This is a genomic window from Paenibacillus allorhizoplanae (genome assembly GCF_927798215.1).
Classification (GTDB): Bacteria; Bacillota; Bacilli; order Paenibacillales; family NBRC-103111; genus Paenibacillus_E; species Paenibacillus_E allorhizoplanae.
In genome coordinates this window covers 115,344-173,014 of the sequence record NZ_CAKMMW010000010.1, presented here as the reverse complement: position 1 = coordinate 173,014, position 57,671 = coordinate 115,344, and the positions used below count along the sequence as shown (strand labels likewise).

The following is a 57,671-nucleotide window of genomic DNA, read 5'->3' as shown; positions in this document are numbered from 1 at the left end:
ATTCATATCCACCATCCTTTTAGAACTAAATGATGTCGAGAGTACGGATAGTAGCGGAATAATTGCGATGAAAGATACAAGTAGAAGGATGATAGTAACGACTGAACCGAATAATTTTTCCCCTCTGGATTCAAGCATACTTACCATAACCCCCCGTCTGAAACTTTCTTTGACAACTTATTGAAAGTAAATACTAGAATAAATCCAATTAACGATTGAAATAATCCGACGGCTGTCGCAAAGCTATACTGCCCTTGTTGAATACCTGTTCGGAAAACATAAGTATCTAAGATATCCGAAACACTATAAGTCATTGGCGTCTGTAGATTAAATACTTGGTCAAAGCCCAAATCCAAGAAATTACCGATTTCTAGTAAAAGTAAGACTAATACCGTAGGTAACAGCAGCGGAAATGTTATATGCCGGATTTGCTTGAACCTAGATGCTCCGTCGATCATGGCTGATTCGTACAACTGTGGGTCTATCGAGCTAATTGCTGCCATATAAACAACAGTTCCCCACCCCGCATCTTTCCAGATGGCAGAAAGCACATAAACGATACGGAAATAGGAACTTTCCTGCATAACCAAGGTAGGATCATGGTGAAACCACCCAATCACGATGTTAAACAGTCCGCTTACTGAAAACATATCAAACACAATGCCTGATACGATGACCCATGAAAGGAAATGCGGCACATACAGAGCCGTTTGAATCCCTTTCTTCAATGCCGATTTCCGGATTTCATTGATCATGAGCGCCAGCAGGACAGGAATTGGGAACACGATTACAATGCGCAGAAATCCAAGCACTAGTGTATTGCTGAACACCCTTATAAAATCCGGATACTGGAACAAGGTTTCGAAGTTTTTGAATCCAACCCAAGGGCTGTCCAAGAATCCTTTGAATACAGAATAGTTTTGAAAAGCGATTACGGACCCCGCAAGCGGGATGAACTTAAATATGATTAGAAAAATGACGCCTGGTATGGCCATGATATAGAGCGGCCAAAACACCTTCATTCGATGAGATGCAACTACTTTCAACTTATTACCTCCTGTATCTGATTCTTAGTTGATAGATAATGTGTTTGGCTTCAGCTCTACCTGACTCCCCCACTTCTGTTTGACTCAACAATACGGTCATCTGTATCTGGACTCAACATCGAAGTTGTACAATCCACCACTGAATCCAACAAATTACCGGATAAATGGTGGATATAGATATGATTTGTTGAATATGAAGATAAAAAATAGAAGCGGAGAGCCTTTTCAGCTTCTCCGCTTCTATTTTTCACTCTTTAAATTTACCTGGTGTAATCCCTTTAATTTTTTTAAAGTTGCGAATAAAACTATTTTCGCTAGCGTAACCAACTTTCTCAGAAATCTCAATTACCTTCAAATTCGTATTTTTAAGTAATTCTTCCGCTTTCTCAATTCGTACTTGTGTAATATAATCGTAAATCGAAGTTCCGGTTTCTTGTTTAAAAAGGACATTTGCCTGAGACTGACTAATGCTTCCAGCCTCGGCTACATGCGATACGCCAATATTATCTGGATAATGCTCTTGGATGTACTCGACCATCTTCCTAAAATAATTCTCATGCTTTGTTGGTTTTCTTTTCTTCACTTCTTCTGCTAGGTAGGTAGCTTCATCTAATGTCATTTGATGCAAATCTGAAAACGTCAACGTTTGAAGAGAATCCAACGAATCCATGATTTCCTGGAATTGTTCATCTTCTGGGTCTCTGAATTTCGATATCATTTCCTTAATTACATTGGAATACCAGCGGTATACGTGCAGAGGTTTTGCATTTGACGTTTCCCACTCCATCCGTATTTTCTCTAGGATGCCGTTTGTATATTCCGTCTTTCCTTCTTTAATCCCTTGAACAATTTCATGAATGGTTTCATTTTTAGAGCCAGGGCCTTGCGCTTCTGAATAGGGTAATGCTTGATCCGGCACATGAAGTTTTTTATACCCCATATACAAGCGGTCCAGCAGCAACACTTCAGCTTGCTTGTAGCGACTGCTAAGATCACCGCTGATCGGATATAGCGATTCGGCAACACCTACTGATAATGAAATTTTCAATAGTTTTTCTGCGATTTCAATCCCATTTGAAAGTTTATCATAGAGCATTTGCAAATCCATATCAGAAGACAAGGGTTGTACAATGAGGGCACTGCGATCCTGGGTTAAATCCTCAAACTGCACCCTAAAACTCTCTCCCAGAATTTCCTCGAAAATATTACCTACTGCAAACTTAAGTAATAACTGATCATCTTGCTTGTACCCATTCAACCAATTGTAATAGGCATCCACCGAAACAATAACCGCATAAACAGGTAAGTCAGGACGCCATTCTGAGTAAAGCAGCCTCCATTTCCGATCAAATTCCTTACGACGTAGTCTTCCGTAAACCATATCTTGAATAAATTTGGCTTTTAGTTCTTTGTTGCTGCCATGCAAAAAAGTTAGTTGCGTGAGAAGTCTGCCAACATAGGACTCCAATTGAGTGAAGTCAACTTCTAACGCCTCATTCCGATGGCTCCGAACCGTTTTAATCAATCGTTCAATAGGTCTGAACGTAATTCGGTTAACTTGGAAGATAACCAGCATTCCGATTAACATAGTAACCGCGGACACTACGAAAGTCATGGTCCGAATCCAATACAATTTGCCGAAAACTTGTTTTTGAGGAACTGCATATACGTAATTCCATTGCGTTGAAGTTGAAGTCAGGCGAGTAATAAAGTACTTGTTGGGGTTCACCTGCTCTTTCTTATTTTCACCAATTGAGAATAACGTTTCTCCTTTTGAGTCTTGAATGATTCGAACTGCTTCATTGCTAGTAGAACCTTCCGGAATGATCTGGGAAAATAGTTTGGAGGACTTCAAGTTTATGATAAGGTATCCGGATATTTTGTTATCTTCGTATATCCGTTTAATGAAACTTATCATTTCGTCTTGGTCTTTCATCCTTTTAGCGAAAGTCACATTGTTTGCGTCCTGTTCAGCTAAAGGCAATTGAGACAACCAGCCCTTGTCACCAAAAGTTTCAATACTGGAATTAAACCCGAAAGGAGAACTGCCAACAACATGGCGATTTTTTTCATCATATAGATAGATACTGTCAATGATCGAACTATTTTGAGTTAATGTATCCAACATGGACACAACTCCAAGTATGGTATCCATACTTTTATGATTGTCATAACGCAAGAAATCGATCGTCAGCGGGTCAAGAACTGCATAAATTGATGTTGTCATAATATCGTTCATCTTCCTGTCAACGTCGTCCCTGACGAAAGTCAACATCTGCTGGTGCGGAACTTTAATCTCCTCTAATAGTGAATGTCTGGCGAGGCTGTACATGACAGTACCAACCAAAGCAATAGCTAGGCAAATGACCAGTGTCAGTATGAGAATTAATCTTGTTTTAATATTCGAAAAAATCAGTTTGACTTTGTACTTGTATACATTCATGCTTTCCCCTGCCGTTTTCCCTCATTATTTCTTCTTTGCATACCACTCGCGCGCCCGATTTGTGACGTCGTCTCCGCCACTGCTTTTCCATCTTTGAATGAATTCATCAAATTTTTCAATCGGCCAATCACCAATAATAATTTTGGACATGTATTCTTGATACAGCTTGTTCGATTTAATGTCTGAGAAGCCATCATAGATCGATACAGGTATTCCATCGCCGGCAATCCGTTTACCGTCTCTTCCACCTACCATCATGGCATCTATCATCATCTGGGCAACCTTCGGTTCATACGGATCCTGAAGGGTCAGTGCCATCTGCTCCGTTGTTATAACTGGAAATAAATCGATCAGATAAGTTTGATCCGAACTGATAGGCAGCCGCTTTTTTATGCCATCCTTCATTTCATAATGTTCGCCTTCAATTCCAAAAGACGCAAAATTACGATTCTCGGGCTTCGCATAAAATTCAAGGAGCTTCAAAGCTTCTATTGCGTTCTTGGATGATTTGGGAATGGCCCACTCCATATTATTGATAAGCGGTCTCGGAGTAAAACCATCAAACCCTTCTACCTTCGGGACCGGCATTCCGACAATATAGGCATTCGGATTTATTTTAGGCAAATTCTCAAAAAAGTTTTGCTTAATTCCATACGGAACATGATACCAAACACCAACTTTATCCTGCTGAATCTTAGCTTTCCATGTCAATTCTTTATTCAAAAATGTTTCATTATCCAGCAATTTGTCTTTATAAAGTTCTCTTGCAAATGTAAGAGCTGCTTTCATATTGGGAGTGACAGCCGAGTACGTAAGTTCATTGTTATACAGATCCCAAACCGGGTACCCTTCTACCATAGCGACACCGTACATCAAGAATATGTCATCCATCCATCGCCCCGCTTCTCGTCCGCTGGTAGGAATCTCGTCCTTTATACCGTTACCGTTGGGATCTTGATCACGAAATGCCTTAAGGACAGCAACATATTCATCCTTTGTTGTCGGTATCTTCATATTTACCTTGTCTAACCAATCTTTGCGAATTAATGAACTATATCTTGGATACAAATTAACTCTCGGAATAAAATAAATTTTTCCATCCGGAGAGTTGGCTCGGACACTTTCCCACACATCTTGAGGAATTGCCTTCCATAAGGTAGGTGCATACTGTGGCAGCAAATCATCCAGGGCAAGTAAAGCACCTTGCTTGAGTAGCGTATCTTCAACCCCGTGAGGTAAGAACAGATCTGGTAGTTCGTTAGCTGCAATCTTCACATTTAAACCCTTTGTAAAGTCCGTGCCGCCATTCCAAGGAAGCGTTGATGTGTTAACTGCAATACCTGTTTGCTCTGTAACGTATTTCATCTGCTTATCGTTTGGCCCAGGCATTCTCCCATAATCGCTGAACATGAGAATGTTCACTGCCTTAGCTTCCTTTTTCTGTTCACTCCCTGAAGCACTTCCAGTTGCGGTGTCATTTCCACCTGAACCAACACTTGAACATCCTGTTACTGTTAGGGCAAGCAATGCGCCTACGGTTAACAATACGATCATCCGCATTATTCTTGATTGTACTGCCATCTTTCTTGCCCCTTTCAATTTGCAACTATTTAAATAGTATATCATTGTGAGGACTCAAGCCCAACATTGTACTTGCTTTAGGTGAAAATGCGAAAAAAAGCCGGAATCAACGGCTTTTTTTCGTGAGATATTACTTGTTCATTTTAATCTTTGTAAGTTCTCTATTTAGTGCATATAATAGCTTGTCAGTGAAGTGCTCGGGCGCCATTTCAGCCAAGGTATCAATCTTAAATCCTTGCGTCATACTATATGTTGGTCTCTCCCTAAAACTTTCTCCTAAATATTTATTTAAGACCACAGCCGCATCTTTATTCTCGAAAAGCTCTTTAAACGTGCAACGCGTAGAATAAACATCGTCCGTGAACTGTAATTCCTCGATCTCTCCATCCAAATCAGGCATTTGGAACCAGTTCGTAACTTCTCCGCCTTTTTCCTCTACGGGAGCTTCATAACTTGGATTCGATTCTTCCACCTTGTTAAATTTGGCGATATCAACGTACTGCGCGTTATCTTCGATGGCCACTGCACGTATGTCATTCATGCCTTCAACTAGGGATACATGTTCGAAAATGAAAACCTTATCCGCACTGGTTTTATGTTGAAATTCACTTCCATTTACGTATAGCATTACGTTATCTAAGTTTGAATACACCTTAACGGAAATACTGCTTTCTGCTCGATCAACATGGCGCTTACTCGTGATATGAACAAATTTTTCCTCAGACCAATGCGCTTTATACATATAAAAGGCATCCTTCTTGATCTTTCTGTCATAGGAGACAAGCCCCTTGTTATTTCTCCCCTGGACCCCACCTTCATCTCTGATATTCGCTCCAAAATCAAACATGTTCCATACATACGTTGCCCAAAGGAAAGGTCTCTTCTCGAAGGTCTTCCAAACCGTTTCATGGAACAGAGCATGATATTCTTCCGTATAGTCTTTTACCTTGGGATCAGCACTATGGTATTGGACAATACCTTCTGCCCCGTATTCAGAAATACAAAGCGGCACATCGGGGTTAATGCGGTGAAACTTATCAAGCCAAGGTGCAAAATCTTCCGCTTTACCGTGATACCAACCATAATATTTATTGTATCCGATCACATCCGTCATACGATTATATTCATCTTCCTCACTGACAAATAAAACATTAGCCATTGTCGTAAGGCGGGTGGGGTCTTCTTTTTTCGTTAAGTCATGTAACTCTTTAACAAGTCTTCTGACCTCTGGTCGTTCACCACCGATTTGAATTTCGTTCTGTATCCCCCAGAATACGATGGAAGGATGATTATAGTTCTGCCTGATTAGCTCTACCATCTGCTGCTTCGCATTGATCCCTTCCAATTCGTTCTGTGACATAACGGAAATGAAGGGAATCTCAGCCCACACCACCATACCTTCTTTATCGCATAAATCATAAAAATATTGGCTGTGCTGGTAATGAGCTAATCGAATGGAAGAGGCTCCGATTTCCCGAATGTAAGCCATATCTTCGACTTGTTCTTGTTCCGTAATAGCCCAGCCCATATCCTTCCTGTCTTGGTGTCTAGATACACCATGCAAAGGCAGATGCTCGCCGTTTAAGAAGAAGCCCTTTTCAGGATCAACATGAAAGTATCTGACGCCAAAAGGAATCGATACTTCATCGATCGTGTCATTAAAGCTAGTCATCGAAAGATTGGCACTGTACATATAGGGATTTGTTCTACCTTGCCATAGTGTTGGATGGTCAATGACACAAGGCATCTCTTCTGTTCTGGTTTCTCCTGCAGCCAGTATAACTTCCTTAGAGGCATAAGTTACACGATGATGATCAGCATCGAAAATATCTGCCCACAGTCTAACTTTTTTCTCTTCCTTACTGTCATTTACAAGATTTGCTCTAATGCTTAGTTGAGCTCTTTCCTTGGATACCTCATCCTGAACAACATAAACACCCTGTGAACCATGATCCATCAAATCGAAATGAACAGGATTCGTGACCACCACTTTGACATTACGGTAAATCCCCCCGTAGAAGGTAAAGTCTGCTTTCTGAGGATAAACGTCATCCACGACTCTATTGTCAACTTTTACGGCAATTACATTTACAGTTCCATGTTTAACCACGTCTGTAATGTTAAACCTGAACGTGGAGTACCCGCCTTTGTGCTGCCCCAAATGCTGACCATTTACGTAGACATCTGTAATACTGTTCGAACCATTGAATTCAATAAATAACTGACTTCCCTCGTAAGATGGCTCAACCGCAAAAGCCTTTCTGTACCAACAAGCGCCTTGATAATACTCGTAGCCATTTGCTCCATCAATCGCGTTCCATGTATGGGGAATATTCACAGTATGCCAATGATCATCCTTGTACAATTCGCTTGCAGCTTGTTCTTCGTCCCCACGAATAAATCTCCAAGTCTCGTTGATCTCTATACTTTTTCTCATTGTTCAGCCACTCTCCCTGTCAAAATTGTAAACTGATATTCGCCGCTCCCTACCGTACATACAATTCGGCCATCTTCATATCGGGCATCTGGGAATTCGATGGATACTTGCTCAAGATCTTCTTGATGACCTGAAAGCATAATCTTCGCTGTTGTATTCACGGGTACCTCAAAACGATAATTAACAGCCTCAATCGTTTTTTCCCAACTAGATGCAATGGTTCCATAGAGAGACTCATACGTCGCGGATGCTTGTGTCAGCGTTCCCCCAACCATTGGCTTCAATATGAAATGCTTGTAGCCTGGTTTCTCCCAAACAGGACGTATTCCGGCTATGCCCGAAAAGAGAAAATCACATACGGCCCCGTATGAATAATGATTCAATGATCCTGATAGTTCTCCATCAGGCTTAATTCCTTTCCAACTCTCCCATATCGTTGTCGCACCGTTACTGACGGCATACAACCACGAAGGGCACGTATCCTGCTCTAACAATCGGAATGCGATATCGGCATGTCCGTAATCCGCCAGCACCTGAAGGATGAAAGGCGTCGACAGGAAACCAGTGTTCAAGTGATAATCCTGTTCAACAACCAACTGCGCCAGTCTGTCGGCAACGATTTGTTTTTTATCTTCATACGCCAAATCAAATGCTAGCGTACGAACATTCGGAGCCTGCCTGCCAACCAATATAGAACCATCATCTTTAATAAAATACTGATTATATACGCGTCTAATTTTCTCATAAAGTGCTTGGTACTTGGCTTCTTCCTCTGCCTTCCCCAGCACAGATGCCATTTCAGTCAACAAGCGAGTGGAATAGGCATAATAGGCAGTTGATACATCCGGATGGTTTCCTTTGGTTTTGCTCAAAACGGCCATGAGATCACTGAACTCCGTATCCGTTTCAAGCCACTCTCCCCAATGGAACTTTGTATCCCAGATGTAATCCGCATCACGTTCTCCATCTGTATAATTTTGATAAGCAGGCGTATTTTGATATAGCTCATTCGCATTTTTCGCGCTAGTAGCCATGTAATCGACCCATGCCTTTGCTGAATCAAACTGCTTTTCTACAATAGCCTTGTCTCCATAACAAAGGTACATCGTCCAGGGAATGATAACAGCCGCATCGCCCCAACCTGCAGAACCGTCAAGAATACTGGCTGTACCCGGTTTGGGCCTGCGCATGGCCACCATTGGGTTTTTATTTTGTTCCATGAATCGTTCCCATTCCTCCACGCTGTGATGCCCGATAACAGTTGGCACTGTGCTGCCGACCGAACCGTCAGCAAATTGTTCAGCTGCAACGTCGGCCATCCACTTTTCAAAGAATGGATACACGTTCATGAAATCAGAAGCCGTTCTACTGAATACTTGGGCATCCCCTGTCCATCCCGCTCTTTCCCGGGTTGGGCAATCGGTAGGCACCTCCATAAAGTTGCCCTTCTGGCTCCATTTAGAGTTAGATACTAACTTCGTAATGAGCGGATTCGAACAAGTGAAATCTCCCGTTTCGTCTAAATCGGAATACACTGCCACTGCTGTAAAACTCTCAGGTGTTATTTCTCCCGGATAATTCTTAACGAGAACATAACGGAATCCAAAGATCGAAAAACGTGGACGATAGCTCTCTAGACCATGTCCAGACGTAATGTAACGAACCTCTTGGAAATCCTCCAAAGTTCCATGATCTGAGAGATTTTGTAAGGTGAAATTTCCATGCTTATCTAAGGCTTCCCCATGGACTAGAACAATCTCAGTTCCTGCATCGCCTTGAGCCTGCATTTCTACCCAACCTGCAATATTTTGACCAAAATCGAGAATCGTCTCTCCATTCGGTGTCCGCATTACTTTGGGTGTAAATCTTTCCTTCTGTTTTACCGGTACGCTTCGAGAACCGATCAAGTTGTCGTAACCATCCTCCGTGACCGTCACTTCTTCCCAAGAAGAATCGTCATAGGATGGTTGATTCCAACCCTCTATATTAATTCTGGCATCATAAAGATCTCCCGCTTTCATATCCGATTTCAACAAAGGACCATGGGAAGTCTTAAAAGAGCCGTCACTACCGATGATCTCGCGGCTTCCATCTTCGTAGTCCAACATCAGTTGTCCCAATAGGGCAACTTTATACCCGAAATTGTTCTTCAGACTTGCGCCGCCGGTAGTCCCTCTCCACCAGCCATCCCCGAGAATAACGCCGAGTGCATTGGAGCCTTCGTGCAGAAGATGCTTCACATCGTATACTTGCACCTGCAAGCGCTTGTAGTACGAAGTGAACCCTGGTGTAAATAGATGATCTGTACCCTCAACACCATTCAAATAAAAACTGTACAAACCCTTCGATGTTAGGCAAACTCTGGCCGAGACGAGCCCCTTCTTTACGGTAAATTCCTTCCGAATATACGAAGCCGATTTATAGGCGTCAATATCTACTTCCTTCTCAGGTTCAATCCATTGGGCCTTCCAGTCCGAAGTGTGCAATAGCCCGGTTTCGAAGAACGCCGTCTCGCTGAACGGCGACTCCTCTGCATGATTACTCCAAACTTTGACTCGCCAATAGATACGTTCGATCGACTTTAATTCCGAACCCCCATACACAATAACCTGTGACTGATCCGTCTCAACCTTGCCGCTGTCCCAAATCAGACTAGTGAAGCTCTCGGTCGCCGAAGCTTGAACTTGATATGCGATTTGTATGACGTTTCTGCCATCACAACGGAGCTTCCAACCTAGACGTGGTTTTTTCGTATCCAATCCCAAGGGATTTTCCAAATATTCCGTTCGCAATGATACTACTTTCAACATTTTGGTAACCTCCAAAATCACGATTTAATATATTGAAACCAATCGAACGAGGCAGGAGTTTTGGCTGATTTACCATTCCCCGTCGCATACAATCCGAAAAACACACCTGTAAAGCCGCCAGCTACCTCGGTGGAGACAAGCGAGCACTCCCCTGAACCGAAAGCCTTACGTTCTCCATTCGGTAATGAGTAGAAAAAAGAGTATTGGAATGGTTCTGCATCCAAACCGAGGATAATGTCAGAGCCTTCAAAATCTTCTACCAGCTCCATTTTCCATAGTGACCCGATTCGCCTGCGAAAGATTACTTGGCGACGTCCTTCAACCCCACAGGTAAGTGCTATTTCATAATGGAACCGCTCATTCATATAAACCGTAAGCCCAGCTTCTTCGCCTTCGTGTAAAGGATCAAATGACATTAGCGTAGAAACGCTGCATCGAAAATGCTGCTGTCTCCGTCCGACAAACGCCGGAGAACCGATATCATTTAAGGTCAATGCTGAGCCGTGAAGTGTCAAATAACCCGGTCTTTCTTCCAGAGACCAGTCCTCATCCTGCGGATTTCTTAAGAAATTCCACTCCAGCTGCAGCCGATTAGAATTAAAGTCATCAGTCTCAGATACAGCCGACTCATCGACTGCAAGCGGAAGCGTGCTAGCATCCATTTTCTCGGCAATCTTGCCGCCATCCCCAATCACCGGCCATCCATCCTCAGTCCAGGTAACTGGAGCTAGGAAGGTCTCTCGTCCCAAATGATGGTGCCGCCCGCTAAACGGAACGGATACGGGACGAATTCCTAGGAAAACGGCCCACCAGCTTCCATCCTCCAATTGAACAAGATCCGCATGCCCCGTTGCTTGGATGGAACTCCCCGTACTCCGGTGGGTCAAGATAGGATTGTCTGGGTTGCTCTCAAATGGCCCGTATGGCGAATCGCTCCTAGCGATCGTAGCCATGTGACCGTACTCGGTTCCTCCCTCAGCAATCATCAAGAAATACTTCCCGTTAACCCGATACAGATGCGGACCTTCGGCCGATTTACCACCCGTGCCTTGCCAGATGAGACGTCGTTCAGATAACAGCTTTCCGGACTCTAGATCGATTTCCGCTTGATAAATCCCCTTCGGCTCGTCACCGAAGAACCCACCGGTTCCTGTAATGTAAACGCGCCCATCTTCATCAAAAAATAGGGACGGATCCACGCTTGGCCAGTCTGGCCATATCGGGTCAGACCATGGTCCTTCTGGATTTTCCGCCCAAACATAGAAATTGCGAAACATTTTAACATTCGTTGTAATCATATAGAAACGGCCGTTATGGAAGCGAATGGTTGGCGCATAGATGCCCATTGAGCTTCTGCAGCCTTCCAGATCCAACTGGCTTTGACGGGTAAGGCAGTGTCCAATTTGCTTCCAATGAACGAGATCTCGGCTATGGAAGATAGGAACGCCAGGAAAGTATTCAAATGAACTTGTAACCAGATAAAAATCTGACCCTACCCGACAAACACTTGGGTCAGGATGAAAGCCGGGGATTACTGGGTTTGAATATTGAATCGTTGATTCCGCCATTTTGATCGCCCTTTCTTTACCTATCCAATTGTAATCACCTGCAAAAACAAAGAGCTCTATTAACATCTTAATGTCAATCAAAGTAACTCACTAACACTCTCACGACATATCCATAACGTTTTACCGACTTCCTTTTTAGCCTAAAGTGGCAAATAAAAAACCAGACCCCCTATAATGGAGGCCTGGTTATAACGTTCTTATTTTTTGTTTGCAGCCGCCCAAGCATCAAGCTGCTTTTGTTTCTCTGCAATAACTTTATCAATACCCGCGGCTTTCAGTTTAGCTCTGAAGTCAGGCAATTTATCGGCCGGATCGAGCGTTCCGGACTCTAAACCTTTTGCATACTGATCTGTTACATTTTTAAGAGCAATAACCTCATTTTTAACTGGTTCCGAGTTGAATGTAAATCCAAGTGCTTTAGACTTGATAGCTTTTTGATTTGCTTCTGCAGTCAATTTCCACATGTCCTGTAAGTCTGACTTCATTAGATATGCAATGGATGGATTAGCGTAAATCCAACTTTGAATTGAATATCCAACTGTCTTAGAATCAATACCTGCAGGGTAATCGATTGAATTCTCCGACGCCTTCACATAGTGTTTTCCTTCAATGCCATAGATAAATAAATTAGCAAGATCCTTATCCGTGTACATCAGATTCATAAGCATCATGACGCGTTCAGGATTAGTAGAATTAACAGATATCGTCCACAAACCACCTTGCGTATTGGTCGTAGTCGAATAAATATTAGACATCAGTGGCGCATAAACGAGCTCTTTGCCATTCGCTCGGATTTCCGATTCTAAGTTACCTGGTCTAAGACCGATGAAATAAGAAAATGCCTTATCTGCTTTCAACAAATCTGAGGCGTTAGCTTGCGTTGTAGCAGCATCCTTGTTGATATAGCCCGCCTTAGCCCAACTATGAACTTTATTCAAATAGTTCTCATACTCTTTGGTCTCGAACAAATTCACAACTTTCAAACCATTATCATACTCAGGTAAAACACCTAAGCGATCTCCCAGCTTATCATACCAAACATAAACATCCGACGGCATGGATAACCCGGCTCCAAGTGGAGCGATATTGGGCTCATTTTCTTTAATCGTCTTATACACTTGATCCAAATCATCAATCGTCTTGATGGATGCTATATTAATTTTGTACTTATCAACCAAATCCTTCCGCATTAATACCCCAGGAACCCCTGTCGTGTAATCCTTATAGACAGGCACACCATAGGTCTTCCCTTCAATTTTCACGCTAGACAGATAGGCAGGATCGATCTGTTTTTTAATACCGTCGCCATACTTATCCAACAGATTGTCAATCGCGACTAAAGTTCCAGTCGCCACACTCGAGCTGTACCCTGCACCAAATTCAAAGGACAAATCCAGTTTTTCACGGCCAGATGTCATTAAATTCTTTTGTTGAGCCCAGGCCCCGATACTAATAGGTATGATTTTGACTGTTGCGTTAATTTTGGCCTTTGTGATTTTGCTTATTTCATCTTGCACGGCTTGCGTATCCTTAGGTACTGCTCCAAAAGCCGGCATCGCAATTGCGATTTCATAAGGGTCCTTGGTTGCATTACTTGTACTAGAAGCCGGAGTTGCTGTTGCACCACTATTTCCATCCGTTTTCGAAGATGAACATCCAGCAATTACTCCTGTTAACATAACTGTGACAAGCGACAATGTCGCCAACTTTAATTTCCTTTTCATCTCGTATCCCCCCCAAAGTATCAATCATTTACACCTTCATCATATCCTTCAATGAAGTGGGCGACTAACACTCTACCGACATCATAATAGCGTTTTCACGACTTATTGATCTTTGTTATTTTGACTTCGATATTCCATTGGCCCTAAGCCAACGTGCTTCTTAAATAGTTTGGTAAAATAGGAAAAATTCGTGTATCCCAGCATCGACGCAATTGAGCTTACAGGGCGTTCTGTATGTGACAACAACTCTTTGGCCACTTTGACTTTTTCAATCACAATATAATCTGATAAAACGTACCCCGTCTCTTTTTTAAAAATTCTCGTTAAATAATCGGGATGTAAAAAGACTTGGTCTGCGATCATTTCACGGGTCATATCTTGATCCAGGTTATGCGAGATATATGTTTTAACGATCTGAACTATTTTCTCTGTCTCTTTGATCGCTTCTGCATGGATCATTGCTTTGTTAACAGCATGACGAGCCCAGATGAGCATATCCATGATGGACCGCCCCGCAGATTCCGAGATTTGTCTTGATTCTTCATCACCAAATAATTGATTGGCTTCAATCCCTTTCAAGTTCAAAAAGGAATATACAACTTGGGTAAAATTTTGATTGAATTGGTGTAAAATATCAGCATTCATTCCTTGGTTTTTGACAAGACTGTCCAAAAGCGTTTCCACTTCATGAACGACTGCGCCCTTCGTCGCTGTTTTCATAAGTGAGGCGACTATGCTGAGTGCTGGCAGCTTTGCCTGAGGCATAGAGGTGCCGTTATCAGGCTGAAGATAGACTTGGTTTACGAAGGCAACATTATTCCGATCTTGTCTCCTTAACTCTGCTACCATTCCGGCCATTTCATAAGCTTCTACGGCGTTTCCAAAATAACAAGAGAGATCACTATAAAAATATTCGTTACACGAATCGATATATTGTTCACAAGCTCGATATAGATATTCGTATTCCCATTTCGTCCCCCTATTTGCGACCATAATCAACAAGAGCATTCCTCGATCCAAATGAAAACATATGCCATTTGAACCTTCACCAATGATCATTTCTTCGGCTGAATTTTTAAGGGCATACGCTAGAATCTTCTCATCTCTTCGATTCAACTCTTTTTTCCACTTTTGAACCGAAATGAGAATAGGGAGAAAGACCGATTCTTCCGTTATAGGAATGTGATGCAATTCCACTTGATCTCGTATCGCGGAGGGCTGGCTAGGTATTGAATGGTTGATTAAGTCCACCCAGAACCTTTCAATAATAAAGGAATGGTGCTTGAGCCATAGTTGATGGGATTGACTGTTTCTATTGAACTCACTGTTTCGATTTATGATGTCCTGCGCTTTTCGAATGGCATTTTCCAAGTCAGCTGCACGTACAGGCTTAAGTAAATAATCAACACTACCAAGCTGAAGTGCTTCTTTTGCATACTTAAAATCAGCATGACTTGTGAAGAAGATCGTCGCTGTATTCGGATGATGCTCTCTCACCCAAGTCAACAAATCAAACCCGCTTCCTTGGGGCATTTCGATATCACACAGCAAGATATCGATTCTTTCCCTTACAAATATTTCTTTGGCTTGTCTGACATTAATAGCTGTGTGCAATCTGCTGATGCCTAATTTATTTAGATCAAGGTCAGATTTGACCCCTTCAATGGCCAGAACCTCGTCGTCTACAATGAGAAGATGAACATTCATCTGGTTTCCTCCAATCCTGGGTTTGTAGGGATAATCATTTCTACTCTTGCTCCAAAGGTATCTTGATCGTTATCATAAACGATAGATGCGACTTCACCGTACAAGAGTCGTAATCGCCGTTCCACATTCCAAATCCCAGTATGCTCCCCCCGTTCATTTTCCACACTTCTGCCTGCCTGTAGTTTTTCAAGTATGTCGCTCTTAAATCCTGGTCCTGTATCTCTTATGCTTATTTTCATTCTGGAGCCATGCTCTTCAATCAGAAATTCAATCTGAACCTCAATAATGAGCGGCTCATCCAACGTAACGGCATGCTTAATTGAATTCTCTACGAAGGATTGAATGACGAGTGGTGGGATCGGGACATCTAATAAGTATTCCGGCGAGTGGATTGTCCACTTCAATTTTTCCGGAAAACGTAAGTTCTGGATCTTTAAATAATTTCGCGTATGTTCAAGCTCATCTTTAAGCGGTACGAAAGACGTATTACTCCGGAACATAAATCGGAAATATTCGATCAAGGACATCGTCATATCTAAGATCAAATCATAATTCTTAATCTTAGCAAGATTATAAATAATATTGAGTGTATTCAAAAAGAAATGAGGATTAACTTGCAGCTGAAGCCGCTGTAACTCCTCCTTTTGCTTATTCAACTGCTCCTCATAGACGTTAACTCGGAGCCGTTCAACCTCAGACATCATGGCATTAAACGCCCCGCCCATTAGTTGAAATTCTCCCGAAGTATTGCTAAGCTCTACCCTACTGCTCCAGTCTCCTTCTCGAACTTTCTTCATTGTGCGCAGTAATCGATAAAGTGGCACTAAAACAGATTGTCTCATGGCATAAAGACCTATAGGGATAAAAAGAAATGCAGCAATCGTGATAAACCAAACAATGGACTGCAGATAAGGAAGCTTAGCTAAAATATAATGATCGGGTATCAATACATTTAAACTGAAATCTCCTCGATTTGACAGAGCCCCAACCACAAGAAATTTCTTTTTCGTGCCTGAAATATAATATTCATTTACCTTCTGTTGAAGTTCAATCCCATATTCACTTACTAGTTTTGAATTGGAAATAGGTTCTCCTTGCGTATTGGCTAATAAAACCTCTCCCTCTTCTCCAATTTGAAGCGAACGAAGGGGGGTTACCATTTCCTCCGTATTAATCAATGCGCCAAGGTAGGTGTCCCCAGCACGCACAATATCAACAAGGTAATTAACTTGGTCAATTTGCACGTATTTCCAAACGTAAGAAGATCCACCCTTTGAAAACAACTCTGAACGAATATATTCAATTAAATATTTTTCAATAATGTCATTTCCCTTAATGTCTGAAGCATTCTTCTTAGAAACAGTTAAGAAATCTTGCCGATGATCTGTATAGGCAAAGAATGAAGTAATCGGATCGTATAAGTTAATATCCTTACTTAACTTGTTAAACAAATATATTTTGGCACTGTAATACTCTCCATCAGCTTCCTCCTGGCTAAGCGATAACAAATCGTAGCCTGTACCGGCAACCGTACGCATATACGAATCGATGTCGTCTAATTGAGAATCACTCTGGTCCGTATACAGGTTTAACGTATTCTTATAAGAATCCGCAACCTGCCCCCTAACGACATGAATAGCATAGTAGTTGTTGTATAAGAGCATCCCCACCAGCGGCATCGTCATTATGAACACGCTGACGATTAACTTAACTCTCAATGAGGCTCGTCTCCAGTACCATGCGGGTGTATTCATGTCGTTTTGGCTCCTTTTGTTACTTAAATTTAAATTTCAGATCTATCATACTCTTATAAGAACTGGCAACGCCACAACCATAATAAGTCAGTTGTGGCGCCATCGCATATAGGAGAATCATCCGGTACCTTATCCTTTTACAGCACCAATCATAATTCCTTTGATAAAATATTTTTGGAAGAATGGGTACGCCACCAAAATTGGGAGGACCCCAATGACGGCAATGGCCATTTTCACAGCATCCGTAGGCATTTGTTGCATAGCATCACTTGCATTATTCGTCATATTCGTGCTTATGAATTGGATATCCTGCATGATTCGATTCAGCAAATTTTGTACACTGTACAGATTAGGATTGGTAATGTAGATCATGCCTAGCTGCCAATCATTCCAGTACATGATACATTCAAAGAGCCCGATCGTTGCTAATATAGGACCAGAGAGTGGAAGCACGATGGACCATAAGGTCCTATATTCGCCGGCTCCGTCTATTTGTGCAGATTCGATCAAAGCACTAGGAATCGTCGTCTGGAAGAAGGTTCTCATCAACATCACGTAAAATCCGTTCATCAGGAGCCCCGGTACAATCAGTGCCCAGATCGTATTTTTAATATGAAAGATCTGTGTATACACCAAGTAGGAGGGAACCAGTCCTCCATGAAACAACATGGTAAAGAAGACGATAAACATAATCAAATTGCGATACGGTGTAACACTTCTGGATAACGGATAAGCCAAAAGTGCCGTCATGGATACTCCTAAAACAGTTCCTACTACCGTAACAAAGATTGTCACTCCGTAAGCCCGGGCGATCTCTCCCCCTCTATCGAATAAATATTCATACGCAGCCGTACTAAACGTATGAGGGATGAACGAATAACCATACGCGATGATATCATTCTGATCCGTTAACGAAGCGGAAATGAGCAGTATGAATGGGAGAATACAAATGACGGTGAACAAGAACATTGTGATATGGCTGAACCATGTCAAACCTCTATTCTCTTTTCTCATGGTGTCTACCTCCTTAAAGTTTTCTGCGATACTTCCTGAATATGCATCTTGACGAGCAGAAAACTCGCTTCGGAAGCATTCACTTAGAACAATGCGCTATCTTTGCTGTATAGTCGCACCATATAGTTTGCAAGCATAACAAGTAAGAATCCAACGAGAGATTGATACACCCCTGCTGCTGTGGACAAGCCAATATCCCCATTGCCCGTTAAGCCTTTAAATACATACGTATCAATCGTGGCTGTTGTATTAAATAATGCTCCAGAATTCATTGGAACCTGATAAAACAAACCAAAATCAGAGTAAAAAATTCTTCCGATACTGAGCAGCGTCAGCATGATAATGACCGGTGTTAGAATCGGCAAGGTAATATGTCGGATCTGCTGCAATCGGCTTGCACCGTCGAGTCTAGCAGCTTCATAATACTCTTCATCAATTCCCATCAATGCTGCAAAGAAAACAATGCTCGAATAGCCAACACTTTTCCAGAAGTGAACCAACGTTAAAATCCAAGGCCAATACTTTTCCTCGGTGTACCAAGAAATGCCATCCTTTATTCCGAACCACGGAAGTACGGTGTGATTCATGAATCCCGTATCTGCACTTAAGAGGGCATAAACCAAATAGCTGACGATGACCATGGAAATCAGATGCGGCAGAGTGATCACACTTTGATAAAACTTAAGCAATACTTTGTTTTTAATCTCATTCAACAAGATTGCACAGGCTAAAGACAAAAAGGTTCCAACAACTATAAACAATAAATTGTAAAGAATGGTGTTTCGGGTAATAATATAAGCGTCCGATGTCTTAAAGAGATATTCAAAGTTTTTAAATCCAATCCAGTCACTCTCTAAAATCCCCTTAGCAAAATTTATTTTTTTGAAAGCAATGACGATCCCGAGCATCGGGATATAATTATTGAACAACAGGTACAGAAGTCCAGGGGCCATCATAATTAGAAGTGGCAGGTATTTACGGAAACGGTTTTCTTTTTTCTTATACGGGATACCCGCCCGTAGTACAGTTGCTGATGCTCTTTCCATCTTAGAAACCCTTCCTTTCTGTTTATTATTTCTCTAATGTCTTACCTTGATTTTAAGGGATACGATCTCGTCCATCTAACAATCTAACGACAACATAGTAACGTTTTAACGACTTTCGTTGCCTCGAAAAAAAAGACTGATCGGGAAAAGCCCGTTCAGCCATTCATTTGTTTAATACGACGTCCAACCACCATCAGCTGCGATGACAGTCCCATTCACAAACTTTGAATCCTCAGATGCAAGGAAAAGAGCAACGGTAGCAATTTCACTCGGGTTCACTGGTTCGCGCCGTTGCGTGCCCGCTCCATTTTGGAACTCCTTTAAAGCTGCCATGTCGATATTGCCCATGGAATCCATGATACTGGTTAGAACACCGCCTGGTGCAATAGCGTTACAGCGAATGCCGGATTTCGCGTACATATAACCAACATTTTTGGTAAGCCCCACAAGACCGTGCTTGGAAGAAGTATAGGCAACTCCACCTTTGCCCCCAGTTATTCCAGCCGCGGACGCAATATTTACAATGACGCCCTCTCCTTGTTGCAACATGAACGGAAGTGCTTTGCGAATGGCACGCATTGGACCTGTCAAATTAATCCCTATTACCCGGTCCCACAAATCGTCTTCGATTGTTTCGATTAATCTGAAGCCATCCATGATTCCTGCATTATTTACGAGAATGTCGACGCTTCCAAATGCTTCAGCAGCTTTGTCCACCATCGCCTGGATATCCTTTTCCTTCATGACGTTAGCGACAACGCCTATAGCTATACCACCTTTTTGATTAATAGCGTTAACAACTGCTAAGGTGGCTTCTTCATTCATGTCCGCCACCACGACCTTGGCGCCCTCCCCTGCATACAGTTCTGCAATCGCTTTGCCAACACCTGAAGCGGCTCCTGTTACTATCGCTACTTTATTTTGCAGTTTCATACCCATTTCCCCTTCTTCCTCTTTTTAGATCGCGTTTTCTTTAGCAATTTCCCCAAGATGGATACCACTTGGCTTAGTGGTACGCTCCTGCGTGTTACGGTCCACTTCAATTAATCCGAAAGTCTTGGAGAACCCAAGCTGCCACTCAAAATTATCCATCAAGGACCAATGCATATAGCCCAAAACTTGGAATCCGTCCGTAATACAGTCTTGAACACCTTTCAGGGCCTGATTAATGAAAGCAATACGCCGGGTATCATCATCCGTTGCTATCCCATTTTCAGTAATCATAATCGGCATTTTTAGATGCGTGCTAACATATCGGACAACTGCCCCCAGTGCCTCCGGGTAAAATTCGTTCCCCATTTGTGTCGTCTCTGCATCATCAGGCACGGGGAGAAGGCCATCTGGTCCATACACAGCACGCGTATAGTTTTGTAACCCGAAAAAGTCATCCTCATTCAGGTATGGAACAAATTGAACAAATTCCTCTTGCCATGCATCTCTCGCATTTTCTTCACCGCCAGGAACACTTTGGATGTCGTAGAGTGACAAGGTAACTCCTACTTTGGTTTGCGGACTAATCTGCCGAATAGCTGCTCTTGCTTCCACATGCGCTTGAAAAATAACTGCCAAGCCTTCCTCCGAACGTGGAGCTAAAAACGAGTGAACTTCGGTAGGAGGGACTCCAAACGCTTTACTTAGCCCCATAAAGTATTTTTGCATTTTCTCCGCCATGTTCTCCATATTCATGCCGACTTGAGCACCAGGCGAACCAGACTTGAGCGCGTATCGCTTCATAATCTTCTTAATCCCGATGGAGATATTCGCCTCATTAATTGTACATACGTATGGGATCAACTCGCCTAATTCACGCATGACATGTGCACAATATCTTGCAAAACGGGCAGGGGTATCCGCCGACTCCCAACCCCCAAGCCGAATGAGCCATTGTGGTGAGCTGAAATGGTGGAGCGTCACAATCGGAGTTATCTTATTTTCTTTACAAGCAAGTAGAACTTCCCGATAATGTTCAATTTCTGAAGCTTCGAATTGCCCCTCCTCTGGCTCGATTCGAGCCCATTCAATGGAGAATCTATAGGAATTCAATCCCAATCTAGCCATTTCAGTAATATCGCTCTTAAAACGGTTATAGTGATCTACCGCGCTGCCTGATGGTTCTTTGAACACCGATCCTTCCAAGTTTTCCATCAGCCAAAAATCAGAATTCGTATTATTGCCTTCCACCTGATGTGCTGCAGTGGATGCCCCCCATAAAAAACCTTCTGGAAAACGTGCCATGTTTGCTCCTCCTCAACCTCTATTAATTGCTACAACTTAATTTTATAAGGATCTTATAGTGGCAACTAACAATCCAACGACTCTTCACTAACGTTTTGACGACTTTCTAAAAACACAAAAAAGACCTAATGCTAGGCCTCTATCAATGAAAAACATTTATTATAATAGTCGTTTAAGTACCATTATGATGTCGTTAAAACGTTAGTGAAAAGACAATGATTGACGTAAAGTTAAACTGAAAAGTTATACTGTGAAACCCGAATTACTAAATCTATTTGAATCTTAGGAGGATTTGATTCATGACAGACTTCACTAGTGTACAAAACAAAGTTGCCATTGTTACTGGCGCTTCAGATGGCCTTGGTAAGGCAATTGCAAAGTGCTATGCAGAAAATGGGATGAAGGTCATTGTATCTGATATTAATACCGAAAAGGGTTCTAAGGTAGTAGAAGAAATTAAAGCGACAGGTGGAGAGGCATCTTTCTTTCGAACGGATGTCAGCCAAGAGGAAGATGTAAAAGCAATGGTCGACTTTGCTATTGAAACCTATGGCCGTCTAGACGGTATTGTAAATAACGCCGGAATTAGCGCCGAGAGTAGGCCGACTCATGAATATTCAATATCTGAGTTTGATAGGTTAACATCTATTGACCTAAAGGGTGTCTTCCTGGGAATGAAGTTTGGAATCGAAGCGATCCTCAAGTCGAAATCATCATCAGGATTCGTAGTCAACGTTGCATCTCTAGCTGGTATATTAGGCAATAGTTCCATGGCTATTTATACTTCGGCCAAGCATGGCGTTGTAGGTCTGACAAAAAGTGCTGCACTCGATTATGCACCATACAACATTACAGTCAATGCGATATGTCCGGGGACCATCAAGACTTCAATTTGGGGAAATGCACCCGAAGAAGTTATTCAACAGTATGCAAAGTTGCTATCTCCGAATGGAAGACTAGGTGATCCAAAGGAAGTTGCACATTTAGCCTTATTTTTAGCCTCGGATTTGGCTCGTTACATTAGTGGTTCAGCCATCACTGTCGATGCTGGCTCAAGCGCTGGTAAGCTTACTCCCACTCAATGGGCTCATCCCGAAATATTGGAATAAATGCACTATCATTCACAGTCCAAATGGGGAAACTATTGAGTTTATTGAAGATGTTAATTTTGATATGTCCACTAAAACCCATGTAAATTAAGTTTTTCAGATTTTACTCAACTACATTTCCGCAAGCTTCTTCATCGCAAGGTAAAAAAACAAAAAAACCTTACAGCAGGAAGTATCTAAGCTCTTCATGAACTTAAATACTCTCCGCGGTAAGGGGATGATTTCTATTATGCTGTTGCTTCGACTTCTTCATGCACGGTTTTGATTTGAATCATAACCGTATTCGCATCCGTCAACACTTCAATGCCATCCTTGAAGATCAGGTCAGAAACGAGAAGCTTGTCGCCAGTATCAAGGCCACTGATATCCACTTCCATGGAAGTTGGCAAATCACCAGGCATACAACGCACTTCTACTTCATACATTTCGATCTGCAGAACCCCACCGGATTTAACTCCGATTGCCTCTCCAGAAAACTGGATAGTAACTTTGCTATCCATCATTTCAGTCATGTTCACATGATGAAAGTCAATATGCAGCAGATTGCCCGACATCGCATCCTTTTGAACACTCTGAACAATGATCGGAATAACTTTCTCATCGGATGTATTTCCTTGCAGGATAGCTCGTGGATGTTTCTTCAAAATATCCAGCATTTCTTTTTCATTTACTTCTACAGACAAAGTATCTTTACCAATCCCATACAACACAGCCGGGATGCGTCCCTGTTTTCTTGCTTGATTCATGTGGGACTTTGTTTCACCAGTGCGCTTGTTCAATTGAATAAATTTACTCATTTGTTTGTTTCCCGCTCTCTTTGACCATAAATTCTTGTCAAAATGATTATAACATGACCATAAAATCTAGTCAAACTTTGATGAAAACCCACCCGTTCCTATTCATACTCCATAAATGGATCAGGGATCTCTATCTGATAAGCCTCTGCATCGCTAACACCAACAGAAAGGACTGCTCTGCCATTGCCAGACCGTATAAGCCCACCGCTAAAAATGACATCCTCTAAATCTGGCCGTTTGCCAGGTCCTCTTGGAAAATCACTTCTTGTCGCTATAATTTTCATGGGTGTTTTCTCACAGGTCTCAGGGTTTATCGAAAATACCATGGAATAATAATGCTTATTTCCAACAGTATCAAAGCAGGCAACATGTCCCAGTACACCCACATGACCATTCCCCAGCAAATGTGCTTCGTTCGCACCTCCCCATTCTTCGGAGACGAATTGCTCTTTAAGAATTTCTGCATGGATGAAGGTTTGCTCATTGAGCTCCTCCAGCGAGTTGATGATTGTAAATCCAATTTGCCCTCTTCCGCCTCTTTCTCCTTGCGGTCTAGTAAATACACCTACTCTACCGCCCTTAAGCTCAATGAGTCGAATATCCTTCATCGTACCGGGTCCAGATGAGAAGTGACATAATGTATCTATTTGATATCCGCGATAAAATTGAGTAACCCACGACACAATCTTACTTGGATTATCGACAGCTGTAATGACTTCAACTCCGCCAACGATTAGTTCACCTTTGATGATGGTCATGCATGGATCCTGTAAGTTATAAGTGTGTGTATGTATGCGGGGGCTCCAAACCTGATTCTTGCATGTAAAAAAGAAGACTTGAGAGAACTCGCTATCCCGTTCCTCAACTCTTCCTAAAATGACTTCCTCCCCGTCATACTGAAACGGGGCCGTTATATTGTATACATCGCGATTTCCAACCCCTGAGAATACTAGTTTCTGTACTTTTGTTTCTCGGGGGCTTGCATAAAACGTTTCCAGAAGCTGTTTACAGTTCTCCGTTTTAATCGATTTCCTTGTCATTGACGTCCTCCTGATAATCCATCGATGCATCTATCGTCCAATCACTTTCCTCATCCATTTCGATGCCAATGAGCTGCCCAGGCTGGACATTAAAATACAGACAAAGCTTTAGCAATAAATCCCTAGGATACTGTACCATCTCATCCTTATACATACGACGAACGGAGTCAAAGTGGTAGTTAATCTCTTTAGCGAGCCTACGTATCGATAATTTAGGATCGTGATTTTCCATGACTTCTTTTAATTTACTGCGTATGACTGACACACATACACCCCCTCAATAAATATATAGGGTATGTCATGGAGAGTCAATAAATTGACAAGAAAAAATGGTCATGTTATAGTGAGAACAGGAAATAATTTTGAATTTTCTGAAAATAACATACTCCTTCTCCCAAAAAGAATTAAAGATCTATCTTTAGATTCTTTTTTTTGTGTTCCAAAAATCGTGATTCAACATGGAGGCTCCTTATATGAAGTTTACAAGCAGCAATCGGAATATCGTTTTTCTAGGTACTAGCCTACCGAGAGAATGCGGCATAGCAACATTCACACAAGATCTATTAGATGAACTAAAACACATCAAGGGCTTTAACAAACCTCGTATTATTGCAATTAATAACAACGAAACTTACGACTATGAAGACCAAGTGACGAGGGAAATTGACCAACATAAGCTGTCAGATTATATAGAGACAGCCGATTATCTTAGCACATCAGACGTTGATCTTCTCGTTATCCAGCATGAATTCGGTATATACGGCGGAGAAAGCGGTGAATACTTGATTCCATTCGTCGAGAGACTGACTATACCGTTTGTTGTCATTTTTCATACCGTGTTAACGAAACCTTCTGCCAAACAGCGTCACATCATGAATCGAGTTGCAGAGCTAAGTGTTACAGTTGTCACGATGGCGCAATCTACAGTAACGGATTTGATCTCTATTTATGGCGTTGATGCCTCCAAAATCGCATTCATTCACCATGGCGTCCCCCATGTCCAAACCGGATCAAGATCAGAGCTTAAAGAGCAATACGGCTTTGCAGGTCGGAAAATTTTATCTACCTTTGGATTTTTAAGCCCTGGTAAGGGAATTGAGTACAGCATAGAAGCCATGCGAGGAGTGGTCAAACAGCATCCCGATTCACTCTATATGGTTTGGGGGAAAACACATCCGGTCGTTAAACAAGAAACAGGCGAAGTGTACAGACAAAAGCTGGTGGATCTTGTGGAAGAATATGATTTAACACGAAACGTTCACTTCGTCGATAGGCTTCTAACGCAGGATGAAGTCATTCATTCACTGGTCATGTCAGACATTTATATGACTCCTTATTTAGGCAAGGATCAAGCTGTTAGCGGTACCTTAGCATACGGAGTTGGCTATGGCCGGGTTATTGTCTCCACACCGTATCGATACGCCGAAGAAATGCTGGCAGATGGCAGGGGCTTATTGGCAAACTTTCGCGATTCGGCCTCTTTGGAAGCTTGCATCCTTCAATTATTGAATGACCCTTCAAAAATAGCTGAAATGGAGAATCGTACACTTGAACTCGGAAGAACCATGCTGTGGAACGAAATTGCCAAAACCTATGCCGCCATCTTCCAAGAAAAAATAATTGATTCAAAATCAACTAAAGTGAAACACTTAGGAGTGATTTAATGCAAGTACAAACGATACTGCAGTTTAAGGCTGATTACCTGCGAAGGATAACAGACGATACGGGCATTTTTCAACATACCAAGTTTGGCGTACCCGACCGTTCCAAAGGTTATACGACCGACGATAACGCACGGGCATTAATCGCAGCCGTTTTATTGTATAGCAGCCAAAAAGATGCCAGTACGTTAGACCTCATTCATACTTACGTTTCCTTCATTCACCATGCACAGAATACAGATGGTAATTTTAGAAACTTCATGAATTATAACCGCTCATTCATCGAGGAAAGTGGCTCCGAGGATTGTCAGGGACGCACACTATGGGCATTAGGATTCGCGCTCACCCATTCCTCCTTGCTGCCCGATAATGTACTTAATACGTGTCGTTATTTAATCAATCAGGCATTACCACATATCGAAAACCTAGGATCTCCTCGTGCGGGAGCCTATGCGATAATCGGTCTAAGTTATTTAATAGAAACCCCTAATGCTTTAACTTACTCCTTCCCCTATCTCCACACGCCAAATACCGCAGAAGAAAAGGCCTTTCTACCAAGAGCATTCATTATCAATTTGATCGAAAAAATAGCGGCCCGACTGCACAATCAATATGTACGTAATAAGGGAAACGGTTGGAATTGGTTTGAAGACAGCCTTACCTACGGAAACTCCATGCTCCCATGGGCACTTTTAAAAGCATCACATATCTCCAATAACATTGGTTTCAAGGAAACCGCTAAAGAAAGTCTGGATTTTCTAGTATCCAAAACCTTTGCTAAAGAAGGATATTATAAACCGATTGGCAGCCATGGCTGGCAGTTGCGTGATGAAAAAGCTGCCCTCTACGATGAACAGCCCATTGAAGCCTGTGAAATGCTTCTTACGTGCAAAGAAGCCGCGATCGTGCTCCAAGACCCAGCTTATCTGAAGATAGCTGCCTTATGCTATGAGTGGTATGTAGGCCATAATTCATTACAAACCTCTCTCATAGATCCTCAAACAGGAGCTTGTTATGATGGCATTCATGCCACTGGACTGAACCTTAATCAAGGCTCTGAGAGCATCATTTCCTTCTCCATTGCCCATTTGGTGATGCATCATGAATAAATTTGCTACCATCCTTGCAGGAGGGGGCGGAACCCGCTTCTGGCCGCTGTCTAGACAAGAGATTCCAAAGCAGCTTCTAAATATTAGCGGCAATGATATTATGCTCAACGATACGATCGAACGATTCAAAGGCATTATCCCTCAGGAAAATACCGTTATTGTTACGAATCGTTCTCAAGCGGTTTTGATGGAGAGCATCATGCATAGCAGTGTTTCGAAAAGCAATATTTTGATCGAGCCCGTTGCCAGAAACACGGCTGCAAGCATACTTTTCGCGGCATTATCTATAGAAAAATCACACGGAGACTCCTTAATGGTCGTATTGCCTTCCGATCATTATATAACCGATGAAGAACAATTTCGGCTTACGTTAGACGAAGCCTGTACGGTCGCAATGGAGACAGATAAAATCGTTACTATCGGAATTAAGCCTACATTTCCATCGACCGGGTACGGTTATATCGCCTTTGATAAAGAACCTATTAGTTCAAATCCTGTGGCTGTATACGAAGTATCTGAATTTGTGGAAAAACCGAACTTCCAGAAAGCCCAGGGCTATCTGTCATCCGGTAATTATTTATGGAATAGCGGTATTTTCATTTGGAAAACTTCCGTCATTATAGATAATTTCAAACGTTACCTGCCTCGGCTTTATAAGACAATGCTTCCAATCAGCGATTATCTAGGCACGAATCAAGCAGATGAAATCATTAATAACATCTATCCAACACTTCAAAATATTTCGATTGATTACGGGATCCTTGAGCGCTCCGACGAAGTCGTTGTTCTTTCTGGACAATTTGGCTGGAATGATATCGGCAGTTGGGATGCACTCGGTTCGATCTTCCCTCCAGATCTATCGGGAAACATTATTAAAGCTAACCATATGGGGATAGATACACGAAATTCAATCATATACGGAAATGGAAGACTAATCACGACAATTGGCATAGACGGCTTCATTATTGCCGATACTGGGGATGCACTGTTAATATGTCCAAAAGACAAAGCACAATCTGTCAAAGATATCGTAGACTTGCTGAAAGAAAACGGAATGACGGAGTATATTTAATTCCGTCATAGTCCAGCAAAAAAATCAGACAATGGATGAGGTAAATGGCATGTTATATCCTTCAATTGATAAACTACTTGAAATTGGTAGCAAGTATTCGCTAGTTGTTGCTTCGTCCATGAGAGCAAGATCTCTACGAGACGGTGCAAAATCAGAGTTGAAAGGTCAAAAGTCTCACAAACATGTGGGTGTTGCGTTAGAAGAACTTTACGGCAACTATATCGGTTTTGAGAAAACGGAGACGGAGATAAAAAAGTAAACAGCTATACCTACCAACTGACGTCATCGGAGGAATTCGGTGGCGTCAGTTGTTTATATTACTTCTACAGGACCAACTTAAAAATCTTTGACTCTGCCGGTTCCAATTGAACGCTTATATCTCCTGTTGACTGAAGGATAGTTTTCTCCCAAAGATCATGCAGCCAATACGTCGCATTTTTGGGCAAACCCAAACGTTCAATGGATATTTGTTTCTCAACCATTGCCTCTTTATTAAAGTTAAACACGGCTATCAAACAGTGGTTATCCGCCATTTTGAAAAACACATGATCAGAAGCAGCATCTGTATTTCCCTCAACCGGAACAAAAGTTTTTCCTGTCTCTGCAATTTGTAGTAGCTCAGGTCGACTCAACCAGTCCTCTGCCCTAGTTCTTGCTTCCTCATTTCGGAAATCATCCCCCATGAGGAGAACCGTCCCAGCTATTAGAGAAGCATTCAGACGACTCCTACCTTCCTGTATCATTGTAGGTTCTTGATTGAAGCTCTTATATAATACGGTATGGTCCGGATCATTGTAAGGGAAGAGGGTCCCATTCATCCACCAACCATATGTGAGTGAGTTCAACATATACTCCGTATCCTCGAGAGTACCGAAAGCATCACATGAAATGCGTCTACTATGAGCATATTGATGTGGGAACATCGGTGCAATCGACAAATTGATAAAGAATGGGCGCCCAATTACCATGGGATCAAGCCTAGTCTTGATCAAGGCCATGCCAAGGTTATACGCTTGAAGTCCTGTGCGGATTTCTTTATCGAAGTGTATGCCTTCTAATGCACCGTGACCAAGGAAGTCGAGTTTAATATACGCGAAGCCCCATCTTACAAACCTTTCAAGATACCACTCCGTTCGCATTAGATTGCCAGGGTGGGAAGGATCAATCGCAAGCCCTCCGTCCAACTCAGGTAAAATTTGCCCCTGATCATCTCTTAACAGAAGATCTTGGTAGGTATATTTGCCATCAGTTCCTTCCACAACTCGATCGAAATCTTTCCCCCAGAATGCAAAAGGAGTCCAATATATGCCTGGTTTTTGACCATTGTTTCGAACATGACACACAGCGTCCTCGAGCTGCTCCTGGGATAAGTTCGTCCAGAAGGAATCGAAGTTTATATAGACAGTCCCCTGATTATGAAACCCGCCATCGTGCAAACTCTTTAAAAAGTCCGACGTATGGGTGTAAAGTTCATAGTCGAGTTCTCCCCCTGCCGCCGACCAGCTATTCCATCCGAACGGAACGCCATGGTTCCATTGAAGAGGTGGGGCTATCACGGCATTGGCCTTTCCGTATTCCTCCAGTCCGGTCCTGTAATCCGCAAACATGCCCACAAAGATCCGCGGTGAAGCAATTGTTTTGCCAATTAGTGTTCCGTGAAGCATGGAATCGCGTGTGTACTCACCTGCTGTTCCACCATATACCTCCAAATGGTGTATGGCGGTTCCTTCACATCCGACTACTTTGATACCGGTTTTCCAAGTATCATGGGTAACAGAACCAACAACAAACCCATTTCTCGATACAGGTTCAAAGATAGCCGTTATCTCGTAACTTTCTAACTGATTCGGCATCGCGATTGATTCGTAACGCACCCACTTGTCATTATCAAAAGGCACCAACAGCGCACGTAGTTCCTTTTCCTCCATGTCTAACGAAATCGCTGATGATCCCTTAGTTGGATTCACCGTCAGTGGTGACATATAGTTCGTCTCCAAAACTTCCGATGTACCTTCCAGCTCAACTTGAACGAAAAAATATGATGCTTTTTCATAGAGCCAAAAAATCTGCTTCATATCTGGAAGCCGCTCAGCGGAATGAATCACAGCGAAGCAACAGCCCGTGCCGAAATCATCTTGGATCATTTGCGTTCCGACCAGTTTGTGCTCCGAATAATCGGTCGAAGCAACGTATTTGCCTTCTACCCGCGCTGCGCTGTAGGCACTGCTCAAGCGGCTCCCGGAATCCCATTCATATTCAGTTAATCCGCTTGCCAAATCGACAACAATTCGGCACAACCCATTTTCTACAACTACTTGCCCGTTCAACTCTTGAAAGATAATCGTACTGGCTATCATCATGATTCGCTCCTCCATGCCTATTTAAATGAAGAAGGAAGCCGGAGCAGTCTCTCGGCTTCCTAATCCGTCTCTTACTTCCAAAGATCCATGCGTTTCTTATAGTTGTCGTTGATGATTTTCTCCACTTTCTCATCGCCTGCTGCCTTCATATCGGCAAGCATTTTATCGAACAGAGCAGCTGCATCCGCTTCCGTTTTGGAAATAATGATTTTCGTAATTGTTTGACTCATAATATCTGAAATCTTCTGAGTGACAAGTGCATCTGGCGTACCGCCAGCAGGGCCGAGATTATCATAGGCAGACGTTTCCCACACGGTATCGGACAAGTTCTTCAGTGCCATCTGGTCGATCTCGTTACGTTGATAGCGGCCCGGCAAATCATACGGCGTACCATCGGAACCTTTACCGTTCTTCACGAACCAAGTCCATTTGCGAATACCTGTTTTCTTGGCGTAGTTATCCCAATCGTCTTTGAAACCTTGAAGAACTTCTGGGCGCGGTGTATGTTTGCCGTCCTTCTGATCCCAGTGCACTCCCTCTATTCCCCACATCAGCAGGTATTGCCCTTCTTCGCTAGCTAGGAAGTCGATGAGTTTCATCGTTCTTTCCGGATTTTTATTCGTCTTTGTGATGGCAATGGCGTCCCAACCAAGCGAGCTTTTTGGCCCTAAGGTCGTTTTGGCAGGGTCAACACCTGGTCCGACAATTTTATATGGATAAACCTGCTTCTCAATTCCGCCTTCTTTCTTCAGTACACCATTAGGCGTGCCGAAATCCCAATAAGCGCCAGGCGAGGCGAATACGAGCCCTTTCGAGATTTTTTGCTCCCACGTTTGCTTCTTGTTGACAGGCCATTCTGGATCAATTAAACCTTCACGGTACAACTTATTGATGTACATCAGCATGTCCTTATATTTCGGATCCTTCACATCATATTTCAGTGTTCCATTATCTTCGTAGTAAACTCTCATTCCCCACATGCCTTTAAACGTTCCGAGCACAGCGCCCATGTTTTCACCATTGAAGCTCATCGGGAATACGTCTTTGCCATCCACTTTACCAAGCTTTGTTTTAAAATCCTTCAGCAGAGCTTCGAATTCATCTGTCGTGAACGGCTTTCCGCCTTCAGCTTTGTCAGGAGCAATCTGTTTCAGCCAATCCTTTCGCATATTTATGCCGAATACAGGCTCATTCTCTGGGCCGTACCAGTTAGAAAGATAGTAGTTTTTACCGTCGGTATAACGCGTCTTTTTTAACGTGTCTCCATACATTTTCTGTACGTTAGGACCGAATTTCGCAATGAGATCATCCAGTGGAATAATGGCCCCTGCAGCGATGTACTTACTAACGATATCTCCACGGTCCATTAGAACGAGATCCGGCAGATCGCTGCTGGCGAGCATCAGATTCAGCTTTTCCGAAGGGTTACCGGTTGGCTGCTGAATTTCAATCGTAACTCCCGTTCGTTTCGTAATTTCCTTAGCAACTTCATTGGTAAACGCATCGCCCGTATTTTTATCAAAAAAAGTCATTTTTATCGGTGTCGTATCATTTGCTTTGTTATCGGTTGTAGCTGCTGGCTTATCACTGGAGGAAGCTGTATTTTCTTTGGTCGTACAACCAGCAATGACTGAACCCATGAGAACCGCTGAAATCAGCACATTAAACGTTTTCTTCGTATTGAACATGAAATAAAATCCCCCTTGACTGAATGTATTTGAAACATATCTAAATGCATTACTTAACTAGGATATCGTCTTAACCTATACGAATGCGCCCCAACCACCACCTTTCAGAAATGAGAACCTGATCTAGGCTTTAACTGCTCCAACCGTCATCCCTTTGACAAAATACTTTTGCAGGAACGGATACACAATAACAATCGGGAGCGTTGCGACAATCGTTGCCGCCATGCGGATCGAATCCGACGATACGGCGAGACGTTTGGCTGAATCCGCCATTTGCTGCGCGTCCGACACCATAGAAGACGTCTGATACTGATTCAAAATTTTGACCAGAACCGCCTGTAAGGTCTTCAATTCGGGCTTATACGTGAATACATAGGAATCGAACCAAGAATTCCAGTGGCCGATCGCCGTAAACAAACCTATTGTTGCAAGCACTGGCGTTGTTAAAGGCAATATGATCATCACGAAGATTTGCAGATCGTTCGCACCGTCTATCTTCGCTGATTCATCTAATTCCCCAGGAAGCTGCTGGATAAATGTGCGTACCAATATCATATAGAAGACATTCATAAGTCCTGGCGCAATGTACACCCAGAAGGTATCGATAAGGTGCAGGCTCTTTAAAATCATATAATAAGGGATTAAGCCGCCGCCAAAGTACATCGTGAATATGAAGAACAGTGTGATGAATTTACCACCGACCAAATCACGTTTACTCAGTGGATAAGAAAGCAGACAGATGACCAGAACAGCGAGTGGCGTGCCAATCAGTGTACGTGCTATCGTCACTTTGAGCCCATTAATAATTTCCTGATCGCCCAGAATCTGCGCATAGCTCGTCAGGGAGAAATCTCTTGGCCAGAAATAAACGCCGCCCCGGATCGTATCCTCCGCACTATTTAGAGAGAGTACAAGAATGTTCCAGAAGGGGTAGAACGTTGCGATAAACATCAGTAAGAGGAACCCATAAACGAACCAGGCGAAGAAAACATCGCCTCTCGATTTTGTTCTCATGTAAACCCACCCATTCCTATCTTTTCTTAGTTAGAACAATGACTGCTGATTCATTCGCTTGGATAACGAATTAACGCTAACGACGAGGATGAAGGCAATAACTGATTTGAACAACCCTACAGCAGCTCCATAAGAAAACATGCCATTTTGCAACCCGTAACGGTACGTATAGGTATCGATAACATCCGAATATTTCAAGATCGTGTTATTTTGCAATAAATACTGCTGATCGAACCCTGCGTTCAAAATCCCCCCTATTGATAAAATAGCCAGAATGACAATCGTAGGGCGCAAAGACGGAAGTGTTACATGGAACATTTGGCGCATGCGGCTGGCCCCGTCAACTCTTGCTGCTTCATATAGTTCGGGATTGATAGCGGCTATTGCAGCCAAATACATGATTGCGTTAAACCCCATATCCTTCCACATATTCGAGACGGCAATGATCCCCCAGAAATAATGACCGTTTTGGAAAAATTGCACCGGTTGCTCTGTGATGTGCAGGAGCATCAGTATCTTGTTGATCAACCCCTGTGAAGAAAGCAGTGTGATGATGATGTTTGCAGCTATGACCCAAGAGATAAAGTGAGGTAAGTAGGATACCGTTTGCATCACTTTTTTGAATAAACCCGTCTTCACTTCATTGATCATTAAGGCCAGCAGAATGGGGGCCGGAAATCCGATTAATAGCGATAAGAAGCTTTGCGCAATCGTATTCCGCATAATGATATAGAAATCACCGCTGGTAAAGAAGTACCGAAACCACTCGAAACCGACAAACTTACTTGTAAAAAACTGATGAAAAAATGAACCTCCACCAGGCGAGTAATTGATAAACGCCATGTATAAACCGAACATCGGACCATACGAGAATAATAGAGTAGAGATGAAAGCCGGCAGGATCATGACGTATAAGTATTTTTGGCTCTTCATCCTTCTGAGTCGCGCTTCCATGTGGTTAACCCGCCTTTTCCAGGCTGCGACGGCTAATGCCGCTCGATCACAACCATCATCATTTTGTATATTCTCATTATAGGAATGGGCAGATAACTATTCTATACAAACATCTTCCGAAACGTATTCCAAATGAACGATCCTTGGGTTAAGTCATTGTTTATTTGAGCTATACGTTTTACAATAAATGATGTTATATCTGGCGTTTAGAAAGGTGGTAGCGCTCTCAATGTACAGCATACTGCTGGTAGACGATGAAAAAATGGAACTCGAGATGCTCGCCGAATACGTTCGCTGGGGTGACATGGGTATTCGTGTCGCTGGCACAGCGAAGAACGGCAGAGAAGCGCTTCAGCGCATGGAAGAACTTCGACCTGATATCATATTAACTGACGTCCGTATGCCTATTATGGATGGACTGGAATTCAGCAGGCGAGCCAAACAGATCAATCGCAATGTCCAAGTCGTATTCCTAAGTGGTCACGATGAATTTCACTATATTAAAGCAGCGCTATCCGTTGAAGCGATCGGCTATTTATTGAAGCCACTTGATATGGGTGAGCTTCAACTTTTAATGGAGAAAGTGAAACAGAAGTGCGAAGAGTTCCGAATTTCCTCTCAGACCTCGGAAGTACTCAAAGAATCCTATCTGAGGGAACTGGTGCAGGAAAATAACCCTCTGGTTAGATCCCAATGGATTGAGAAACTCGTCTTGCTGCCATCTTCGATCCCTTCAATCGGTCTTTTTCAAATGATCTACCTAACTATTGACCCTGTTAGCCATTATGGTGTGGAGCTCGTAACACAGATTCGCAATTTTGCACAGGCAGAAATCCCCCGTTCCTTTCTCTGTCAAATGAAAGAAGGAACCTTCGTACTTCTCTGCCACAAGCAAGATACAGCGCCACTCGAGCTATACCATGCAGCGGAGCAACTGATTCGCTATATCAACGACAGCCATAACGCGGTCATTTCAATCGGTGTCTCCGACGTTCGGATGGGCTTGGATAGCCTATACGAACTATATACAGGAGCCAAACGAGCCAATGAAAGCAAGTTTTATTATGGCTTGGGGACATGTACAAGGGCCGATCAAGCTGTCGAGCCGGTGTACAAAGAGGTGAACCCTGAACAGGCAATTGCTTCACTTTGTCATGCCATTTCCCATCTGCAGGAAGCTGCCGCTAGCAGCGTTATTCAAGACTTCTTTAATGAATTGCGCACCTCCAAGGTCGATCGGGACCTGGTCTGCTCAAGCTCGTTACGCCTTATTACCGCCATCGAGCAGCATTTTACCAATATTATCGGTGGTGACTCCGTGAATGCCATGTATGTCGACGATTGGAAGGGTATAGCCAATTATTCAACCATCAATGAGATTGAAAATCACATCTTGGGTGTCTGTCATGCCATCCTCTCTCTTATGAAAGAAAAGGATAAGGACAAGAATCTTCATATTATTCATCAAATTACTAGTCTTATCGACAACAGCTTCAGCAGACAGTTAACCATCGAGGATCTTGCGAAACAAGTATATCTGTCACCCAATTACGTGCGAACTTTATTTAAGGAAAAAACGGGAGAAACGATATTGGAATATTTGACACGCATACGCATTCATCATGCAGCTGAGTTACTAAAAGATAAATCCAAAAAAATTCATGAGATTGCTACTTCCGTTGGATACGAAAATGTCTCTTACTTCTGCTCCGTGTTTCAAAAGTTCAAAGGAACGACCCCTAACGAATATCGGAAGAAACTTTTATGAAACAGAGACGAATGCCATGGCCACTCCGATTTGTAGCCAAAACGTTTCTTAATCTCAATTTGAATCGTAAATTATTCGCCGTCTTTTGCATCGTTTCCATCTTACCCTTATTGTTTTTCGTCAAATATTCCTATGACACGACCAAACAGGAGTTAACGACACAAATCTACTCCAATATGATTGCAACGACCGATCAAATTAACACAAACTTGGAAACAAAGCTTGATTCCTATTCGAAAATATCTGCTTCTATTTATTTGGATAATACGTTACGTCTGCTATTGATCAAAGATTACTCCGAAGACGAAACAGAGTACTTGGATTCCTATATCTACTTCAATAATGTAATGAAAAATGTATTGGCAACGAATCCCGATATTCGGGCAGTATCCATCTACATTAGCAATACCACATTTCCTGCGGATAGCGTATATATTAAACGAATTGATGATGCTGCCAAAGCAACCAATTGGTACGCGTCTATCGCCAACTCTCATGGTAATGTGACTTACAGTGTTTCCACAAATGCAGATGCCACTGAGCCTGTATTCACGCTGGCGCGATTGCTCAATAACAACAGCCTTAACTTTCCTTACGGTATTCTTACGTTCGAGATTGCCGAAGCCGACATCTATCGGCTCATGGAGAAAGAAAATAAACAAAAAGATATTTATATCGTCAATGAGAACGGCAATATTTTATCCAACCGCAATAAAGCGTATCTGAATCAAAATATCGACACCTTGATCCCCGGTACTTTCGGTGAGAACCAATCAGGAAGTTTTGACAGTATGTACAACGGTGAAAAATCACTCGTCGTTTATAATACGATTAAAAATGGCTGGAAAACGATTTCCGTTATCCCCTACAAGAGCTTCATGACGAACACTCAAAAAGCATCCAAACGAGTTCTACTCATGGCTTTGAGCAGTATAGCAATCTCCGTTGTTTTAATTTATATAACCTCACGGTTCTTCACCAAACGAATCGAATCCCTGCTTCAAGTCATCCGGCGGGTAGAAAGGGAAGATTTTAATGTCAACATGACGTTTATGGGGCATGACGAAATCGGGCAGCTATCCTTTGCCTTTCACAAGATGACAGGTCGCCTCAAAGAATTGATCAATGAGGTCTACAAGAAGGAAATTGCAAAAAAAGAAGCGGAAATGAACATGCTGCAAGCCCAAATCAATCCGCACTTTTTATATAACACGCTGGCTTCGATCTCGGCATTAGCCAATAAGCATGGGGATAACAGAATTAACGAAATGGTCTCGCACCTCGCTAAGTTTTATCGAATTTCATTGAATAAAGGAAAAATGATATTACCCATCAGTGAAGAAATCAAACTCACGAAGTATTACCTTGCCATTCAACAACATCGATTTGAAGGACTGCTTCGACTCCATTATGACATTGATGATTCTGTCCTTGTTTATCAGACAGTCAAACTAGCCTTGCAGCCATTTGTAGAGAATGCCATCAATCATGCTGTTTGGGACGATGAAATGGGCATGAATATCATCATTAGAGTGTACAGGGATGATTGCGATATTTATCTGGAAGTGATCGACGACGGGATGGGCATGCAGCCTGAAACTCTTGAACGTGCTTTAAATAAAACCGATAACATATCGGGGTACGGGATTACCAATGTTGACCAGCGGATCAAATTAGCCTTTGGCGACGAATACGGTGTTAATCTCTATAGCAAGTTCGGGATCGGAACGAAGGCACAAATTCGTATTCCTCTACACGGTATTCATTCTTAACCATACTTGAAAAATACGACTAGTGAAACAAAGGGGCTCTTGCGAGAGCCCCTTTGTTTTAGCTATTTACTGGTCTTTTGGATGAAATAATCAATATCGGCAATAAGGATGTCAGAGAATTCTTTGGTGATCTTCTTGCCGGCAGTTAATACTTGCACAAAGATTCGCAATGCTTTTAATTGCAGGGCAGTCGCATCTTTATTATGACTGCGTACAATCGCTTCCACTTTGGCAAGCAACTCCTTCCCCTTGTCTGATATTGTGATCGAACCATTCGCAACACCGATATTAATGAGATCCCTGAAATGATTGGTATCCATCTCTACCTGCAGCGTATACGTATTTGCCGTCACATTGCCGGCCAGATCCGTCCCGATGATCTCGATCACATGGTTTCCAACGGCTAAGGATGCAGGGACAGCTTGAACTGGATTGCCCGAGTTTTTCTTATCTAGTTGAATACTGCTACTGCCTATGCCGCTTAACGCATCCGTGATCTGAACCGATAGGTTCAACGGATCTGTCTGCCAAATTGTTAATGGACCGTTTACTCGGACAACGGGTGCTGTGCGATCGATGCCTACCGTCACTTGCTTGGATGCCTCCACATTGCCGTATCGATCCTTCGAACGATAATGAATGCTGTAAGCACCTTCCGTGGATAGCGTCACAGGTCCATTAACCGTTACCCAATTCCCGTCATTTAGCTGATATTCCGTCAACAGTATGCCGGTGCCTCCTTGTTGATCCACTGCGTTGAAGGTCATCTTGATGTCTTTATTGGTAAAAGTGCCGGTGCCGCTGATCCCGTCGAAGTTGACATTGGTCGTAGGAGGTACCGTATCTAGCTGAAGCTTAAATAGTTTAGACTCGGCTGGCTTCAAGGTTACATTCAGCATTCCGCTCACCTTATCCTCGGCTCCTGTCCATAGATCCGTTCGTAGATAGTTACTGGCGCCATTCAATCCAGCACGAGCCAAATCAATGGACTTCGTCGCAGAGGAAGCTCCGCTGTAATTGAAGACAGCCACATAATACGTGCCATTGTAATTCAATACGAAGGTCTCAGCCGCATTCGCTCCCGTATTCCCTTCCACTGCTTGGAAAGCCTTACCTAGTATAGCGACTTGGTTGACTGCCTTGTTTGTCAACAGTTCGTTCATGTAGGTTTGAGCAGTCTCATTATGCACATCATCCGAATTCAAGAAAACCGTACCCGAAATAACGGCGGAATTTACTCTGCTGCGCGCCTCGTCCATGGAACTTGCCCTCGACAACGACATATGATCTGGGTCAGTGTATGGGTAAATTGTTCCGTTCTGCCACCAACCATAAGTGAGCGAGTTCAGCTCGTACTCGGTTTCACTGATTTTGCCATATACATCACAAGAAATTCGACGGCTGTGTGCATATTGACTCGGAAATAACGGCGCAATCGATTCGCTAATGAACATGCTGCCATTAATGACATGATTCACGTACGCCATCCCTTGATTATAAGCTTGAATACCGGTGGTTACAGTCGGGTCGGCATGCTTCCCTTCTAAAGAACCATGCGTTAAGAAATCCAATTTAATATATGTGAAACCTAAAGCCTTAAATTTACCCAAAAAATAGTCCATTCTTGCCTTCGTACCCGGATGAGTTGGATCAAGTGCATAGGCGCCATCCAGCGTAGGCAAAATTTCCCCCGTACTATCTCTCAATACGATGTCTCCGTACGTATATTGATTGTTCGTCCCCTCAACCGTCTGACTCATATTCGTGCCCCAGTAGACGAAGGGCCCCCAATAAATACCGGCTTGCTGACCATTTTGATGAATGGTTGTCACAGCATTTTGCAGCTGAGTATCCGTTAAATTGTCCCAATAGGAGTCTAAGTTAATGTAGAGTGAGTCCTTGTTGTTAAAAGATTTGTTTTGTAGGTGCTCCTTGAAGTAATTCGACGTATCAATGACATCTTGGTAGGTCAGATCGCTGCCGTAGGCTCCCCAACTGTTCCAGCCTACCGGAACCTCGTGGGCAACTGTGCCCTGGAAGCTTAATGGCGGAGTAAACACGGCGTTCGCACGCCCGTATTCCTCGAGACCATCACGGTAATCGGCAAAGTAGCCGACAAACATCGTTGGTGATGTTACTTCCGTACCCGAAATGCTTCCGTGAGGCACAGTATCGTGTGTAATGTTGGATGATGCTCCGCCATACACCGTGAGGTTGTTCAATTTATGATTGGAACCGTTCCAGGAAATACCCGTCTTCCACGTATCATGCGTGACAGATCCGATCACGAGACCATTCCGATTCGCATTATTGTAAATAGCCGTTACTTCATAACCCGTGTTCGAAGTGTTGATCGATTGGGCTTTATACCGTATCCAATTATCATTATCAAAAGGGACAAATAGCGCTCTATTATCCGCATAGCTGCCAATATCCACGCCGCCACTATTGTTCACAACAATAGGTGCTATGGTATTCGTCGTCATGGATGCGGTGTTAACCGCTTTTAACTGAGTCAGGAAGAAGTTCTTCCCTTCATACAAGGTATAGACTTGATGAAGCGTAGGTTTACCAGGCGATTCGTTGACGACGGTAAAACGAATTCCTACGCCGAAACCGTCATGAACGGGGACGATCGCAGCTTCCGATAAGGTATGCTGTGGATAACTCTTGCTCGTAACGAGATTACCCAATTGTAGGCTGCCGTAAACGCCTTTTACAATTTTGGCATCCTTCCATGAATAATCGGCCATGCCGCTATCCGTATGGTACGTGATCGTCGTATCACCGTTGGAAAACGTCGCGCCATACGTATAATGCGTTACGGTGATGGCACCGTACTGTTTCGACTCGCTGGGCTCGCCAAGACTGCTGTCGACATGATCGTCATCGCCAGGATTCTGTTCAATCTTCGGACCGACAACGATTTTATCCAAATCGGGGGAGTAGCCGTTGCCGTCAGCGAACTGGATCGTATTGCTGCCAGCCACTAAAGCCAAAGGAATCACATACGTATTTACCGTGTTCCAGTCAGGTGTTTTGGGAAAATCATAGGTCTCCGACGTCCCACCATTTGCACTGACTTGTACAGAGCGAGGATCCCCAGAAATATAAGAAACTGTTACTTGATAATTCCCTGTTGAAGCCACTTCTACCCCATTAAATTGCAGGGAGCTGCCTTGATATAAATTGCCGACTTTCTTTCCTCCAGAACACGAGCCGCAATTAGACACCGAAGCTTTGCCTGTAAGTATATTGACAGCAGACTCCGCCTCGAAATCATGAGCAAGTACCGGAGGTGGGTCACCTCCCCCACCATCTCCAGGATTCTGTGTACCTGCGGGATTAATCAAGATTTTGTCAATGTCCGGCGCATACCAATTACCGTCGTCAAACATGATGGCATTCGTACCAGCATTAAGTTGAAGTGTGACCTCAAAAGTGCCAACCGTGCTCCAGTCAGCTGTTTTGGGAAAATCGTAATTTTCCGCACTCCCTCCATTTACACGGATATTCACCGAACGGGGATCGCCGGATATATAAGAAACCGATACCTTGTAGCTTCCAGCTTCGTTCACGGTAATACCGTTAAATTGCAACGAGCTTCCTTGATAGAGTCCTCCTACCTTCTTACCTCCGGAACATCCGGTACATTCAACCACTGATGCGTTTCCACCTAGGATATTAACCGTCGCCTCTGCTTCGTAAGTTTGACCTTCCGCATACGCGGTTTGAACGCCAATACCCGCGTTGGCTGGCAACGCGACTAACAAAAGCATGAACACAATTAGCCATTTCGCGATCCTATCTCTCATAACATCTCTCCTTGTACAATGAATTTACATTCATGTCTATTATAGGAATGAAATCGAGGAGATCTCTACGCGATTATTTTCAGAAACATAACGATAATTAACAATCTTTTGAAATGACCAGTTGAATACAGAGGATCTTATTGGTATCTACATACATATTTGTAGAATTTATGGTTCATATTATAACTAATGTTCTTATCAAAGGTAGGTACTTACATGGGGCGCTTTCGAACAAAAATCAAAAAAATTATCCTAAAGGATTCAGAAACAGATTTTAAGAATCCACATCGTATGCATGAGTCGAATACTAATATTAAAGCTTCTAATGAAAAAACAATCACAGAAGCTAATATGGAAAAGACACTTGCGAAATTCGGGGATAGTTTTGACCTTGTTCACCGTTCGTTTTATCAAGCTACTATTCACCTTATATATTTAAATTCATTAGTAGATTCCACCACATTAGAGTGGGAAATACTTTCACCATTAAGAGAAATGTCATTCAATGATTTCGGAAAATCCCTTCAACAATCCCTTTATAAACCAGTAAATAATCAAGAGGAAATCATACAAGGAATATTAGACGGCAATGTGACATTGTTCACTGGGGAGTATTCCTATTTAATAAATGTGTCTGGATTCGAAGAACGCGCCATTTCACAATCTGAAACAGAAACTGTAATCAGTGGGCCACATGACTCTTTTAATGAGGCATTAAAAACGAATGTATCGTTGATTAGAAGACGAGTCAGAAGTTCTCGCTTAAAAATGATTACGTTATCTGTCGGAGAAATTTCAAGAACAAAAGTTCTAATCCTCTATATTGAGGGTATTGCAAAAATGGATTTTGTGATTCATCTGAAAGAAAAGATTCAATCGATTAAAGTTGATTCCATAACTGACTCCAATGTTTTGGTTCAAATGTTAGATGATCATCAAAACTCGCCATTCCCTCAATTTTATACCACGGAAAGGCCAGATATTGCTGTGACTAAACTATATGCTGGAAAGATCCTTGGACTTGTCGAGGATAGTCCAAACATTTTTTGTACGCCTTCCAGTTTCTCTGATTTTTTCGAGTCACCAGATGACTATAATCAACGTTGGACTATAGGAACAGCGGTTAGGATTCTACGATACTTTGCATTATTTATTACCTTAGTACTTACAGCTTTTTATGTCTCTATTTGTACGTTTCATTACGAAATGATTCCACAATCCCTACTACAAAGCCTTATGCAGTCTAGAAGTAGAGTGCCTTTTGCGCCTTTCGTTGAAGCTATGTTTTTAGAAATAGTCATTGAACTTTTAAGAGAGGCCGGTGCGAGACTGCCTACAAAAATTGGTCAAACAATTGGCGTAGTAGGCGGTATTGTGATCGGCCAAGCAGCTGTTGAAGCTGGGGTTACCAGTAATATCTTAATCATTGTTGTTTCTGTATCGGCCATAGCTTCCTTCATAGTACCAAGTTATATTATGAGTTCTTCCGTTAGAATCATTAGGTTCCTATTTATTGTAATGGCAGGATTTTTGGGTAATATCGGTATTTTCTTTGCATTGGGAATAGTAATCATCCACTTAACCGGGTTAACAAATTTATCAGCAGATTATGTTAAGCCTGTTTCTGCAACCTTTTTCAAAAATTTGATGGAAGGCATTGTGAGAGGGCCTTTTCATAAAATTAAAAAGGGGCAACCGGCGCATTCTTTGATGCCAAACGATGGTGAAAATGAGAGGAATTAATGGTGACCATATGAAAGAACGGCTCAATCCACTTTTACTGTCAATACTATTCTATAGCATCCAAAATGGGCTTGCCTTGTATACATTACCTCGAGTAACTGCCGAATATTTTGGAACAAATGGCTGGTTAAGTATTATTTTCATTTTCGTACTCGTTAATATCAATATTACGATGATTGCAGTAAGTTATAAGCTAGGTAAAGGAAGATCAATTTTTGAAATCATTGAGGCTACAGTTCCCAAGTGGGTAATGGTACCCTTCTATTTGTTTATCAGCTGTGTTTGGATTGGACTAGCAAGCATGATTATGAGGGAATATATCTTCATCATGAAAATTATGTTTTATCCATCATTACCTGCCATATTTTTCGTCATATTTTTTACTCTTCTTAGTTTTCAATTACTAAGAGGTGGAATCTACCATATTGCTAAAGCACTTGTGGTTTTATTCTTCGTCGTTATTCCAATGATTGTTTTGCTTTTTTATCTTATTCCAGAATTCGATTTCGCACGTTTCACGCCTTTCATTTTTAAAGGAGATACAGATTTTTTCAAGGGGACTCTTCATGTTTATTCAGCATTCTTAGGTATTGAGGTTTCCATTCTTTTTTTCCCTTTTGTTGAAAAGAAATGGACGAAAGCACTTTTTATTGGAAATATTCTCTCAACGTCCATTTATTTAATTATCACGTGTATAAGCTTTGGTTTTTTTAGCTTCGATCAAATATTAAATGATCTCTACCCCGTTATGACATTATTTGAATATACAGAAGTTTCTTTCATTTCACGCGCCGAGAATCTTTGTTTCTGTGTTTATGCCTTCAAGGTATTATCAACAACGATCATATATTATTGGGGAGCTCAGCAACTCTTTGGGAATATGGTAAAAAGTGTAAAGCCCAATGTCTGGATAATTATCATACTTGCAATCGGTTTTATACTTGCAATGATGCCAGATTCTCTGTTGGATGTTAAAAAATGGTTGAACTTATTGAGTAATTGTTCAATCGGAATTGCTTGGGCATTACCTATATTCGTATTATGCAACCTGTCTATTCAAATTCTTAAAAAAAAGATGCCTAGGGAGACAGATCATGCAAAATAAAATGATTGTATTGATCGCAATATGCTGTTTATTATTAACAGGTTGTGTAGAAAGGAACATTATTGAAGATTTGGCCATACTTGAAGCTGGTGCTTACGATTTGTCGGAAAGTGATGTAAATCCAATTCGAACAACAGTCCTTTTTCCCACTGTCACTAAAGAAGGATTGGTCGATACAATGACTCTTACTGCGAATGGTAAATCCGTTCATGATACTTTTCTAAAAATTCAAAATTTAACCAATTTAAAGTTAGTTGGAGGACAGGGTACGATTCTCTTTGGTGAGGAACTGTTGAAAAAAGGTCTTATACATGTTGTGAAGTCATTTACAAGAGATCCAGAAATCGGAACTCGCGTTAAATTTGCTATCGTGGAGGGCAATGCAGGGAATTTACTAAAAAAAAAGTTACCCTCTGTCGAAGATAATGCTGATTTTCTTTACACGTTCTTGGATAAGGCGGGCAAACAAAATAAAGCTTTCATTACGAATAAATATCGTTTTTTAAGAGATTATTATGACGATGGTATTGATCCAGTACTGCCCGTTTTTTCATCTGAAGGTGATAACATTGAATTAAAAGGATTGGGTATTTTTAAAGGAGATCAATATGTTACACGCCTAACCTTAAGTGAAACACAGATCTTTAATTTATTAATGGGTGACATCAAAAATGGCAGCTTAATAATGAATATGAATGCTGAAGATTCAGGAGAAAATTATCAGCTTTTGTTAAATAGTATTAAGTCTAAAAATGATAAAATAATGAACACAGGAACTATGTCGGTCGAAGTCATTTTAGATATAAAAGGAAGCGTCCTTGAATACACAGGCACCATGGATATAACTCAAGAGAAGTATCAAAGAGAATTGGAAAAACAGGTTGAAAATTATATAATAACCAGTTCACAAAAGCTGATAACCAAATTACAAAAAGATCAAACAGATCCTATCGGAATAGGAAAGGTGGTACGCAATCATTTATCATATGAAAGATGGAACACTATGAACTGGAATATGATTTATTCAAACTTGAATATTCATGTAAAAGCAAAAGTAGATCTGATTCATATTGGGAAATCAAAATGATCTTAGGAAGTGAAGAAACAAGTAAGGAGTCCATCTCATTTTTGGTGAGGGACTCCTTACTTTGCCAGTGTTCGTTAATAATACATTTATTGATTCTATAGCTCGCTAAATAGTGCGAGATAGGCTCCGTATCCTTTTTCTTCAAGCTCATCTTTTGGAATGAATTTCATGGATGCCGAGTTCACACAGAATCGCAATCCTGTCTCGCCTGGTCCGTCATTAAACACATCACCTAGGAAGGAATCCGCATTTCGACTTCTGACTTCGCACCCAGAAAAGAATCCTTTATTTTTCAGAACAACGTTAGTGGAATCCAATGGCTTTGTAAAACTCGGCCAGCCTGTACGTGCATCGAATTTGTCCTTCGAACTAAACAGCGGCTCGCCTGAAACGATATCTACATAAATACCCTCAGCTTCATTATCCCAATATTCATTCGCATACGGTCTCTCGTCCACACCATGCTGGGTTACATTATATTGTTGTTTGGTTAGCGTTTTTAACTTTTCTTCTTTATTAAAATCCCCATTATAACTTTGCTTTGAGTTCGTATTCATTTCTCATCACTCCCAGTCCCACATATTTTGTTCAAGATACCGAGGATCGGAAAAATACTTGTTCATCGTATTCTTTACCGCTAAGCGAACTCTTTTGTAATAGTTCTGATGTTCGTCCTCGGCTTTGTAAAATGTTGATGCAGCGGCGATCTTCGTCACAACGGGTTTTGAAAATTGTTTGGATGCATCCAATTCCTTGCGAGATGCTTCCACGATCTCCTTTTGCTCAGGGCTTGTGTAAAAAATGGCGGAATGATCGCCAGGAGCCGTTGGATCGACGTTTTTCCAGAAATTCTGGAGCAACTCCTCATACGTAATCACATTCGGGTCATAATGAATCTCAACTGATTCAAGATGATCGGACGTTTTAGAAACGACTTTTTTGTAAGTCGGTTTGTCATCTTTTCCACCGGTATAGCCGGTGTATACATCTGTAACGCCTTCAAGCTCCCGAAAGGACTTCTCCATGTGCCAGAAGCAGCCGCCAGCAAAAATAGCGGTATCGGAAGACGTAGATGAGCTTTCATTAACCGCCGGCAACACATCGTGAGCCTCGATCGCATGCGACCTCAGCGTTTTATTCATGCCGTAAATGATGCCTTGGTGATAAGACACATGTAACGTAGTCGCGTAGATGAGCTCGCCGATAGTCTCGGCACGAAGGAAATTCTCGCTTACGGGCTCATCCAATTTATCTTGTAAGGTATCGTGGATATAATTGCGGAGCACTTTCAAATGGGCAATTAATACGTCCCACTCCGGCGGTTCTTCTTTCCAATCCATAGGTTTCGTACCGTAAGCGAAAAAGGTTTTATAGCTTTCCGGAAGGACCAGATGCTGGTTGGAAAGACCAAGCACATCGAATTGTGCAATGTAAAGAACATGACCCAGATGCCAATGAACGTTGTTTTTATATCCTTCCGGAATGACACTGCGTTTGTCCGGTGGACACTGATTGCATGCATGTATGAATTGATTTATGTGTTTATCCAGTAAGCGAAATGCGAATTCAGCTCTCATTTGATTGTTCCCCCCCAATTAGTAGTTCAAAAAACAATTAATTTCATAAAAAGAGCCCGCAGTTAAAATTATGAGAAGAAATACAATGATTAATTTTTTTCGCATAGCGGAAAACCCCTTTTTCATGAATTTGTGAGTCGCGCTTTAAACATGTAACCATTTATATTTATTTTATTGGTTACGAATATATCACGAAAAATGAATGATTACAAGTAACCTTCTATTTTAAATTATGATAGTTACAATGACGATTAGTAAACATGCAACCCAACTATACTTTGGGCTGCATGTTTTACCTGATTGATACCACTTAGCTAATCATTTTCCCGCAATCAAAGAATTCGCGGCAAATGATCAAATGATCGGTCAAGCCCATTGCGTCATTGGTGCTGCTGATCTCATCTAGCTTTTTGATCATGGCTGTTGCCTCATCAAACATAATCGCACGCCCCACATAAGTAATCGAATACTCCATGACATAATATCCGCTGCCGGATTCTGTTGACTTATTTAAAATCAAGGTAACATCAGGTGCTGAATCGTCGTTGGCTTCGTAAGCATAAATATGGATTTTCCATGTTTTCAAGCAATCAGGACAATCGTAACAATAACAATCATCATGCTTGAATTTGTCCAGTTCAAACCAGCCTTTTTTCATCCATTCACTTCCTTTGCCTTTATGCTCGAAAGTATAACATGAATAGATTGTAAACAAAGCTGTGAAAAGTCATGAACTGCCTACGAAAAAAGGCAAAACTTTGGATAGCAAAGCATGATAATTTTCATGCTTCTATGCCAAAAGTCATGCCCATTCAACCCAGTAGATGACGTACTGCAAATAGAGCTACTTGTGTCCTGTCACGAAGCCCCAGCTTTGCTATTAAACTAGAAACGTGATTCTTCACGGTACCTTCTGTCAGATATAGCATGCCTGCAATTTCTTTATTATTAAGCCCGCGTCCCAATAAAGCGAGCACATCCTTCTCCCGGTCAGTCAATTGACTTAGCTGCTCTGGCTCTGCGTTACTTAATATGTGTGCTTGATTAGGAAGCCTATCCGACATGGTAATTAACTCTTTGAGCAGCATCGATGTGATATCGTGTTGAAGCACCGTTCCTCCATTGAACACCGTTTGAATGGCACTTATGATCGCTTCCGAGGGCATATCCTTCAGTAAATAGCCATGAACGCCTTTTTCCAACACCTTCATAATGAGTTCCGCGTCATCAAAAGTAGTTAGAATCAACACCTTCGTCTCTGGATAGTGTTTCAGAATTAATTCCGTGCTTTCAACACCATCCATGCCCGGCATTTGAATATCCATCAACACAACATCCGGTTGCAATTGGACGACTTTGGCAAAGGCATCTCTACCGTCCTCGGCGGTTCCAACCACCTCCATCCCTGGCTCCAAACTAATGATTGTGGCAAGACCGTCTCGCATCAGCCGCTGATCGTCAACAATCAGGATTCTCAAGGATGTCCCTCCATTTCTGTTTGCGAATAGGGAAGCTTCACTTCAACAGAAAAGCCTGTATTCGGATCCATACCAAAATGTACGTCTCCTTTCCACTCCTTCACCCTTTCCTTCATATTCATCAAACCAAAACCCAGATTAAGTATGGTAGGCAATTCGCCATCATTATGTATGCTTAGTGAAAATTCAGTTTCGGCAAAAGCCAACGAAATGACAGCATGGGCCGCATGGCCATGCTTTTGCGCATTCGTAAGCGACTCTTGTACAATTCGATAAGCCGTTAGCTGAAGATCTCCCGGGAGGGCAACAGGGGTCCCTTGGACTTCAAGAACAGTGTGAACCTTTGCCAATTTGGTGAACTCTTCTGCTATACGGGTAAGGCTTTCTTCTAATGAAGTTGATGTGATCGATTCGTCGCGTATAGCCCTTACAGAAAGACGTACCTCTTGCAAAGCAGACCTCACTAACTCTTCACATACCAAGTAGGTTTGTTCGCTGCGCAAAGGATCCACTCTGCTTAGCTTGCGAGCCACTTGCATTTGGACCAATAATGCCGTCAGTTTATGACAAACCGTATCATGGATATCTCGTGCAATTCGTACTCTTTCCCTCGCGGCTGCCCACTCTTCCGTCTGGCGTGCATAGGCCTGCAGCTGTTCGTGAGATTGCATCAATTGTGTATACAATTGCATGGTTTCCTTGCTTGCCCTTTGATAAAAATGAATCAAAAAGCTTACTATGCATGCGAACACAATGAACGAAGAGGAAATAAAATAGCTTGTTTTATCAAATCGTCCATACATATACCAATCAATACTGCCCATCGTAATCAAATAGATCACTAATAGACCTATGCCAGTTAGAATCAGCGTGCGGGTATTCTTGACAAACATGCAAATCGCTAAAGCCGTAATGCCATTAAATAAATGATTGGGGATTTGGCCGCCGATATACACATAGCCGTAAGAAGCGGTTAATAAGAAATCAATGATTAAGAGGAACAAGAGCCACTGCTTTTTCATTCTGGCGTAATACAGATTCCCGAAAAGAAAAACGAACACCGAAAGTACAACAAAACTTAATCGCCAAAAGATCGCAATCGAGTTTTCAAAATAAAACATCCCCGTCAGTACTACATCATAAACGAGCTTCAGCCCGAACAGCCACCTCAACGAGGCAGGATTTTTCCAGACCATATCCGTAACTTTCGGGATCATCGATAACTCCCTTCTCATGTAACGCCATGTAAGGGAATTTTCACCCTATTGATATAGTCTTAACCAGATCGCGATGTCCTATGAATGCCAAGCACAAAAAGACCCACAGCAAGGGCTGCGGGTCTCCGATTATATGGATGTTTCCTAGTGTATCACCTGTCGATTGTTATGTTGTTGACTCCACCATGCATCACTAAATCCTCGTGTATAGGCGATATAAAACATCGCTTCCATTTCTGGTGTAATGCCAGGGTACTTTTTGAGTAATTGAACTAAACGTGATTCCATAAGCTCTTTTTCTGCTGGATCCATGATCTTCACCTTTCTTGCTATCCAACCATTAATTCGTTTAGCGCAGCGTCTTGAATGCCGCGCGAAGTTCTGAAGTCACGAACTCTGGCTGCTCCCAAGCTGCGAAATGTCCACCTTTAGGAAGTTTATTGTAGTGGATCAGATTGGGATAAGCTTTCTCTGCCCAACTCTTTGGTGCTTCATATAGCTCATCTGGATAAACACTTACGGCAACTGGAAGATTGACACCTTTGATTCCGAAGAAGGAAATGCCAGCTTTCCCATTCTCCCAATAGATACGGGATGCGGAAATGCCTGAATTCGTAAACCAGAAGAGCGAGATGTTATCGAGAACGTCGTCGCGCGTTAGGCCTTCTTTAACTCCTGCGAAAGATCTCGCGATCAGGGCAAGACTCTTCCAATCGTGGTCAAGCATAAAAGTTGCCAAACCGATAGGTGAATCCACCAATCCAGTCAGTGTCTGCGGGCGAGTTCCCATCATGGAGGCGTAGGCGAATTTATTTTCGAGAACTTGCGCACATGCTTTCTTCTCTTCGTCAGAGAGACCGGATGGCAGCGGGTTGCCAGACCAAATCGCCGCGTCAACGTCTGACGGAATGACACCAGCCATGTTCGTGTGTAGGCCGATCAACCCTTTTGGCTCCTGAACACCCATGAAATCAACGACAATCGCGCCCCAGTCACCGCCATGCGCCACATATTTCGTGTAGCCAAGGCGAGTCATCAGCTCTCCGTAAGCACTCGCGATGCGTTTAGGATCCCAGCCAGTTGTGCTCGGCTTGCCCGAGAACCCGTAACCAGGCATCGAGGGAATAACCACATGGAAAGCATCCGCTGCACTTCCGCCAAACGCCGTAGGATTGGTCAGTGGTTCAATAAGCTTCATTTGCTCGAAAATCGAACCCGGCCAGCCATGCGCAATGACGATCGGCATCGCATTTTCATGCTTCGAACGAACGTGGATGAAGTGAATGTCCAGACTATCAATCTCGGTAATAAAATGAGGCATGGCGTTAATCTTAGCCTCAACCTTACGCCAGTCGTAATCATTCGCCCAATAACGAGCAAGTTCCTGAATCGTCGCTAGCTGTACGCCTTGCGATTGATCCTCGACTGTTTCCTTCTCAGGCCATCTAGTCGCGTTAATACGTCTACGCAATTCAATAATTTCTTTCTCCGGGATATGGACTTGAAATGGACGAATCGCGTTGTTGTCAGTACTTGGTTGTGTCATTTTTTAATCTCCTTTTGATTGGTTTGGTTTTTTGGTTTTTGCGTGGATATCGCTAGGAAAGACCGTGATCATAACGGACATGAATAGCACATTTGGGAACTTATCATAGAAAAAAAGTAATGATTCCACCCGGATCTTACGATCCCTCCGCAATTAACGTAACCCTCTATTTAATTTTTATTGGTTACAAAACGTAATATAGCACGAACTACAACAGAACACAAGTAACCATCTAAAGATATTTAGAAGGTTACAAATGGTCATTTACATAATTTAGATGCAAAATGAACATACCTATTGCAAAACTCCCCTTCCTATCCGTCGCATTAGCCGTTAAGACACTAGCTTAGGAATGATTTGGATGTTACAATAAAACCATTCCACATGAAACTAAGGGAGTTGCGGCGTGATGTTATGGGACGATTTTATGAAAAGCGACTATCACGATTGGAGAGGCACTGGTCATTCCGAAGACCGACTAGACAAGCCGGGATGGTTGGAACAATGGCTGGCTATCCACAACCTTCCCTATCCAGGCGCTCCGTCGACGAAAGAATTGGACGAACTGAGATGGTTGAGGGGGCACATGCGTCGTATCGTTCAGAAGCTGACGGTGCGCGAGTCAGCGGACCCCGCGGATCTGGAAGGGCTGAATCGGGCACTGTCCGGCGGACCGATGTATCTGCGTATCGCGGAATCGGATTCAGATTTCCGCCTAGAATCCATCCCTTTAGAAGCTGGCTGGTCCCGTATCGGAGCGGAGGTAGCGACTTCCTTTGGCCGCATTCTTACCGATTGCGAGCCGTCTCGCTTGCGCATTTGCGAAAATTCAGATTGCCTGGCCGTCTACTACGACGAAACCCGAAACCGTTCCAAACGGTTCTGTGACGATAAATTGTGCGGCAACTTGTTGAAAGTCCGGCGGTTCCGTGCACGCCAAAAAGCCGCCAAAGCCGGCAGCTCCTCGATACCCGAAGTATCCGATATTATTCAGTAAGGGTGACTTCATGCACCTTATAAGATCGTTCTAACCAACTGTGGCGGTGGTAGAACGATCTTTTTTTGTTTCAACTGGGGAAGTATACTCTTAACTTGGAATGTTCGTTCAAAGCTTTTCAACTGGAATCCGCTTTTCTCAGCGTCCGGTTTGGCGATGTTGCCAAGAAGAGCTACCTCTTTGCCATCGGTCGATTGGTTGCCTTTATCGAGGTTCAAGCGATAGTAAGGCGTATTCTCGATAGCGCTGTCCTTGATGACAGAAGGCTCTCTATCGACAACGCCAGCTTTCACATATACCGCAGAAGCGGAATATAGAATTTAGGACGAACAGGCTCGTATGATGATTCATTGGGAAAACCAGGATTGACAGCGATTTCTTTCGATGATACGGTCGGAGAAATGCGCAAGAAGTTAAGGAGGATGTACATGTTTAATGGAAAAATGAAGGCTGTTACATTCAGCTATGATGACGGTGTGACCCAAGATTTACGTTTGATTCAAATCTTTAATAAGTACGGACTTAAAGCAACTTTTAATCTGAACTCAGAACTCCTTGGATTGGAAAACACCCTTATCAGGGAAGGACAAACCGTTAATCATACCAAAATTCATAGAGATCAAGTAAGAGAGGTTTACCTTGGACATGAAGTGGCTGCACACACCTTAACTCACCCACTTCTTACTCAATTAGACGAAACCGAGATCGTTAAGCAGGTGGAAGAAGATCGTAGAAATTTGGAGGTGATCGTGGGCTATGATGTAGTTGGCATGGCCTATCCAGGTGGGGGCGTGAACAACAATGATTACGTTGCGAATGTAATAAGAAACCATACAGACATCCAATACGCAAGAACAACAACGTCTACCTCTCATTTTGACCTGCAGGACAATCTATTTAGATTTAATCCAACCGTTTATCACCATCAAGAATGGGAGCAAATGGAGAAGCTTACGGAAGATTTTATTGCGTTAAAGCCTGATAAGCCGCAAATTTTTTATATATGGGGACACAGTTATGAATTCGATATCCATGATTCGTGGGATAGATTCGAACAGTTTTGTCAACGAATAAGCGGACATGAGGATATATTTTATGGGACAAACCGCGAAGTTATCTTGCAAAATTGCAAATAAAATAATCGCCCCTGCTACGCACAAAAACACAAGAAACCCATCTCAAGATTGGATGGGCTTCTTGTGTTTTTCGGATTTTACACTTGGAACACGATGGTTGGATTTGCTGTGATATTATTTACACTTTCTTTCGTCGCTCCACTATAGGTCATGCTGAAGGTATAGGTGCCTGATAATAATTCCTTGTTGATCTCGCCGCCGCTCGTATTTCCGAACGTTCGCCAGCTTCCTGCATAATAGGTCACATGACCAGTGTCTATTAGATTGCCTTGACTATCCTTCAACTGCACCTTGACGTTCACCGTTTGGAAGACAACCACGGCATCGGTTTCCGTATTCTGCACCTTCTCTTTGTACGTTCCTTCATACGTCATACCGAAGGTATAAGATCCAGGCAGCAACTCCTTGCTGATTTCACCGCTGCTTGTATCGCCGATCGTCCGCCAGCTTCCTGCATAATAGGTCACATTGCCGCTGTCGATCGGATTACCTAAACTATTCTTCAGCTGCACCTTGACGTTTACCGTTTGGAAGACAACTACGGCGTCGGTCCCGGTATTTTGCACCTGCTCTTTGTACGTTCCTTCATAACTCATCGCAAACGTATAGCTTTTATTCGGTAAAGATTTACTTACCATGCCGGAGGCATTCGTTACGCCAAAGTCCTTCCATCCACTGTCATAATATGTAACTGTACCGCCACTCAATGGATTTCCGTTACTGTCTTTGAGCTGAACCTTCACAGCTGTCGCAGCAAGTGTAAAGCCGAGAGTCTGAGGAGTTTCAACATTCCCCGCTTGATCCGTTGACTTATACAGCACGTTGATCTGACCTTGCTTATCAAACGTAACAGCTGACGTGTAAAGCTGCCATGTTGTCCCGTTATCCAGACTGTACTCGATTTTCGCCACACCCGATAAGTTATCTGTGCTTGTCAATGTTAGCGTGACCGGATTTACGAATGTGCCATTGGCTCCATCCGGCTCTAGTGGGGATACACTTGCGGCCGTAACTGGCGCTGTTTTATCAATTTCATTAACTGGTGGCGTTGTTATAGGAGGAGCCCAAACTTCAAGTTCCACATGATTACTGTACGCATTCGTTGAGTTGCCATTCAACCATAACCGCACATACCTTGCATTCGTTGTAGCAAAAGGGATATCCTTCCCGCCGCTTGTCTCCACGTACTCTGCATCTGTTCCGATACCCTGCCCCGCACTATTATCGGTGTCATTGTTGAAAACCGTAGTCTTCGTCGCAAATGTAGGGTCATTCGATACTTGGACAATGACATCGCGGTATTTCCATCCGCTTGCGAAGTAGTGCCACAATTTAATGTCATTAATATCATAGCTCTGTTCGAGATCTACCTGTATCCAGTTGACCGTGCTGGAATACATATCTACAAAGTTAGCATTGGTTTTGTCTCCGTCTGTTAGACGTGTTCGATTTTGAGCATTTGAACTGGATGTTATGGCTGTCTTATTCAATGCCACATTCGTAGGTAAAGCAGGTGGTATGACAGGTGCTCCGGGTTTACTCGTAATTGTAACTTTACCAAGTTGTGTAACATAGGCATTTGTCGAGTCATGCATGAATACGATTTTCAGATACTTCGTACCTTCCGGCAGTGATTCGTTGTAGCTAAATTTATTCCAGGTTCCAACTGCTTTAAGCACACCAGTTCTGATAGGTGTTACTGGCGTATAGGTGATGTTGTCAGGTGAAGAAAAAAATTGATAATCTGTAAACGGCCCATTATTCAAATACCATGTGTCCGCAGCAAATTTATCTATATCCATATCCATAAACGATTTATAAATGACATATTCATTCAAGTTTTTAGTTCTGGCCAAACGGGAAGTATCACCTTCCATCTTCGATGCGTTGCTTGTGTCAAATCTAAAATTAGGCGTATGGTCGAACATATTCGTAAAATCATACACATCATCTGTCACCGTTACAGTGCCAGCTCCAGCTGGAGGTGCTGCCAACGGATCATACTGAATGGACAATTTATGGGAAATCCCGTCCTTAGCTGCTGTGTTCACTTCGAACTTGATCGTTGGACTTAGCTGCAAAATTGTAATTGTCGGATCCTTTGCTACAACTGAAACTCCCGTTTTTGCAATTTCATAAGTAAGCTTGTTCTGCTTGTGTGTCGGATCGGAAATCGCAAAGTCCAACACGCCAGTCTGTTCCTTCAGCATCATGGAAGATGGATTAAACGATATTACATCTCCAATGAGACCTGCATTCCAGAAGTTTGCCCCTGTGATGCCCAGGACCTTATCTTTCACCGCTTGCACATTTGTCGTATTCATAAGGACTTCAATATCCGGGTTACTGCTGTATGCTGTCGTTTCTTGTGATGTTTTGTTCGGCAGCAGGACATAGGAATAATCCTTATTCACTGGGTTGCTGCCATGGTCGTACCAAAGTGTCAGATACTTTTTGGTTATTGTACCCAGTCCGGTGTTGCCGAGTGCCTGCCAAGTGCCTCTTCTGGCTTCTCTTAACCCTTTGATTGCAGTAGGTTGAGGGAAATAGTAGCCCCCTGTTCCTTCTAGATATACAGTTGAAACATTGTTCATGTCCTCAGCCCAGCCAAGTCCAGATGGCTTCGTGACGTCATTGACTACAAGCTGTTCATCCCCATTACTTTTAGGAAGATTATGATGTACAGGATTTAATACAGTCCCAAGTGTGTTTGGCGCATAGAATTGAATCTCTGAAAGACGGTTGTTGAGATCGAGATTATTTCCGTGAAAAACAATTTTCACATATCTGGCCGTCGTATCTGGGAAGTCATAGGCTACGATTTCAGAGGTTAACACACTATTCTGACCGCTGAATACGGTAGTCCAAGTCGTGTTGTTGGTCGACGTTTGTATATCGAATGCATAATGTTTGTTGAGACCCTCGAAGAAGCTTATTCCCGCATAACCAACCTGAACGTTGCTGCCAAGATCATATTTGAGAGACTGTCCGTCACCGACAGAAGAGTAATAAGTCGTAATATCAGCGTCCATTGTTTCCGTATTATTTGTTGTGGATAAAGCAGTCATTGGAGCAACAGTGAGTGGAATAATTCCATTTCCCTGGGCATTTGGAGCATAAATTTGTGCCTCTAAAATATGGTTAAATTGGTTCGATGTGTTGCCATGCCCGATAATTTTCACATATCTTGCCTGCACATCGGCAAAATCGTACACTCTAACATCTGAAACGCTTCCACCAATACTGGAACTTCCGCTATATACATTGGTCCATACCGAATTATCGGTTGAAACTTGAATATCGAAGGTGGTTGCTCTAGATGTCTGATTCTGGAAGTTGATACCTAGATAGCCAATGGGCTGCAATTTGCCAAGATCATACTGGATCCACTGATTGTCGCCCAGGGATGACCATTTGGAATCCAGATTATTGTCTAATGTATGCTGTGGCACATTGCCGTCATTGCTGTTACCTGATACTGCGTATACTTTCAGACGCAGAGGTTCACCGGCAATTGACGTTGAAGCCGGAGAGGCCAGATCGATACCTTTGGACGTGGTTTCTTTATTCAGCATTCGATTCTCAATCGTTGTTTCAATTTTCCGATTGTCCGTGCTGTTAATTCCGCTGCCTAGGGCGACGATTTCATCGTCAAACATGAACCAGGATTTTCTGGCTTTGAGGGTGCTGCTCGCTGCATCCAAGTCCATGCCTACTGTAGCGTATTGATTATGAAGCTCGCTGCCTCCCGTCCATGGATTCGGACTTGCATAATTCATATTGGAATTATCGGCTCTAGTCATTGTATCCACTGTGGTACCGGGTAAACGGTACAAGTTGACGGTTGGCCAAAAATCGGTATATTGATTAAGATCCTGATTATATAAATAAGTCATTCCCTCACCGGTATACCAACCCTTTTTGTTGTCATTCGAAATCGACTCATAATTGGCAATTCGGCTGGAGGACATACTAACCCCAAAACCAAAGCCAGGTTTCAGGTGGACCGCTCTGTCCATACCTGCAAACACTTTCGTTAGAACCTTCTCATCTCTAGGAATGATATTCGGATCATTGATCACGGACTTAGCCAGCAGCATCGTATTTAAATCTATATCTTTGTAGAAATTAATCAAGCTGTTCTGCTGCATCCAATACTTCACCATGGCTTTCATTCTAAGAGCATCTGCCGGTGGTGCAGACTGCGCCAAGCGCAATATAGCTCCCATAACTTTATGACCTGGCACCTGGTCTTGATAAT

The 57,671-nt window shown here is 42.6% G+C and carries 43 protein-coding genes (2 of these 43 cut by a window edge); 12 read left to right on the top strand and 31 right to left on the bottom strand.

The features are described from left to right. The 14 genes from L6I86_RS18140 to L6I86_RS18075 form a co-directional block, all read right to left on the bottom strand. A protein-coding gene (locus L6I86_RS18140; RefSeq protein WP_236289317.1) for a carbohydrate ABC transporter permease crosses the window boundary here: on the bottom strand, positions 1-6 show its 5' end (the start). The gene continues 732 nt to the left of window position 1, outside the view; the window shows 6 of its 738 coding nt (coding positions 1-6); it begins with the start codon at positions 4-6; its stop codon lies off the left edge, out of view. A 134-nt stretch (positions 7-140) separates the two neighbouring features. Continuing rightward, positions 141-1,046, bottom strand: a complete 906-nt coding sequence (locus L6I86_RS18135) for an ABC transporter permease (RefSeq protein ID WP_236289315.1) — start codon at positions 1,044-1,046, stop codon at positions 141-143. Positions 1,047-1,293: 247 nt separating this feature from the next. Then, on the bottom strand, positions 1,294-3,489 hold the full coding sequence (locus L6I86_RS18130; RefSeq protein ID WP_236289313.1) for a helix-turn-helix transcriptional regulator: 2,196 nt from the start codon (positions 3,487-3,489) through the stop codon (positions 1,294-1,296). 24 nt (positions 3,490-3,513) lie between these two features. Beyond that, positions 3,514-5,070, bottom strand: coding sequence for an extracellular solute-binding protein (locus tag L6I86_RS18125; protein WP_236289311.1), 1,557 nt, complete (start codon positions 5,068-5,070; stop codon positions 3,514-3,516). Positions 5,071-5,200: 130 nt separating this feature from the next. Further along, complete coding sequence (locus tag L6I86_RS18120; protein ID WP_236289310.1) at positions 5,201-7,507, bottom strand: glycoside hydrolase family 2 protein; 2,307 nt, start codon at positions 7,505-7,507, stop codon at positions 5,201-5,203. Next, positions 7,504-10,317, bottom strand: coding sequence for an alpha-L-rhamnosidase (locus L6I86_RS18115; protein ID WP_236289307.1), 2,814 nt, complete (start codon positions 10,315-10,317; stop codon positions 7,504-7,506). The genes L6I86_RS18120 and L6I86_RS18115 overlap by 4 nt, the downstream gene beginning before the upstream one ends. Positions 10,318-10,334: 17 nt before the next feature. Then, positions 10,335-11,885 (bottom strand): glycoside hydrolase family 43 protein, encoded by a 1,551-nt coding sequence (locus L6I86_RS18110; protein WP_236289412.1) that lies wholly within the window; start codon positions 11,883-11,885, stop codon positions 10,335-10,337. Between the two features lie 197 nt (positions 11,886-12,082). Next, entirely contained in the window at positions 12,083-13,609 is a 1,527-nt protein-coding gene (locus L6I86_RS18105) for an ABC transporter substrate-binding protein (RefSeq protein ID WP_236289305.1), read from the bottom strand. A gap of 102 nt (positions 13,610-13,711) precedes the next feature. Further along, positions 13,712-15,316, bottom strand: coding sequence for a response regulator transcription factor (locus L6I86_RS18100; protein WP_236289303.1), 1,605 nt, complete (start codon positions 15,314-15,316; stop codon positions 13,712-13,714). Then, on the bottom strand, positions 15,313-17,070 hold the full coding sequence (locus tag L6I86_RS18095) for a sensor histidine kinase (RefSeq protein ID WP_236289301.1): 1,758 nt from the start codon (positions 17,068-17,070) through the stop codon (positions 15,313-15,315). Before L6I86_RS18095 ends, L6I86_RS18100 begins: the two co-directional genes overlap by 4 nt. A gap of 129 nt (positions 17,071-17,199) precedes the next feature. Continuing rightward, on the bottom strand, positions 17,200-18,084 hold the full coding sequence (locus L6I86_RS18090) for a carbohydrate ABC transporter permease (RefSeq protein WP_236289300.1): 885 nt from the start codon (positions 18,082-18,084) through the stop codon (positions 17,200-17,202). A gap of 83 nt (positions 18,085-18,167) precedes the next feature. Then, the gene (locus L6I86_RS18085) at positions 18,168-19,130 is read right to left on the bottom strand and encodes an ABC transporter permease (RefSeq protein WP_236289298.1); all 963 of its coding nucleotides are present in this window, start codon (positions 19,128-19,130) and stop codon (positions 18,168-18,170) included. A 171-nt stretch (positions 19,131-19,301) separates the two neighbouring features. Then, the gene (locus L6I86_RS18080) at positions 19,302-20,063 is read right to left on the bottom strand and encodes a glucose 1-dehydrogenase (RefSeq protein ID WP_236289296.1); all 762 of its coding nucleotides are present in this window, start codon (positions 20,061-20,063) and stop codon (positions 19,302-19,304) included. A gap of 24 nt (positions 20,064-20,087) precedes the next feature. Further along, positions 20,088-21,365: a glycoside hydrolase family 1 protein gene (locus L6I86_RS18075; protein WP_236289294.1), complete on the bottom strand. Its 1,278-nt coding sequence runs from the start codon at positions 21,363-21,365 to the stop codon at positions 20,088-20,090. A 299-nt stretch (positions 21,366-21,664) separates the two neighbouring features. Here L6I86_RS18075 and L6I86_RS18070 point away from each other — a divergent pair, with 299 nt between their 5' ends. Next, on the top strand, positions 21,665-22,474 hold the full coding sequence (locus L6I86_RS18070) for an SDR family NAD(P)-dependent oxidoreductase (RefSeq protein WP_236289292.1): 810 nt from the start codon (positions 21,665-21,667) through the stop codon (positions 22,472-22,474). A gap of 227 nt (positions 22,475-22,701) precedes the next feature. On the opposite strand, the gene L6I86_RS18065 is transcribed toward L6I86_RS18070, so the two are convergent. The 3 genes from L6I86_RS18065 to L6I86_RS18055 all read right to left on the bottom strand — a co-directional run bounded on the left by L6I86_RS18065 (position 22,702) and on the right by L6I86_RS18055 (position 24,576). Continuing rightward, positions 22,702-23,271: a 50S ribosomal protein L25 gene (locus L6I86_RS18065; RefSeq protein ID WP_236289290.1), complete on the bottom strand. Its 570-nt coding sequence runs from the start codon at positions 23,269-23,271 to the stop codon at positions 22,702-22,704. 98 nt (positions 23,272-23,369) lie between these two features. Further along, on the bottom strand, positions 23,370-24,311 hold the full coding sequence (locus L6I86_RS18060; RefSeq protein ID WP_236289287.1) for a DUF1861 family protein: 942 nt from the start codon (positions 24,309-24,311) through the stop codon (positions 23,370-23,372). Continuing rightward, positions 24,292-24,576, bottom strand: coding sequence for a helix-turn-helix domain-containing protein (locus tag L6I86_RS18055; protein ID WP_235550500.1), 285 nt, complete (start codon positions 24,574-24,576; stop codon positions 24,292-24,294). Before L6I86_RS18055 ends, L6I86_RS18060 begins: the two co-directional genes overlap by 20 nt. Positions 24,577-24,784: 208 nt before the next feature. Here L6I86_RS18055 and L6I86_RS18050 point away from each other — a divergent pair, with 208 nt between their 5' ends. From L6I86_RS18050 to rpoZ, 4 genes are read left to right on the top strand one after another with little or no spacing between them, the layout of a single operon-like run. Then, positions 24,785-25,975 (top strand): glycosyltransferase family 4 protein, encoded by a 1,191-nt coding sequence (locus L6I86_RS18050; RefSeq protein WP_236289285.1) that lies wholly within the window; start codon positions 24,785-24,787, stop codon positions 25,973-25,975. After that, the gene (locus L6I86_RS18045) at positions 25,975-27,081 is read left to right on the top strand and encodes a glycosyltransferase (protein WP_236289283.1); all 1,107 of its coding nucleotides are present in this window, start codon (positions 25,975-25,977) and stop codon (positions 27,079-27,081) included. The genes L6I86_RS18050 and L6I86_RS18045 overlap by 1 nt, the downstream gene beginning before the upstream one ends. After that, positions 27,074-28,153 (top strand): mannose-1-phosphate guanylyltransferase, encoded by a 1,080-nt coding sequence (locus L6I86_RS18040; protein ID WP_236289281.1) that lies wholly within the window; start codon positions 27,074-27,076, stop codon positions 28,151-28,153. Before L6I86_RS18045 ends, L6I86_RS18040 begins: the two co-directional genes overlap by 8 nt. Before the next feature lie 49 nt (positions 28,154-28,202). Continuing rightward, positions 28,203-28,412, top strand: a complete 210-nt coding sequence (rpoZ, locus tag L6I86_RS18035) for a DNA-directed RNA polymerase subunit omega (protein ID WP_236289279.1) — start codon at positions 28,203-28,205, stop codon at positions 28,410-28,412. Between the two features lie 64 nt (positions 28,413-28,476). Here rpoZ and L6I86_RS18030 read toward each other — a convergent pair whose 3' ends face one another. The 4 genes from L6I86_RS18030 to L6I86_RS18015 form a co-directional block, all read right to left on the bottom strand. Next, on the bottom strand, positions 28,477-30,513 hold the full coding sequence (locus tag L6I86_RS18030) for an alpha-galactosidase (protein ID WP_236289277.1): 2,037 nt from the start codon (positions 30,511-30,513) through the stop codon (positions 28,477-28,479). Positions 30,514-30,584: 71 nt separating this feature from the next. Beyond that, positions 30,585-32,201: an extracellular solute-binding protein gene (locus L6I86_RS18025; protein ID WP_236289275.1), complete on the bottom strand. Its 1,617-nt coding sequence runs from the start codon at positions 32,199-32,201 to the stop codon at positions 30,585-30,587. A 123-nt stretch (positions 32,202-32,324) separates the two neighbouring features. Continuing rightward, positions 32,325-33,215, bottom strand: coding sequence for a carbohydrate ABC transporter permease (locus L6I86_RS18020; protein WP_236289273.1), 891 nt, complete (start codon positions 33,213-33,215; stop codon positions 32,325-32,327). 30 nt (positions 33,216-33,245) lie between these two features. Then, a complete protein-coding gene (locus L6I86_RS18015; RefSeq protein ID WP_236289271.1) occupies positions 33,246-34,169 on the bottom strand; it encodes an ABC transporter permease in 924 nt (307 codons plus the stop codon). 229 nt (positions 34,170-34,398) lie between these two features. Between L6I86_RS18015 and L6I86_RS18010 the strand changes: the two genes are divergently transcribed. Further along, complete coding sequence (locus tag L6I86_RS18010) at positions 34,399-35,937, top strand: response regulator (protein WP_236289269.1); 1,539 nt, start codon at positions 34,399-34,401, stop codon at positions 35,935-35,937. Further along, a complete protein-coding gene (locus L6I86_RS18005) occupies positions 35,934-37,709 on the top strand; it encodes a cache domain-containing sensor histidine kinase (protein WP_236289267.1) in 1,776 nt (591 codons plus the stop codon). The genes L6I86_RS18010 and L6I86_RS18005 overlap by 4 nt, the downstream gene beginning before the upstream one ends. Positions 37,710-37,771: 62 nt before the next feature. On the opposite strand, the gene L6I86_RS18000 is transcribed toward L6I86_RS18005, so the two are convergent. Next, on the bottom strand, positions 37,772-41,524 hold the full coding sequence (locus L6I86_RS18000) for an OmpL47-type beta-barrel domain-containing protein (protein ID WP_236289265.1): 3,753 nt from the start codon (positions 41,522-41,524) through the stop codon (positions 37,772-37,774). Between the two features lie 216 nt (positions 41,525-41,740). On the opposite strand from L6I86_RS18000, the gene L6I86_RS17995 reads away from it, so the two are divergent. Genes L6I86_RS17995 through L6I86_RS17985 form a run of 3 tightly spaced genes read left to right on the top strand, consistent with a single transcriptional unit; the run spans position 41,741 to position 45,459 of the window. Next, entirely contained in the window at positions 41,741-43,267 is a 1,527-nt protein-coding gene (locus L6I86_RS17995) for a spore germination protein (protein ID WP_236289263.1), read from the top strand. A 10-nt stretch (positions 43,268-43,277) separates the two neighbouring features. Further along, positions 43,278-44,372: a GerAB/ArcD/ProY family transporter gene (locus L6I86_RS17990; RefSeq protein ID WP_236289261.1), complete on the top strand. Its 1,095-nt coding sequence runs from the start codon at positions 43,278-43,280 to the stop codon at positions 44,370-44,372. Next, entirely contained in the window at positions 44,362-45,459 is a 1,098-nt protein-coding gene (locus L6I86_RS17985) for a Ger(x)C family spore germination protein (protein ID WP_236289260.1), read from the top strand. The genes L6I86_RS17990 and L6I86_RS17985 overlap by 11 nt, the downstream gene beginning before the upstream one ends. A 95-nt stretch (positions 45,460-45,554) precedes the next feature. Here the strand turns inward: L6I86_RS17985 and msrB are convergent, their stop codons facing one another. The 7 genes from msrB to L6I86_RS17950 all read right to left on the bottom strand — a co-directional run bounded on the left by msrB (position 45,555) and on the right by L6I86_RS17950 (position 51,277). After that, positions 45,555-46,016 carry a peptide-methionine (R)-S-oxide reductase MsrB gene (gene msrB / locus L6I86_RS17980; protein WP_236289258.1) on the bottom strand — a complete coding sequence of 154 codons (462 nt, stop codon included), beginning with the start codon at positions 46,014-46,016 and terminating at the stop codon, positions 45,555-45,557. 6 nt (positions 46,017-46,022) lie between these two features. Then, positions 46,023-47,036 (bottom strand): peptide-methionine (S)-S-oxide reductase MsrA, encoded by a 1,014-nt coding sequence (msrA, locus tag L6I86_RS17975; protein WP_236289256.1) that lies wholly within the window; start codon positions 47,034-47,036, stop codon positions 46,023-46,025. 310 nt (positions 47,037-47,346) lie between these two features. Further along, positions 47,347-47,694 (bottom strand): hypothetical protein, encoded by a 348-nt coding sequence (locus tag L6I86_RS17970; protein WP_236289253.1) that lies wholly within the window; start codon positions 47,692-47,694, stop codon positions 47,347-47,349. Between the two features lie 154 nt (positions 47,695-47,848). Continuing rightward, positions 47,849-48,514 (bottom strand): response regulator transcription factor, encoded by a 666-nt coding sequence (locus L6I86_RS17965; protein ID WP_276574875.1) that lies wholly within the window; start codon positions 48,512-48,514, stop codon positions 47,849-47,851. Further along, the gene (locus L6I86_RS17960; protein ID WP_236289251.1) at positions 48,511-49,731 is read right to left on the bottom strand and encodes a sensor histidine kinase; all 1,221 of its coding nucleotides are present in this window, start codon (positions 49,729-49,731) and stop codon (positions 48,511-48,513) included. Before L6I86_RS17960 ends, L6I86_RS17965 begins: the two co-directional genes overlap by 4 nt. A 144-nt stretch (positions 49,732-49,875) precedes the next feature. Beyond that, positions 49,876-50,043: a hypothetical protein gene (locus L6I86_RS17955; RefSeq protein WP_236289249.1), complete on the bottom strand. Its 168-nt coding sequence runs from the start codon at positions 50,041-50,043 to the stop codon at positions 49,876-49,878. Between the two features lie 37 nt (positions 50,044-50,080). Continuing rightward, positions 50,081-51,277 carry an epoxide hydrolase family protein gene (locus L6I86_RS17950; protein ID WP_236289247.1) on the bottom strand — a complete coding sequence of 399 codons (1,197 nt, stop codon included), beginning with the start codon at positions 51,275-51,277 and terminating at the stop codon, positions 50,081-50,083. Positions 51,278-51,686: 409 nt separating this feature from the next. Here L6I86_RS17950 and L6I86_RS17945 point away from each other — a divergent pair, with 409 nt between their 5' ends. Beyond that, positions 51,687-52,274 (top strand): CGNR zinc finger domain-containing protein, encoded by a 588-nt coding sequence (locus L6I86_RS17945; protein WP_236289245.1) that lies wholly within the window; start codon positions 51,687-51,689, stop codon positions 52,272-52,274. Positions 52,275-52,291: 17 nt separating this feature from the next. Here the strand turns inward: L6I86_RS17945 and L6I86_RS17940 are convergent, their stop codons facing one another. Continuing rightward, positions 52,292-52,567, bottom strand: coding sequence for a hypothetical protein (locus L6I86_RS17940; RefSeq protein ID WP_236289242.1), 276 nt, complete (start codon positions 52,565-52,567; stop codon positions 52,292-52,294). A gap of 135 nt (positions 52,568-52,702) precedes the next feature. On the opposite strand from L6I86_RS17940, the gene L6I86_RS17935 reads away from it, so the two are divergent. Then, complete coding sequence (locus tag L6I86_RS17935) at positions 52,703-53,410, top strand: polysaccharide deacetylase family protein (RefSeq protein WP_236289241.1); 708 nt, start codon at positions 52,703-52,705, stop codon at positions 53,408-53,410. 77 nt (positions 53,411-53,487) lie between these two features. On the opposite strand, the gene L6I86_RS17930 is transcribed toward L6I86_RS17935, so the two are convergent. Next, positions 53,488-57,671: the 3' portion of a polysaccharide lyase family 8 super-sandwich domain-containing protein gene (locus L6I86_RS17930; protein WP_236289239.1), read on the bottom strand. The gene runs 964 nt beyond the window's last position; the window shows 4,184 of its 5,148 coding nt (coding positions 965-5,148); the start codon falls outside the window, past its right edge; its stop codon occupies positions 53,488-53,490.

What these genes read in the sequence shown, in the direction of transcription:
- L6I86_RS18130 (WP_236289313.1), bottom strand. Translation starts at nt 3,489, where the DNA reads ATGAATGTATACAAGTACAAAGTCAAACTGATTTTTTCGAATATTAAA.
- L6I86_RS18125 (WP_236289311.1), bottom strand. Translation starts at nt 5,070, where the DNA reads ATGGCAGTACAATCAAGAATAATGCGGATGATCGTATTGTTAACCGTA.
- L6I86_RS18120 (WP_236289310.1), bottom strand. Translation starts at nt 7,507, where the DNA reads ATGAGAAAAAGTATAGAGATCAACGAGACTTGGAGATTTATTCGTGGG.
- L6I86_RS18115 (WP_236289307.1), bottom strand. Translation starts at nt 10,317, where the DNA reads ATGTTGAAAGTAGTATCATTGCGAACGGAATATTTGGAAAATCCCTTG.
- L6I86_RS18110 (WP_236289412.1), bottom strand. Translation starts at nt 11,885, where the DNA reads ATGGCGGAATCAACGATTCAATATTCAAACCCAGTAATCCCCGGCTTT.
- L6I86_RS18105 (WP_236289305.1), bottom strand. Translation starts at nt 13,609, where the DNA reads ATGAAAAGGAAATTAAAGTTGGCGACATTGTCGCTTGTCACAGTTATG.
- L6I86_RS18100 (WP_236289303.1), bottom strand. Translation starts at nt 15,316, where the DNA reads ATGAATGTTCATCTTCTCATTGTAGACGACGAGGTTCTGGCCATTGAA.
- L6I86_RS18095 (WP_236289301.1), bottom strand. Translation starts at nt 17,070, where the DNA reads ATGAATACACCCGCATGGTACTGGAGACGAGCCTCATTGAGAGTTAAG.
- L6I86_RS18090 (WP_236289300.1), bottom strand. Translation starts at nt 18,084, where the DNA reads ATGAGAAAAGAGAATAGAGGTTTGACATGGTTCAGCCATATCACAATG.
- L6I86_RS18085 (WP_236289298.1), bottom strand. Translation starts at nt 19,130, where the DNA reads ATGGAAAGAGCATCAGCAACTGTACTACGGGCGGGTATCCCGTATAAG.
- L6I86_RS18080 (WP_236289296.1), bottom strand. Translation starts at nt 20,063, where the DNA reads ATGAAACTGCAAAATAAAGTAGCGATAGTAACAGGAGCCGCTTCAGGT.
- L6I86_RS18075 (WP_236289294.1), bottom strand. Translation starts at nt 21,365, where the DNA reads ATGGCACGTTTTCCAGAAGGTTTTTTATGGGGGGCATCCACTGCAGCA.
- L6I86_RS18070 (WP_236289292.1), top strand. Translation starts at nt 21,665, where the DNA reads ATGACAGACTTCACTAGTGTACAAAACAAAGTTGCCATTGTTACTGGC.
- L6I86_RS18065 (WP_236289290.1), bottom strand. Translation starts at nt 23,271, where the DNA reads ATGAGTAAATTTATTCAATTGAACAAGCGCACTGGTGAAACAAAGTCC.
- L6I86_RS18060 (WP_236289287.1), bottom strand. Translation starts at nt 24,311, where the DNA reads ATGACAAGGAAATCGATTAAAACGGAGAACTGTAAACAGCTTCTGGAA.
- L6I86_RS18050 (WP_236289285.1), top strand. Translation starts at nt 24,785, where the DNA reads ATGAAGTTTACAAGCAGCAATCGGAATATCGTTTTTCTAGGTACTAGC.
- L6I86_RS18045 (WP_236289283.1), top strand. Translation starts at nt 25,975, where the DNA reads ATGCAAGTACAAACGATACTGCAGTTTAAGGCTGATTACCTGCGAAGG.
- L6I86_RS18040 (WP_236289281.1), top strand. Translation starts at nt 27,074, where the DNA reads ATGAATAAATTTGCTACCATCCTTGCAGGAGGGGGCGGAACCCGCTTC.
- rpoZ (WP_236289279.1), top strand. Translation starts at nt 28,203, where the DNA reads ATGTTATATCCTTCAATTGATAAACTACTTGAAATTGGTAGCAAGTAT.
- L6I86_RS18030 (WP_236289277.1), bottom strand. Translation starts at nt 30,513, where the DNA reads ATGATGATAGCCAGTACGATTATCTTTCAAGAGTTGAACGGGCAAGTA.
- L6I86_RS18025 (WP_236289275.1), bottom strand. Translation starts at nt 32,201, where the DNA reads ATGTTCAATACGAAGAAAACGTTTAATGTGCTGATTTCAGCGGTTCTC.
- L6I86_RS18020 (WP_236289273.1), bottom strand. Translation starts at nt 33,215, where the DNA reads ATGAGAACAAAATCGAGAGGCGATGTTTTCTTCGCCTGGTTCGTTTAT.
- L6I86_RS18015 (WP_236289271.1), bottom strand. Translation starts at nt 34,169, where the DNA reads ATGGAAGCGCGACTCAGAAGGATGAAGAGCCAAAAATACTTATACGTC.
- L6I86_RS18010 (WP_236289269.1), top strand. Translation starts at nt 34,399, where the DNA reads ATGTACAGCATACTGCTGGTAGACGATGAAAAAATGGAACTCGAGATG.
- L6I86_RS18005 (WP_236289267.1), top strand. Translation starts at nt 35,934, where the DNA reads ATGAAACAGAGACGAATGCCATGGCCACTCCGATTTGTAGCCAAAACG.
- L6I86_RS18000 (WP_236289265.1), bottom strand. Translation starts at nt 41,524, where the DNA reads ATGAGAGATAGGATCGCGAAATGGCTAATTGTGTTCATGCTTTTGTTA.
- L6I86_RS17995 (WP_236289263.1), top strand. Translation starts at nt 41,741, where the DNA reads ATGGGGCGCTTTCGAACAAAAATCAAAAAAATTATCCTAAAGGATTCA.
- L6I86_RS17990 (WP_236289261.1), top strand. Translation starts at nt 43,278, where the DNA reads ATGAAAGAACGGCTCAATCCACTTTTACTGTCAATACTATTCTATAGC.
- L6I86_RS17985 (WP_236289260.1), top strand. Translation starts at nt 44,362, where the DNA reads ATGCAAAATAAAATGATTGTATTGATCGCAATATGCTGTTTATTATTA.
- msrB (WP_236289258.1), bottom strand. Translation starts at nt 46,016, where the DNA reads ATGAATACGAACTCAAAGCAAAGTTATAATGGGGATTTTAATAAAGAA.
- msrA (WP_236289256.1), bottom strand. Translation starts at nt 47,036, where the DNA reads ATGAGAGCTGAATTCGCATTTCGCTTACTGGATAAACACATAAATCAA.
- L6I86_RS17970 (WP_236289253.1), bottom strand. Translation starts at nt 47,694, where the DNA reads ATGAAAAAAGGCTGGTTTGAACTGGACAAATTCAAGCATGATGATTGT.
- L6I86_RS17960 (WP_236289251.1), bottom strand. Translation starts at nt 49,731, where the DNA reads ATGATCCCGAAAGTTACGGATATGGTCTGGAAAAATCCTGCCTCGTTG.
- L6I86_RS17955 (WP_236289249.1), bottom strand. Translation starts at nt 50,043, where the DNA reads ATGGATCCAGCAGAAAAAGAGCTTATGGAATCACGTTTAGTTCAATTA.
- L6I86_RS17950 (WP_236289247.1), bottom strand. Translation starts at nt 51,277, where the DNA reads ATGACACAACCAAGTACTGACAACAACGCGATTCGTCCATTTCAAGTC.
- L6I86_RS17945 (WP_236289245.1), top strand. Translation starts at nt 51,687, where the DNA reads ATGTTATGGGACGATTTTATGAAAAGCGACTATCACGATTGGAGAGGC.
- L6I86_RS17935 (WP_236289241.1), top strand. Translation starts at nt 52,703, where the DNA reads ATGTTTAATGGAAAAATGAAGGCTGTTACATTCAGCTATGATGACGGT.